The organism is Pseudomonas sp. S10E 269 (genome assembly GCF_002798465.1).
Lineage (GTDB): Bacteria > Pseudomonadota > Gammaproteobacteria > Pseudomonadales > Pseudomonadaceae > Aquipseudomonas > Aquipseudomonas pergaminensis.
In genome coordinates this window covers 6,289,429-6,345,196 of sequence record NZ_PHIJ01000001.1, presented here as the reverse complement: position 1 = coordinate 6,345,196, position 55,768 = coordinate 6,289,429, and the positions used below count along the sequence as shown (strand labels likewise).

The window sequence follows — 55,768 nt, the reverse complement described above, 5'->3', positions numbered from 1 at the left end:
GACGCAGGCGCACGGATTCTTCGATGGTGTTGCGCAGGGACCCGATCATCTCGGCTTCACTGCGCTGCTCGGTGACTTGGGCATCCGGGAAGTCCCAGTCCCAATACTGTTCGGTTTGCAGGCCGCTTTCATCGGCGATGATCCAGCAACCTGGTTTCACGCTGCGAATATTGTTGAACACAGTCCGGTCGCGCAGGATGAAACCGCGATTGGCGTAGGCTTCGTGGTCCCACTGTGCGGGCACGCCGGCGGCGAGCAAGGCTTTGATTTCGGATGCAAAGTACCAGGCGCCTTCATGCTCGGTGTAGTACAGCGGCTTGACGCCCACTCGGTCACGCACCGCAAACAGCTTTTTGCGCAGGCGATCAAAGATCAGGATGGTGAACTCGCCGCGCAGTTGCTTGAGGCCGCGGACGCCATGGCGGCGGTACAGGTGCATGGCGATTTCGCTGTCGGACGAGGTCTTGAAGCGGCAACCGTAGCCCTCCAGCTCGGCGCGAATGCGTTGATAGTCATAGAACTCGCCATTGACCATCATCACCAGGTCGCCTTCGTCGGCGACGATCGGCTGGGTGCCGTTGCCCAGGCCGACCAGGCCCAGGCGCACATAGCCAAAGGCGGCCTGGCCTTGGGGGTCGAACCATTGGCTGGAGCTGTCCGGGCCGCGATGATGGATTGCACGCAGGGCGGCATCGAACATGTTCGGGTTGAACGCACGAGGTTGTTTGGCAAAGACGCCAATGTATCCACACATGACAATTACTCTATTGAATTTGTATTGATCAGCAGCACGCTGGGTTCAAACGGTAGTGACCGGTTCGCTCATCACTGGCAGCTCAGGCAGCACCGCTTCGGGGTGTATGCCAATGGAGCTGAGGATCTCGGGCATGGCCGAGTAGTCCGCTTCGCCGGTCTCGGTGAATTGAGTCGGTAGCAGCAGCGATTGGTCGCCGAACACTTCGAGCAGTTGCGGCAGGATGATTCGCCACGCCGAAATCTCGCGCATCGGGAAGATCCGGATCGAGTTGGCGATGCCGCGGGTGAACAAGGCGGTTTGCTGCGCGGTGAAGTCACCGACCACCTGCTGCACGAACAGCGGGAAGATGTGCTTGTGCACCAGCTCGTCTTTTTTGTGCAGGGCCACCACGTGACGGAACACCGGCTGGATGTCCGGCGCGTCGCTGAGGTCGGCCAGGTAGTCGCTGATAAAGGTCTCCGAGACCAGCGAAAAGGCCAGGCGGTAGATCTTGAAGTCCGCCTCCGACAGGGTGGCCTGGGCCTGGCTCAGGTGGCGGGTCAATTCCAGCTCCGGCCATTTGATGCGCATGCCGCGCTGGGTAATTGCCAGCTCACACATGTTGATCGAAAACAGCGTGTGATAAGCCTCATCCGCCAGGGTTTCGGAAATCGTCGCGGCGCTGGCGGAGCTCAGGCGCGAGCCCAGCTGCAGCAGGTCGATGCAGGACGGGCAGATGATCTCGGTTTCGATGGCGATGGTTTTCTGGTTGTAGATGACCCAGCCGGCCGACAGGATCAGCAGCTTCAGGGCATGGGGGTAATCCTGGTAATGCGGGTCATGGGCGAAAGGTAACAGGGCCTCGAGAAAGTCCGGCGCTTGCAGGTCCAGCTGGATATCCGGGCGTTGGGAATCGAGCTTGATCTGTGCGCGTTTATGCCAGCTGCGTTCGATTTTGATCAATCGTTCATCGGTCGCGTCATTGCTGCGATAAAGATCGTCTTGAGTGCTGTGCTGAAACATGGTTTCACCGGGTTGATAGTGAGTTGTGAAGGCCATCCATGGTTTGCCGAGGTGCGCCCGGCAACGTTCACGACCGGGAGTTACACCGCTGGCGCGGTCTGGATCTTGTCCTTCTTGCGATCCAGGAAGTCCGCCAGGCGATCCTGTGTGCGGATGTCCGAAGACACCACGGCAGCAATCAAGGCTTCCGTCATCAGGCCGTCCTGCTGGCTTTGATCGACAATGCGCGGCAGCACGTGGGTTACCGCGTAGTTGGTCATGGGCAGGTTGCCGGCGATCTTGTGCGCCAACTCGGTGGCCTTGAGTACCGCCTGGCCGACTGGCACCAGGTACTGCGCCACGCCGCGTTCATAGCTTTCCTTGGCGTAGAGCGTGCGGCCGGTGAGCATCATGTCGGTCATCAGGGCAATACCGGCGATGCGCGGGAAACGCACCGAGGCGCCGACGCCGACGTACAAGCCGCGCATGGCTTCGGGCAGCGAGAAGAAGGCGCTGTCATCCACCACGCGCAGGCTGCAGGCGGTGGCGATTTCCAGCCCGCCACCGATGGCGGCACCGGTAATGGCCGCGACCACGGGCACCTTGCCGAACTGGATCAGTTCGAAGGTCTTGTGCCATTCGCGGAAGGCCTGGACGTTGTCGATGACCGATTGATCGCGGATTTCCGACAGGTCCAACCCCGTGCAGAAATGCTGGCTGGTGCTGTAGAGCACGGCGGCGCCAATACCTTCGGGTATGTTGGTGAAGGTATCGCGCAGTTCGTGCATGACTTCCAGAGACATGGCGTTTCGCTTCTGCGGGCGATTGAGTCCCACCATCAGAACGGCGCCGTCTACGCTTACGTCCAAGTAGTTTTTGACACTCATTTTCCGAATATCCCTTCGATATGAACCCAACTTGGGGAGCGACGATTCTAGGTGGCAGATTAATGGCCCGCTTGCTATGTCAGGTCATACTTTGACAAAATCGGGCCATGCCGCCGACCTTCACTTTTTCGCCCTATGAACCCGATAGCCCCGAAGCGGTGGTGACGCTGCGCGAATACCCATCTGGCACTGTGTTTCCCAGGCATACCCATCGGCGCGGGCAGTTCGCCTACGCCTCGACAGGCGCGTTGAAAATGTTCACCGACCTGGGTAATTGGGTGGTGCCGCCCCAGCGGGCGATCTGGGTGCCGAGCGGGGTGTCGCACGAAATGCACATGCGCGGCGATGTGGTGATGCTCAATACCTACCTGGATGACGACGCGGCTCGACGCGCCGGGTTGCAGGACTATTGCCAGGTGTTTGGCGTCTCGCCGCTGTTGCGCCATCTATTGGAGGCGGCGCTGGCGATTGGGCCATCGGCCTCGCCCAGCGTGCGCGATCGTTGCGTGCTGACCTTGCTGATCGACGAAATCGGCACCATGCCCGAGCTGCCGTTGAGCGCGCCGCTGCCTTCGGAATCGCGGCTGGCCCGTTCTTGTCAGCGCTTTCTTGAAGCGCCCACACAGAAAATCTCCATCGGCGAGATGGCGGACTGGTCGAGCATGAGCCGGCGCACCTTTACCCGTAACTTTCGTGAATGCACGGGCATGACCTTTGTGTCGTGGCGCCAGCAGGTGTGCCTGCTGGAGGCGACGGCGCGGCTCAGCCACGGCTCGTCCATCACCGATGTGGCGTTCGAGTTGGGTTTCAGCAGCTCCAGCGCGTTTACCTCGGTGTTTCGCCGTAACCTGGGCGATTCACCGGCGCGATACCTGGCCAAGTCCAAGGCGGCTTCCATCTTCTGAAAGGAAGAGGTGGCCAACGTGGTGCCTTTTGCCCCAGCGGTACGACGTTGAGCCGCGCCCTTTGTTACTATCGCCGTCCCTTGTCACCAGGAGTCACCGCCCCATGCAGCACCAGTGGGATGAAATGCACCGCACCCGCAAGCCCACGTTCCTACTGTGCGGCGAGCCCCAGGGCGATGTGCTTAATCTCTATGTCCACGGTTATTCGGCGTTCTTCAACCGGCAACAATTGGGCAGCTTCAAGGCGCAGTTGGCGGGCATCGAGGGCTCCACCAACCTGATGCTGTTCTGGCCGGCGGGGCATTTCCTGGAGAACCTGTTTGCACCGTTCAAGGATGTGATCGGCGCAATGCTTGGCGGCGGCAGCCTGGGCGCGGCGACTGTCGGGGTGGGCAAGGCAATCGCGTATTTCCTCGATCACTACAAAAGTGTCGAGGCACGGGTGGACGAGGTCGCCAGGAGCTTGCTGCCCGAATTGGCCAATTACCTGCACGGCGAATCCCTGGCAGTCCGGCGTATCAACCTGATTGGCCATTCCCTTGGCGCACGCATTCTGGTCAAGAGCCTGCTCGCCAATCCCGAGACCGCCCGTGAACTGCCATTGGACAATCTGCTGTTGATGGGTGGGGCGATCTGCACGTCGAGCCCTTGGGATGATGTATCGGCGCCGCTCAACGGGCGCGTGATCAATTGCCACTCCAGCAAAGACTGGGCGCTGGCCCTGAAACCGGATACCGAGCGTTGCATCGGCCGCTATGCGATCCCGGTGACGCCGGCGCTCAAGGCCAAGGTCACCAACGTGCATTTGGCGACCTTCGATCATGCCGCCTACTGGCCGCAGTTGCAGACGGTGGTGCAGTACACCGACCTGTTGCACGAGCGGCGCGGCATGATCCGCTCCGACCAGCGCAGCCCGCAGGTGCGTTTTGCCGAAGAGGACACGGAGCTGTTTCCGGCGCTGGTGCAGGCGCGGCCCGAGGAGTTGAAGTTTCTCGCTGAACTCATGGCGCAAAAGCGCAGTGCGACTATCGACGCCACAGTGCGCGAGCCGCTCAAGCTGGCCATCGAGTTGCAGCGCATGGGCGGCGATACCTTTATGAATCTGGCCCGTGGCCACGGCGTGAGTTACCGCCAGATCGCCGAAGATGTGGTGCAGCGGCTGGGGATCAAGTTCGATGAGCCGCTCAATACTGTCGAATTGGCCGACCTTGAAGCCCAGGTCGCCGAAAAGCTCATCGAGCAGTACAAGGACAAACTCAGCAATGCTGACCGCCAGGTGTTCGACGCCGAACTCAAGGCCGCCGCGCAAAAGGAGCAGGGCTTGTTCAACCGTTTCGATGTCGGCCGATCGGCGACCACCGCGTTGAGCGGCACGGCGCTCGCCGGGTTGACCGGGTTTATCCTGCGTCGTGGCGCGGCCACGGCCATCCCGGTGGTGGGCCAGGCACTGGCCGCAGCGATGCTGCTGGTGAGCGGGGTACGCGCGTTTTCCGGCCCGGCGTATTCAATTACCACTCTGGCGGTGCTGGTGATAGGTGTGATTCGCCAGCGCATGGAGCGTGAAGCGCTGAACCAGGAGATGGACCTGGTGGTGCAAGTGGTCGAAGCGTTCGACTTGCCGCGGGAGACGGTGATGCGCACGGTCGCATCCGACTGATAAGCTGCGTCTCTATCAAGTGTGTTTGCCTGGGATACCGCGTGAAATTCAGCCTGCCAAAAATCGCTACCGCCCCCTTTTGCCCGCCGGAAGTCGCCGGTTCCGTCGCCGTTGACCCCAAGGCTTCGTTCTTCAAGCGCGCGCTGATGTTCGCCGGCCCAGGCTTGCTGATCTCCATTGGCTACATGGACCCAGGTAACTGGGCAACGGCCATCGAGGCGGGCTCACGCTACGGTTACAACCTGCTGTTCGTGGTGTTGCTGGCCAGCCTGGCGGGGATGGCGGTGCAGTGCCTGTGCTCGCGGTTGGGCATTGCCACCGGAAAAGACCTGGCGCAACTGTGCCGCGAGCGCTACAGCAAGCGATCCGCACGCACCCAGTGGGTGCTTGCGGAAATCTCCATCATTGCCACCGACCTCGCCGAAGTACTCGGCTGTGCCCTGGCCTTTCACCTGCTGCTGGGGGTGTCACTGACCACCGGCATTGTCATCACTGCCTTCGATACCTTGTTGATCCTGGCCCTGCAGAACCGCGGTTTCCGCCGCCTTGAAGCGATCATGCTGGCGCTGGTGGCGACCATCGGCGTGTGTTTCTTCATCGAACTGGTCCTGATCAAACCTTACTGGCCCGATGTGTTCAGTGGTTTCACCCCATCGCTGTCGGCCATCAGCGATGCTGCGCCGCTGTACCTGGCCATCGGTATTCTCGGGGCCACGGTAATGCCCCATAACCTCTACCTGCACAGCTCCATCGTGCAAACCCGCCTGATCGGCAAGGACCTCGCCAGCAAACAGGACGCGGTCAAGCTGGCGCGTATCGACACCATCGGCTCACTGGCCCTGGCTTTGCTGGTCAATGCGGCGATCCTGGTACTCGCCGCCGCCGCTTTCCACAAGACGGGCCACACTGACGTGGTGGAAATCCAGGACGCCTACCACCTGCTCGATCCTCTGGTGGGCGGCGCGTTCGCCAGCATCCTGTTCGGCATCGCTTTGCTGGCCTCCGGGCAAAGCTCCACCTTTACCGGCACCATCGCCGGGCAAGTGATCATGGAGGGCTACCTCAACCTGCGCATTCCCTGCTGGCAACGGCGCCTGATCACGCGCGGGCTGGCGCTGATCCCGGCGTTCCTGGGCGTATGGCTGATGGGCGACGATGCCATTGGCAAGCTGCTGATCCTCAGCCAGGTGGTACTCAGCCTGCAGTTGCCGTTTGCGCTGTATCCATTGATCCGCATGACCGGCGACAAACAGCTGATGGGGCCGTTCGTGAATCGCCTGCCCACCCGGTTGCTGGCGTGGTTCCTGTTTGCAGTGATCAGCGGGGCAAATGCCTGGTTGATTGGGCAGTGGGTGTTGGGTTGATAGTTCAGGTAGAACAAGAGGACCTGAGTTCGAATGTGTCCAGCGTGTGCTTGATCTAACGTCACCGTAGTTCCTGAGCATGTCGTATTCATGAACGTTGTCCCATCGCGGAAGTTGCCCAAGTCTGCCGCACTACGCTTTGGCCAAAAATACTGGCCGGCAAAATCAGATCCTACCTACTTTTTGAGGTAGGAAATGCCCTCAGTGGTGCGCCTCTACAGGTCACCGATCCCAATACGGCACCCCCCCAAAACACTCCACGAAGTAATCAATCACCGTCCGCACTTTCAGCGACAAACGCCGGCTTCCAGGCCACAACGCCGCAATCTGCTGCGGCTCCAGGGTCGTCGCCACTTCATACTCCGTCAGCACCGCGTGCAAAGTGCCTGCACGCAGGCCTTCGCCGATCAACCAGGAAGGAAACACCACCAGCCCCAGCCCCTGCTCGGCTGCGTGGGTCAGGGTGTCGGCGTGGTTGCCGGTGATCGGGCCCTTGACGCTATAGGGTGTCCAGTCGCCCTGGCCCTTGCGGAAGAACCAGCGTTGCTGGCCGGTGATGCCTTTGTAGGCCAGGCACTGGTGGTTGCTCAGCTCGTCGGGGTGTTGGGGCGTGCCGTGCCGGGCCAGGTAGGCAGGGCTGGCGGCAATCCGAAAGCGCTGGGGCGCGAAGATGCGTGCCTGCATGCTGGAGTCGTTGAGCACGCCGATGCGGAACAGCAGGTCGGTGCCATCTTGTAGTGGGTCGACGTAGGTGTCGGTCTGCTGGATATCCAGTTGCAGCTTCGGGTAGCGCCGGCACAACTCGCCCAACCATGGGGAAATGTGGCGCTGGCCGAAGACCATCGGCGCATTGATGCGCACCAGGCCGCTGGGTTCGCTTTCCTGTTCCTGCAGGGCTTGGCCGGCGGCTTCGAGTTGTTCGAGCATCAACCGCGCGTGCCGCCCGAGCAGGCGTCCGGCCTCGGTAGGGCTGACCGCGCGGGTGTGGCGGTACAGCAACTGTTGGCCGAGGGCCTGTTCCATCAACTGTATCTGGCGGGAGATGGAGGAGGGCGCGAGGCCCTCACGGCGGGCCACTTCGGAAAAGCTGCCGAAATCCAGCACGGCGACAAACAGGCGCAGCGCTTTGAAGCTCAGTTCATTCAAGCCTTGCATCATGCCTCCAGGTTGTGCGTTTTGCGCAAAGGTGTTGTCGGCATGCTCCCATTTATCGCACAGGACGGCCACCGGATAATGCGCGTCATCCAATCCTTTGTTGATGTGCAGGTGATGTATGCAAGCAAGTGCTGTTGAGGGCGTGGCGCACGCCAAGCCGAAGAAAAATGCCCTGCGGCTGCTGTTGCTGCCGCTGGTGATCCTGGCCGGCATGGGCCTGTCGGTGGAGGCGGGGTTACTCGGACCGCTGGGGGTGCAGGTCGGCCATCTGTGGGCAACCCTGAGCATTTTCGGGGTGGGCTCGGCGATCCTGTATCTGCTGCTGCTGTTCAGTGGCCCGCAAAAGGGCCCGGCACTGTCCGAGCTGCCGCGCTGGCAGTTGATCGGCGGTTTCCTGGGGCCGATCTACGTGGTGGTGCTCACGCTCGCCACGCCGCATATCGGCATTGCGATGACCATGATCGCGATTTTGTCCGGTCAGGTCGGCAAGAGTGTGTTGATCGACCATTTCGGCTGGTTCGGCACAGCGCGCAAGCGGGTCAATGGTGAACGCTGGATTGCCCTGGCGTTGATTGTGGTGGCACTTGTTCTGATTGCACGGGGTTAAGGCGATGAATCTGATTTTGTTATTGGTCGTTGTGGTTGCCGCCGGTGCGGTGTTGAGTGTGCAGGCGGCTATCAATGGTCGCCTGGGTCAGACCGTGGGTGTGTTGCGTGGCAGCCTGGTGACCTTTGTGGTGGGGGCGATTGTCACCTCGCTGCTGATCCTGTTCTTTGAGCCCGCCCAGGCAGTGAGCCTGTTGCAGGTGCCGAAATGGCAACTCACCGGCGCGTTGTTCGGCGTGGTGTACATGATGGTGATGGTCGGCGCGGTACCGGTGGTCGGCACGGCCGTCGCGACCGTCGCGGTGATCGTCGGCCAACTGGGCATGGGCATGCTGATCGACAACTTCGGCTGGCTGGGAAACCCGGCCATCGAATTGTCGGGCAGCCGGATCGTGGCGATGGCCTGCCTGGCGTTGGCGCTGGTGTTCATGTACCGCAGCAATACCCGCACCGACTGATGGTTTGAACCATCGACGGCGGGCCACAGTCACTGCTTAAGGTGCCGGCGCCCGCCGCACTGGGACGACCATGAAGAAGGAGTCTGACATGCCAGATAAAACCTGTGCCTGCCCACACTGCAAGTGCGTGCTGGGAGCCGATGCGATAATGAAGGACGGCAAGGGCTATTGCTGCCAGGGCTGTGCCGAGCACCATGCCCATGGTGAACCGTGTGCATCGGCCACCGGCTGCGAATGCGCGAAGTCAGCCAAGGGCTGAATGCGGTCAAGAATGTAGGAACTGCTTGCCTGCGATGGCGTCGCCTGGGTGTGCCTGATGTACCGAGGTGCCTGCATCGCAGGCAAGCCAGCTCCCACATTTGGATCGGGGGGTGACAGTTGGAGAGTGGTCGGCTGTCAGGACGCTTTCGCAGGCAAGCCAGCTCCCACATGTGGATCGCGGCATTACAGGTAGATAGCTGTCAGGCCGCCAGTGGCAGCAAGCTCGCAAAGGTATCCGTGTTCCGTGGGCTACTGAGTTTCCAGTTCAAGCCGCAGGCTATGGTCTGACAAACGCTGACGGTCCTTCACGATGGCGCTGGTGCGCCGCCCCTCCAGCGCAAACACCACAGTGTGTGCCGCGTGCAGGTCGTCCGGTAAAGGCTGGAACACCTTCAGCACTGTCCAGCCAGGTTGTTGCTGCAAACTCACCTGGCATTCGACATGTTTGGCCATGGGTCCGAATAGAGTGTCCTGGGTGTAGTCAATGCGCGCCTTGCCATTGACCCGTACCGGTAAATCCATGGTTCTCTCCCTGATCAAGCCTGGGCGCGCGCATCCGAGCGGCGCCACTGCACGTTGGTGATGCCGAATTTTTCCGCCTGCTGTTGGCTGGTCTTTTTCACTTGCTCGCGGGCAAAGCGGCCGATACGGCCCACGCCGGCGTCACAACTCGCCCAGTGCCAGGCTTCGGCAGCATCCAGTTTTTCCAGTCGAATGATGAACGACTTGGGTTCGCCATGCAGGGTGTAATCGATCACAAACAGCTTTGCGTTATTCATTGGTCCATTGACCCTCCCGGTATAAGCAAGTGATCACCTGCGGCTGTAAAAATTCACTCGGATTGTCGAGCGGTGGTCATTACCATGGCGGCTCACCCCTGATTGATGTGCACCCCATGGCCCAGGCTGCGCCCCCCGACCTCAGTGATCACGCCGTTCCCGTGCAGCCCCTGGCGCGCACCTACCCGCGCGGGCTGTACGTTGAACCCCACAGCCACGACTGGGGCCAGTTGCTCTACGCCATGAGCGGCGTGATGTGGGTCGAGACCCCGCGTGAAGCGCTGGTGGTGCCGCCGCAGCGCGCCGTATGGCTGCCGCCAGGTGTGGAGCATGGGATTCGTGTGGTGTCGGATCTGCAGATGCGCAATATCTACCTGCGCCCGGCGCTGGCGGCGACGCTGGACAGCCAGGTGCAGGTGATCGAAGTCGGTGGGTTGTTGCGGGAGTTGATCGTCACGCTGGTGGACGAGGGCGACAACGGTGAGGCGGATTACTACGATGCAGTGGTCAGCCTGGCCCTGCTGGAGCTGCAACGGGCGCGCCGCTCGCAAATCCGCATTGCCATGCCGGTGGAGGCAGACCGCCGCCTGATTAATGCCTGCCAGGCGGTCATGGCCGCGCCTTCCCTGGAGGTCCCGTTCGAACAGCATGCCGAAACCGCCGGTGCCAGTGTGCGCACCCTGGCGCGTCTGTTCCAGAACCACCTGGGCATGGGCTTTGCCGAGTGGCGCCGCCAGGTGCAACTGGCCACGGCGGTGGCGGAGTTGATCCAGGGCCAGTCTGTCAGCGGCATCGCCCGTTCCCTCGGCTACTCACCCAGCAGTTTCAGCGACATGTTCCGCCGCGAACTCGGCGTGGCGCCTTCGCACTACGTGGGTTGAGGGTTTGGCCGAAATCCTGAAGCACTTGGCCGATGCTTCAGGATTCGGCTCTCTACACTGAGCGCAACCACCTACACGGCGCTCACCCCATGAACTACCTGATTTCCCTCGCCATCGGCCTGTTTGTCGGCGTGATCTACGGCGCCTTGGATTTCCGCTCGCCAGCCCCCCCGGCCATCGCCTTGATCGGCCTGATGGGCATGCTGCTGGGCGAAAAGCTCTGGCCAATGGGCCGGCTGTGGGTGAGCACCTGGTTGTCTTGATCCCTTTTTACTCTTCGATGGATATTGGCCATGAAAGCACTGCAATTTACCGCCACCGGCGATCTCGCCGCCCTCAGCGTAGTCGACGTCGCCACACCGGTACCGGCCGAGGGTGAAGTGCTGGTACAGATCAAGGCCGCGGGCCTCAACCCCAGCGACGTCAAAAACGTGCTCGGCCGTTTTCCCTACACCACCTTGCCACGCATTCCCGGTCGCGACTTCGCCGGCGTCGTCGTGGAGGGGCCACAAGAATGGGTAGGCCAGGACGTCTGGGGCACAGGCCGCGACCTGGGGTTCTTTGCCGACGGTTCCCATGCCCAGTACCTCACCGTCTCGGCCAAGGGCGTGGCGCACAAACCCACCCACCTGAGTTTCGCCCAGGCCGCCAGCCTCGGCGTGCCGTACACCACCGCCTGGGACGCGCTGGAGCGCAGCGGTGTGGGCAAAGGCACCCGGTTGCTGGTGATTGGCGCCAATGGTGCCGTGGGTAGCGCGGCATTGGCTTTGGCGAAGATTCGCGGGGCCCAGGTGCTGGCTGCGGTGCGTCGACCGGAGCAGGTTGCAGCCTTGCAGGGGCAGGGCTTTGAGGCGATTGCCCTGGGCAATCCGGAAGAGCTGGGCTCGCAGGTGAATGCCGTGTTCACGGGCGGCGCCGACGTGATCTTCGACACCACCGGTTTCTGGCTGCCGGCGGCTGTGGCAGGCCTGGCGCCGTTCGGTCGCATTGCAATCATCGCGGCACCGGTGGACGGCCATGTGCAACTGCCGGCCCTGGCCTTGTACCGCAAGGGCGGCTCGGTGGTGGGGATCAATTCGTTGCTCTACAACTGCGAGCAATGCGCGGTGATGCTGGAGCAGTTCGGGCGCTTCTTTGATGAAGGCCTGCTGCCGTTGCCAACGGGCCTGCGTGAAGTCGCGTTGGCAAATGGCGTGCAGTGTTATGAAGAAGTGAACCAGGGCAGCGCCGACAAAATCATCTTCGTGCCCTGACACAACCCCTGTAGGCGGCCGGCAAGCCGGCGCCTACAGAATCATCAGGCTTCGGGAACGCCTTTTTCCCATGCGGACCAGTTCTTCAGGATCGCCTGCACCAGCGGGTTGCCAGTGCGGTACAGGTTCTCCAGCGCCGGCACAAAGCCGCCTTGATCGGCGTATTTCAGCAGGTTGTCCACTTCACTGTAGCCAGGGTACGGGCGGTCGAAGTCCGACCCTGCGCGCACCACTGCCAGGCGTTGGATATCCACCAGGCCTTCGCGGCTGGCGCGTAGCAGGGCTTCATAGGTGGAATTGTCTTCCTGCTGGGTGGTGCAGTACTCGCCTTTGTTGTCGGTCAGCAACTTGGTCCAGACTTCGGCGCGCTCGCTCAAGCGCGTGCCGGAGAACCAAGTGTTGCCCGCGAGGGTGTCACAGCGGGTGACTTGCGGCGGCTGGTTGGCTGGGGCGGCAGGGTAGTGTTTGCGCCAGGCGCTGGATTCCTTGCTTTCGGTCAGCTCGACTTTCTGCGACAAGGCGAAGGCCTTGGCCTGCAACTTGGGGTTCAGCTCAAACACTTCGGTCTTGTAGTCCAACGGAGGTTTTTCGTTGGGGCCCTTGGTGTTGATGCCGATATAGCCGGTCGGCCAATCCTTGGGGGCATCCCGTGAATCCAGCTCCCACTGAGTGCCAAACTCCACCAGGTAATGCGCCCAGGCGGCAGTGCCGATGGTGCCATGCTTGGGGCTGATGCCGGCAATCCCGGCGATCAGGAAATAGCTCTGGCGCAGGTCGAACTTGGGCGACAAGGCCAGGGCGAGGGTGGAGGCCGCGGCATTGGTCTGGCCCATGCCGGTTACCAGCAGGCACACGTCCTGGGTGTTGCAGCGGATTACCGGGTACTCGGCGGACAGTCCCGGCACGCGCACTTCCTGCTTGAGTGCCAGGCGGTCTATCCAGGTTTGTGCCTCCGGGGCGAACATGGTGATCAGCATGACCTTGGGTTTGATCGGCGCAGGCGCATCCGCCAGCACCACGTGGGGTAGCAGGGCCAGGCCGACGGCCATTGAGAGACGTTTGAACGCTTTCATCTAAAACTCCTTGATTAGAATTGATAGCCCACGCCGGCGTAGTAACCCCAGCCATCAGAACGGGCGCGGAAGTTGCCTTCGCCGAAATTCAACTCGCTGCCATCTTCCCAGTTGCCGCCGTTATGGAAGTACCGGCCGACCAGGGTGAAACGCAGGTGGGTGAATGAATACAGCAGCACGTTGGTGGCCACCAGGGAGTTGGCGGTGCGCGCTGGGTTGTCCTTGTGCAGGTCCGAACCGAAATCGTAATTGGTGAAGCCGATGTAGGTCAGTGAGGCACCGTTGTCGAACTTGCCGATGGGCACGATGTACTTCATTTGCGCACGGTAACCGTCCCAGGAGTATTCATTGCTGGCGCCATAGTTTTCCCACTGGTAACGCCCGTAGAAGTTGGCCGACAGGTTGACCCTCGAGTGGGTGTCGATGTCGGTGCCGAGGCCGCTGTACAGGGTGTTGGCGCGGTTTTCCTTGTTGCTGCCGTGGTCGTAGATCCAGTCGAACGCCACGTACCATTCCTTGAACGGTCCGAAGGCCAGGCTGCGGCCCGCCAGGTAGTCGATGGAAATGCGCGGCTCATGCTCCATGAACACCGGCGAACCATGGTCCCACACGCCTTTGTCATTACTGTTACCGATGGTGAGGATCTTCGGCACGTCGATGTAGCCGTACAACTCGAACGGCCCTTTGCGGCCGAAGTACTCGTACTCCAGGTAGACATCATCCTGCGGCTTGGGGCCGAAGCTGATGTCTTTGCTGCCGATCAATGTCAGGTCCTGGTTGAACCAGTCCGACAGGTACACGCCTTTTTTCGCCGGGCTGGCTTCAGGGCTGAGCGTTTCGCCCTGTGCTGAGTCATCGACGGGTTTTTCCTGCGCCAAAATAGACGCACTGAGTAGTCCCGTAACGGCAGCCAGTAGCAAAGAAACACCAAAGGGGGTAGGACGCCTTGAGGTGGGGTGCATTGAAAATCCCTATTCGTACGCGGTTTAGACCCGATTCTTCGGGTTGAGGTGAACTTGGTTGCCAAGTTCGTACCGCAAACGTTTGCACAGGCTGTACCAACTTTGCTCAATCGATTGATCAGCATGAAAAAAAGCGGAATTAGTCGACCTTTTGGTCAAAATTGACTGGGTGTCATTTTTTCGATGCGCTGGAACAGGTGCATGGCTGTTTCCCGCCGGTAGTCGCTCGGCGTCTGGTGCATTTCGATCCGAAAATGCCGGTTGAAATTGGACAGGTTGGCGTAGCCCACTTCAAAGCAGATGTCCGCCACTGACATATCACTTTGCAGCAACAGCCGGCAGGCGCGTTGCACACGAAACTTGCGCATCAGGTCGATGAAGCCGTGGCCGGTGTTGCGCTTGAAGAAGCGTGAGAAGCCCGGCTCGCTCATTTCCAGCTGCTGGGCAATGACCGACAGGCGCACATCGCCGGTCAGTTCTCGCATCAAATAGTCGAACGCCTTGTTGATGCGTTCGGCGCTGCGGGCGTCCAGGATCGGCGCGTAGCAGGGGCTGGCCAGGGCCTTGACCTGCGGCGGCGGGGCATTTTTCAGGCTGTCGAGCAGTTGCAGGAACAGGATCAAGCGTTGCAGGCCATGCGCGCTGCCGATGGCTTCCATCAAGTGCGCGGCCTGCAACGCGGTATCGCCGGTAAATTCCAGGCCACGCCGGGCCTGTTCGAACAATGGCTGCAGGTCGCCGAGTTCCGGCAGTGTCTTGCGCAGGGCGAGCAGGGCGGCGCCGTCGAATTGCAGCACCACGTCGCGGCCAGTCAGGTATTCGCCGGGGGCCAACTCGCCAATCCAGTCGTGGGGCAGGTCGGGGCCGATCAGCGCCACATGCCCGGCACTGAACGCACCAATATAGTCGCCGGCCACCAGCTTGCCGCTGCCTTGGCGGATCAGGTGGATTTCAAACTCAGGGTGGTGGTTCCAGCGCGCCAAATCGTAGGGGTAGTCGTGCTCGAACCAACGAAAGCAATGGTCCGGTTCGGGCAGGATCACTTCGAGTTCGGCTGGGCGGTGCTCGAACAACTGGGCGCGGCTGATGGGCATGGTGATGCCTCTTTTATTTATGGAAGGCCTCAAAATACGCGGGTTGACGACTTGGGCGCTACCCCCGGTTTCGCCCGGCACTGATACTTTTTTAACTGTCGGTTGCCGGTTAAAAAAGTACCAGTCGAGCATCCGCCTGGCGTTTGTGAGGGGCTGGCCAAGCTGCTGTAATCGGCGCTCAACAACAAAAACAACAGGTGGAAACCGCTATGTTCAAGCTCCCGCAAGCGTTGTTCCTGCTTTCCGGCCTGGCATTGGCCATGCCCAGCCATGCCGCCGACACCGTCACCATCGCCACAGTCAACAACAGCGACATGATCCGCATGCAGCGCCTGTCCAAGGTGTTCGAAGAGCAGCACCCAGACATCAAGCTCAATTGGGTGGTGCTGGAAGAAAACGTGCTGCGCCAGCGCCTCACCACCGATATTGCCACCCAGGGCGGGCAGTTCGATGTGCTGACCATCGGCACCTACGAAACCCCACTGTGGGGCGCCAAGCACTGGCTGGAGCCGTTGACCCAACTGCCAGCGGACTATGACGTCGAGGATATTTTCCCCTCGGTGCGCCAGGGCCTGTCAGTCGACAACACCCTGTACGCCCTGCCGTTCTATGGCGAGAGCACCGTCACCTACTACCGCACCGACCTGTTCAAGCAGGCGGGGCTGAGCATGCCGGCGCACCCCACCTGGACCCAGCTTGGCGAGTTCGCGTCCAAGCTCACCGCCAAAGACAAGGACCAATATGGCATGTGCCTGCGTGGCAAGGCCGGCTGGGGCGAAAACATCGCTTTGCTGAGCACCATGGCCAACGCCTTTGGTGCGCGCTGGTTCGACGAGCAGTGGAAGCCGGAGCTGACCAGCCCCGAATGGACAGCTGCCGCCAACTTCTACGTCAACACCCTCAAGCAATATGGCCCGCCGGGTGTGTCCAGCAACGGCTTCAATGAAACCCTGGCGCTGTTCAACAGCGGTAAATGCGCGATCTGGGTTGATGCCAGCGTGGCGGGCTCCTTCACCACTGATAAAAGCCAAAGCAAGGTCGCCGACAGCGTAGGCTTTGCCGCCGCCCCCACCGAAGTCACCGACAAAGGTTCCTCGTGGCTCTACGCCTGGTCCCTGGCGATCCCGGCCACCTCCCGGCACAAGGACGCCGCCAAGGCCTTTATCAGTTGGGCGACCTCCAAGGCCTATATCCAACTGGTCGCCGACAAAGAAGGCATCACCAACGTACCGCCTGGCACGCGCCAGTCCACCTATAGCGAGGCGTACCTGAAGGCCGCGCCGTTTGCCCAGGTAACCCTGGCGATGATGAAGCACGCCGACCCCGCGCACCCTTCGGCCAAGCCGGTGCCGTACGTGGGCATCCAGTACGTGACCATCCCTGAATTCCAGGCCATCGGCACCTCGGTGGGCAAGCTGTTCTCGGCCGCGCTGACCGGTGGCATGTCGGTTGACCAGGCCTTGCTGCAAGCGCAGTCCAGCACCGAGCGCGAGATGAAACGCGCCGGCTACCCGAAATAGTTTTTACAGGACACCTCAATGAAACGACTCGAAGGTAAAAGCGCGCTCATCACCGGATCGGCGCGCGGTATCGGCCGCGCCTTTGCCCAGGCCTATATTGCTGAAGGTGCGACGGTGGCCATCGCCGATATCAACCTGCAACGCGCCCAGGCGACGGCCGCCGAACTAGGCCCGCAAGCCTATGCAGTGGCAATGGATGTCACCGACCAGGCTTCCATCGACGCCGCGATCGCGGCCGTGGTGGCACAGGCCGGCAAGCTGGATATCCTCATCAACAATGCTGCGCTGTTTGACCTGGCGCCCATCGTCGATATTACCCGAGACAGTTACGAGCGGCTGTTCTCGATCAATGTCGCCGGCACGCTGTTCACCCTGCAGGCCGCCGCGCGGCAGATGATCAGCCAGGGCCATGGCGGCAAGATCATCAACATGGCCAGCCAGGCCGGACGCCGGGGCGAGCCGTTGGTGGCGATCTACTGCGCGACCAAGGCGGCGGTGATCAGCCTGACTCAATCGGCGGGGCTGAACCTGATCAAGCAAGGCATCAACGTCAACGCCATCGCACCCGGTGTGGTGGATGGCGAGCACTGGGACGGGGTGGATGCGTTGTTTGCCAGGCATGAAGGGTTGGCGCCGGGCGAGAAGAAGAAGCGGGTAGGGGAGGAAGTGCCCTTTGGGCGGATGGGCACGGCGCAGGACCTGACCGGGATGGCGATCTTCCTGGCTTCGAAGGAGGCCGACTATGTGGTGGCCCAGACCTACAACGTCGACGGCGGCAACTGGATGAACTGACCCTTGTAGGCGCCCGGCAAGCCGGGCTCCTGCAAGCGTGGGTTATTCGGCGAAGCTGCGATCGAAGAAGTAAATGTCCCCGGGTTTCAGGTTCTCCACCGTCGCCTGGGGCCTGCCGCCTTCACCTTGTTTCTTGCGCCCGGTCTCGCGCAAATACCCTGCCTCCGTGAGCTTCAACAAGCGCTGGCGGATACTGGTCTTCAGCACCGGGCGAGCCAGCACCAGGGAAAAAATCGTGGTGGCTTGCGGGGCACTGAACTCATCGCCCAGGAACATCAGCGGCAAGCTGCTGTACAGCGACTTGGAGAACAGCCGTTCCTGCACCGATGCCACGATCATGTTGTGATCGAACGGCAGCTTGATGCTGCCGTCAGCCACGGCATTCAGTGAATACCAGGCTTGATGCTCGCCGAGCGTCACCTCCTGCGCCACGATCGCCAGGTAGTACGTGGACGACGACCAGCAACGCGGGTCGCGGAACGCATCACCCACGGTGCCCACTTGCTCGCTCCAGGCCAATTCAAACCCCACCTTGTCACTCGCCCGCAAGCGTTCCACCGCATCCTGGAGGCGCAGATCTTGCACGCCGCCGTTCACCACCACACCCGGCAACGCCCAGTGCCCGGCGAATGGCTCGGCGTCGCGTTTGTTCAGCAGCAGCTTGAGTTCGCCCGTGCTGCGGCAGTAATACAGGACGCACAGGTCGACGGTGTGGAGGTAGGCGCTAAGCGGCATGTGAGGTCCTTGCGAATAACAGTAGGGCACAGTCTAACGGATCGAACAGATATGTCATGTACCGGCACTAGGATAGATAACTAAATGTTTCTTGCAATGAAAGTACATGACGTGTACTTTTGTTTCCAGGCCACAGGAGAACCATCATGACCCTTGCGAAAACTGCCATTGCCTCATTCGACGTCGACGCCCAGAAGAGCTTCACGCCACTGTGCCCCAACGAGTTGCCTGTGGCCGGCGGTGACCACATCGGTGCCGAACTCAACTACATGGCCAGCCTCGCCGGCCACCGCGTCGGCAGCAAGGACGCCCACACCCCACACGCGCCCTGGGTGGTGGCACAGCACAGCGACATGCTGCAACCCACCGGCCTGGCCCACGCCGATGTGACCTGGGTGAGCCACTGCGTCCCCGGCACCGAGGGCTTCACCCTGCTGGACGCGCTGCCCACGCCCTATGACTACGACTACTTCATCTGGAAAGGCGTCGAACCCGACCTGCACCCCTACGGTGCCTGCTACCACGACCTGCACGACAAACTGTCCACCGGCGTCATCGAATACCTCAAGGCCCAGGGCGTCAGCCGCGTGATCGTTGGCGGGCTGGCGCTGGACTACTGCGTCAAGACCACCGCCTTGCAACTGCTCAAGGCCGGCCTGGAAGTGGTCCTGCACCTGCCGGCGTGCCGAGGCATCAGCGAGGAGGGCGGTGTGCAAGCGGTCAATGAGTTGCTCAAGGCCGGTGCTGTCATCAGCAGCACCCGCGAAGAACTGGCCGCGATGGCCACGCGTTAAGGAGAAATACCATGGAAAGTGCATACGACTACGAGACCCCGGTGATCCAGGGTTTGCTCGACACCGACTACTACACCTTCACCATGATGCAGGCCGTGTTGCACCAGCACCCGAACGTCGACGTCGAGTACAACTTCATCGTCCGTTCGAAGGAAAAACTCGGCCACCTGATTCCCGAACTGCGCGCCGAGCTGGAAAAAATGGCCGGCCTGCACATGCGCGAAGGCGAACTGCGCTTTCTGTTCAACCCACGCTTTCGCGAATACCTCACCCCGGACTACGAGCGCTTCCTCGGCCTGTTCCGCTTCAACCTGCGCTATATCCATGTCAGTGAAGTCGACGGCCAACTGAACATCCGCGTAGTCGGCCCGATGCTGCACTGCATCATGTTCGAACAGCCGGTTTTGGCCCTGGTCAGCGAGCTGCGCAACCGCGACAAATACCCCGACGTCACCCTCGAAGACGTCACTCGCAAGCTCTACCAGAAATTCGACTGGCTAGAGAAAAACCTCAGCCGCGATGAGCTGGCCGACCTGCGCGTCTCCGACTTCTCCACCCGTCGGCGCTTGTCGTTCAAGGCCCAGCGCGAAGTGGTCGATATCATGCGCCGCGACTTCCCCGGCCAGTTCGTCGGCACCAGCAACGCGCACTTGGCCTACGAATTCGACCTGCCGTTGATCGGCACCATGGCCCACCAGTGGCTGATGGTGCACCAGCAACTGGGGCGGCTGCGCGAGAGTCAGAACGCCGCCCTGGAAAACTGGGTGCGCGAGTACCGCGGTCGCCTTGGCATCGCCCTGACCGACTGCATCAGCACCGATTTTTTCCTCAAGGACTTCGACCTGTACTTCGCCAAGCTGTACGACGGGTTGCGCCAGGATTCTGGTGACCCCATCGCCTGGGCCGATAAGGTACTGGCCCGCTACAAGCAGTTGGGCATCGACCCGATGACCAAGGACCTGATGTTCTCCGACGGCCTGAACTTTGAAAAATGCCTGCCGATCCTGCGCCACGTGCGCGGCAAGGCGCGGTTCGGGTTCGGCATGGGCACCAGCCTGGCCTGCGATGTGGAAGGCGTGGAACCGCTGAGCATCGTGATGAAGCTGGTGCGGGTGCACGGTGAGCCAGTGGTGAAATTCTCCGATGACCCGGTGAAAAATGTCTGCGAAGACGCTTCGTTTTTGCAGTACGCAGCACAAGTGTTCAACGTTGGCAGTGTGGAGGTGTGACATGCAAGAACGTATCGCACGGGAACTGAACATCAATCGCGCGTTGACCCAAGGCGGCGAGCCCGAGGAAATCCAACGGCGCATCGACTTCATCAAGACCACCTTGCGCCACTCGGGCTGCAAGGCCCTGGTGTTGGGCATCAGTGGCGGCGTCGACTCCCTCACCGCCGGCCGCCTGTGCCAATTGGCGGCCGAGCAACTGCGCAGCGAGGGTTACGCCGCACGCTTCATCGCCATGCGCCTGCCCTACAAGACCCAGGCTGATGAAAGCGACGCCCAGGCCTCCCTGAACTTCATCACCCCGGACCACATCGACACCCTCAACATCGCCGCCAGCGTCGACGGTCTGATGGCCAGCCTGGCCGCCGCCGAAGCCAGCGCCGAGCATGTCGATTTCATCAAGGGCAACGTCAAGGCCCGCACGCGCATGATCGCGCAATACGCCGTGGCCAACCTGCACAATGGCCTGGTGGTCGGCACCGACCACGGCGCCGAGGCGTTGATGGGGTTTTTCACCAAGTTCGGTGACGGCGCCTGCGACCTGGCCCCGCTGTCCGGCCTGACCAAAACCCAAGTACGCCTGCTCGCCACGGCCCTCGGCGCACCGGACAACCTGGTGCACAAACACCCGACGGCCGATCTGGAAGAACTGGTACCGGGCAAGTTGGACGAGCACGCCTACGGTTGCACATACGCAGAGATCGACGCCTACTTGATGGGCGAACCGGTGAGCGAGCGGGTGAGGACGATTGTCGAGGGCGCGTACAGCAAGACAGCGCACAAACGCGCGCTGCCGATTGCGCCCCTTTGATTAACGCTCGATCGATCGACTCCACCGCGCATTCCACTCCGGCCGCGCCTGGTTGACCTGGTCCCAGTCAATCGAAATTGCCGTCTGCAAGTAACCCTGCATCGCTTCCACCCGCGCACGGGTCTTGTCGGTGGTCGGCGTGGTCGGGTTAGACGGGATCTGATCGCCTTCTTCCAGCGCCGGGGCCTGGGCTTCGGCGGTCAGCAAAAACGCGGCGAGCTTCTGCGCCAGTTCCGGCTGGTCGTTGCGCGCGATCACACACTCAGCCACGTTCAGCACCACCGCACCCTCCTTGGGTTGCGCATATTCCATGGGCACGCCAAGCAGTTTCTGGGTGGCGACCTGGGTCGGGGTGAGCGGGAAAATCGCGGCTTCGTCGGTCTGCACCATTTCGGATATTTTCGCCGAGCTGGCGATGTATTCCAGCACGTTGGGGCCGACGGTTTTCGGCCAGGCCTTGAAGCCGGGCTCGACGTTGGTTTCATCGCCACCCTGGATACGGTTGAACATCAGGAAACCGTGCAGGCCGAAGGTGGACGAAGCCAGGGACTGGAACACCACTTTCTCCTTGAAGCGCGGGTCGGCCAGGTCCATCCACGAGGTGGGCGCCGCCCAGCCTTTTTCCTTGAACATCTTGGCGTTGTAGCCCAGGCCGGTGACGCCGAGGGTCACGGCCACGGCTTCGTCCTTGATTCTGGCCTTGGCCGGGATCTGCTCCAGGGTCGGGCTCGGCGCCAGCTTGTCGCACAGGCCCATGGAGATGGCGCGGAACATGATGCCGTCGTCGAGGAACATCACGTGCATCTGTGGGTTGTCTTTGTTGGCCTGTACCTTGGCAAGGATGTCCGACGACGTGCCGGGCACAATCACGACCTTGACGTTGTTGGCCTTCTCGAACGCGGGCAGCACCTTGTCGGCGTACACCCGTTCCATGGTGCCGCCGTTCATGCCCAGGTACAGCGTGGGCGCGGCATGCGCGGTGGAGGCGAGCAGGGCGAGGGACAAGCAGGACAGCGCAATACGTGGGTTCATGGATGTTTTTCCTCTCAGGCTTGGAAACGACGGATGGAAAACGCTTCGATGGGTTGGCGGCTGGTTCCGTCGCAGACGATCTCTGCCAGGGCTTCACCGACCGCGGGACCGAGCTGGAACCCGGCACCGGCAAAGCCGAAACCGTGGAGCAGGCCAGGTAGGGTGCTGCTGGGGCCGATCACCGGTTCGTGATCGGGTAGATAACCTTCGGTGCCGCTCCAGGTACGAATCGCCTGGGCACCCTTGAGGAACGGGTACAGCTCGCCGGCATTGCGCAGGATCTCCAGCACGGCGGCCTGCCCTGGTCGCGCGGTCAGCGGGCCAAGGGCAAAGCCGCGACCGCCGCCGAGGATGCAATTGCCCCGGGCGACCTGGCGTGCATAAATCCCGCCGCCTTCAACGCCGGTACTCACATTCATCACCACCGGCAGCGGCTCGGTGACCAGCATCGCCGGGTGCGCCGAGGTGATTGGCACCGCTTCGCCAAACTGCGCAGCGACAGTGCCGGCCCAGGCGCCGGCACAGTTGAGCAACCACGGCGCTTGCAGGTGCAGGCCGTTGGCGCAATGCACCTGGAACTGCTGGCCGTCATGTTCTATGCCAATCACCTCGGCTTGCTCGTACACCGATGCGCCAAGGCGTTGCGCGGCACGTGCGAAGGCGGGCGATACCAGGCGCGGGTTGGCGTGGCCGTCTTGCGGACACAACGAGGCGCCCACCGCAATGTCGCCCACCCAGGGGAAGCGTGCGCGCAGCTCGGTGTAGTCGAGCAACTGCAAGCCCAGGCCAAAGCCACGGGTCTGCTCGGCATACGCCTGCAACGCGGCGAAATCAGCATGGCTGCGCGCCAGCTTCAAATGCCCGGAGCGCACGTATTCGCCGTCGATGCCGATCAGGCCCGGCAAGTCGGCCCACAGTTGATGGGCGCGTTGCGACAGCGGCAACTGATGCAAAGGCCGGCCCTGGCGGCGCACACCGCCATAATTCACGCCACTGGAATGCGAGCCACAGAAATCCCGCTCCACCAGGGCCACGCGCTGGCTTTTCTGCGCGAGCATCAAGGCTGCCGACGCGCCGACAATCCCACCGCCCAGTACGATGACGTCGATCATGGCTGCGCCTCCACGCCAAATGGCAGTGGCTTGATCGGCGCCTGGCCACGCAAGCGGCCGACGTTTTCAATGCGCCGGCCACTGCGCTCAGCGACAATTTCCGCCGCCGCCAGCCCGCACATGCGCCCCTGGCAGCGGCCCATGCCGACGCGGCAGTGGGCCTTGACCCGATTGATCTCCCAGTGGCCTTCATCCACCACTGCGCGTATTTCGCCGGCGCTGACTTCTTCGCAGCGGCACACCATCAGCGTATCCGGTGCCTGTGCAGCCCACTGCTCAGGGAAGGGGAACGCGGTTTCCAGGCCCTGGCGAAAGCGCTGGATGCCGGCCAGTTGCTGCTCCAACGCGGCAGGGCGGCGGTGATCAATGGCAATGCCCGAGTCTTCCAAAACCGCCAGCGCGGCGCGCTCGCCGGCCATCTGCGCGGCGTCCGCGCCCATGATCCCGGCGCCGTCACCGGCCAGGTACACACCGCTGACACTGCTGCGCCCGGCGTTGTCGCGTTGCGGAAGCCAGGCGCGGTTCAATGCGTTCCAGGCGAATGCGCAACCGAGCAGATCCGCCAGTTGCGTCTCGCTGCGCAGGGCATGGGCAAAGCCCACGGCGTCGCATTCCAGGCTGTGTTCGCCCCAGCGAATACCGCTGACCCGCTGTTCGCCTTCGATCTGCGTGAGCGTGGCGCCTTGATGCACGGCAACCCCATGGGCCGTCAGCCAGGCGCGGTAATACAAGCCCTTGGCCAAGGTCGCCGGTTGCCCGAGCAGTGCCGGCAGCGCGCGACACTGCGCGCTGAACGGTGCGCTGTCGAGCACCGCGACGACCTTGGCCCCGGCTTTGGCGTACTGATAGGCGACCAGGTACAACAACGGCCCAGTGCCACAGAACGCCACGCGCTCCCCGATGGCGCAGCCCTGGTATTTCAGGGCGATCTGCGCCGCGCCGAGGCTGTAGACACCGGGCAAGGTCCAGCCCGGCACCGGCAGGATACGGTCGGTGGCACCCGTGGCAACGATGATCTGCGCGTACTCGAGGCTCTCGGCGCGCCCGTTGTTGAGCAGGTCCAGGCGGCCGTCCTCGGCATTCCACACCAGGGTTTGCGGCCGGTAGTCGATCAGCGCAGCCAGCTCATCCATCGTGCGGTGCACAGCGTCGGCCTTGCTTGCTTCAAATCCGTAGAGTTGCCTGGCCGTGCGTTGGAAACCTTGGGGTTGGCGGCGATAAATCTGCCCGCCGCCGCGCAGGCTCTCGTCCACCAGGCACGGTGTGATGCCGTGGTCGAGCAAGGTGCGCGCCGCGCTGATGCCGGCCGGGCCGGCGCCCACAATCACCACCGGCTTCATGGCTGGCGCCCCGGATCGCGGCTGATCGCCTGGCCTTCTTCCAGCAGCGTCGAGCAGGCACGCACGCGGCGTCCGTCTGCAAGGCGCACCCAGCAATCCTGGCACGCGCCCATCAGGCAGAAACCGGCGCGGCGCTCGGCGCTGAAATCACTGCCGCGCAGGTGTTCGGCGCAGGTCAGCACGGCGGTCAGCACTGTGTCACCCAGCAAGCCGCTGGCAGGCTGGCCGTCCAGGGTAAAGGCCAGGGCAGGGCGTTCGGTCTCGGCCAAGCGTTTGAACAAGGCCATCAATGTTTCCCCACCAGCACGCGGTCGAGGCCGTAGACCCGGTCGAGCAAAATCATGGTCGCCGCCGTCAGTGCAATCACCAGCGCCGACACCGCCGCCATCATCGGGTCGATGGACTCGGTGGCGTACACGTACATGCGCACCGGCAGGGTTTGCGTGGCCGGCGAACTGACAAAGATCGACAGCGTCACCTCATCGAAACTGTTGATGAAGGCCAGCAACCAACCGCCGGCGACACCGGGCAGGATCATCGGCAGGGTGATCTGGCGAAACAGCGTGAAGCGGCTCGCACCCAGCGACTCGGCGGCTTGCTCGGCGCTGCGATCAATACCGATGGCCGCCGCCAATACCAGGCGCAGCACATACGGCGTGATGATCACCACGTGGGCCAGCATTAGCCAGGTAAAGCTGCCGTTGACGCCCATCAGCGCGAACAAGCGCAGCATGGCCACGCCCAGTACCAGGTGCGGGATGATGATGGGTGACAGGAACAAGGCGCTGAAAAAATTGCGCCCCGGAAACGTGTACCGGCTGATCGCCAAGGCCGCCGGCACGGCGATCAAAGTGGCCAGGGTCGCGGCGGTGAAGGCCAGGACCAGGCTGTTATAGAACGCCTGGATAAAATCCGCACGCTCGAACACCGCGCGAAACCAGCGCAGCGAGAAGCCCGAGGTGGGCAGGCTCAAGGTATTTTCGGGCGTGAACGCCACCAGGCACACCACCACCAGCGGCGCCATCATGAACAGCACCACCAACGCGTGGAAACCGAGGGCCAAAGGACCGTTTCTGGACATGCGCTTAAACCCCCAGGGACTTTTTGTAGCGGCCTTCGACCATGCGGTTCCAGCTCAGCATGATCAGCAGATTGACCAACAGCAGCACCACCGCGATGGTCGCGCCCATGGGCCAGTTGAGTTCCGAGAGGTACTGGTCGTACACCACCGTGGCGACCATTTTCAGGCGACGCCCGCCGAGCAGGCCGGGGATCGCAAAAGAACTGGCGGCCAGGCCGAACACGATCAGGGTGCCGGACAGCACGCCGGGCATGACCTGCGGCAACACGATCTTGCGCATCACCGTGGCCTGGCTGGCGCCCAGGGACAACGCCGCCTGTTCAGCCGACGGGTCGAGCTTCTGCAGGGAGGTCCACACCGGGATGATCATGAACGGCAGCATCACGTGCACCAGGGCGATGATCACCGCGAACGGCGTGTACAGCAGCTTCACCGGGCGCCCGCCGAGGAATTGGATGACCTGGTTCACCAATCCGTCCGCGCCGAGCAACAGGCTCCAACCAAAGGCGCGCACCACCACCGAAATCAGCAGTGGCGTAAGGATCAGGATCAGGAAGATCGAACGCCACGGCGTGCCCATGCGGCTGAGAATGTAGGCCTCGGGCACGCCGATCACCACGCATAACAGCGTGACCAGCGCGCTGATCCAAAAGGTGCGCCAGAAGATTTCGTAGAAGTACGAATCACTGAACAGCGACAGGTAATGCGCGAAGGTCCACTCATCGGCCTTCACGCCCACCTGGTAGTCGAACACGTTGAACGACAGCACCAGCGTCAGGCCCAGCGGCAGGATCAGCAGCCCGGCAAACAACGCCAGCGCCGGCAGCGAGAGCAGGTAGCCGCGGCTCATGGGTGCACCTCATCCGCGGCCAACACACGCAACAGGCTGGCGTGCCAGTCCAGGCCCACCGCTGTGCCGCAACGCAGCGGCGCGTTGCCGTCGTTGCTGCGCACCACGGTGACTTCGCCGAGGGCGGTGTCGATGTGGTACAGCCACTGGCTGCCAAAGAAGTAGCGATTGATGACCTGGCCTTGCAGGCGACCTGTGCCTGCATCCACCAATTGGATCTTTTCCGGGCGCAGGCTCAGGGTCAGTTCGCCGTCGCCGCTTTCGTGGCGTACTTGCGGGCTTCCCAGCGGGTCGTAGTCGCCCGGCAGCAGGTTGGCCTTGCCGACAAAGTCCGAGATGAAGCGCGTACGCGGGTGCTCGTAGAGCTTGTAGGGCGCGTCGATCTGGGTCACGCGCCCGGCCTGCATCACCACCACGCGGTCGCTGATCGACAGCGCCTCAGCCTGGTCGTGGGTGACCATCAAGGTGGTGATTCCGACGGCGCACTGGATGCGGCGGATCTCGAACTGCATTTCTTCGCGCAGGTTGGCGTCGAGGTTGGACAGCGGTTCATCGAGCAGCAACACCGGCGGTTCGATCACCAAGGCGCGGGCCAGGGCCACGCGCTGGCGCTGACCGCCGGACAGCTCCCGTGGGTAACGGTCGGCGTGCGGTGCCAGGCGCACCAGTTCGAGCACGGTCTTGACCTTGCTGGCGATCTCGCTGGCCGGCACTTTACGCATCTTCAGGCCGAAGGCGACGTTGTCGCGCACGCTCATGTGCGGGAACAGTGCGTAGCTCTGGAACACCACGCCCAGGCCACGGCTGGCGGGTTTGGCGTGGGTGATGTCGCGGCCGTCGAGCAGGATCTGCCCGCCGCTGACATCGACGAAGCCAGCGATCATTTGCAGGGTGGTGGTCTTGCCGCAACCCGAAGGGCCGAGCAGGGAAACGAATTCGCCTTTTTCCACCGCAAGGTCGGTGGCGACCACCGCATCGACGGCGCCGTAGCGTTTGCTCAGGGCGTTGAGTTGGAGAAATGCCATGTCTGCGTTCCACCTTTTTTTGAGTCGCGTCGAAACGCGCTTTTTTGTTTTGGGCAGATGCGAAAAGGGTGTTGCGGGTGCGTTGGCGCTCGATCTCAAGTCGGCTGCCGGTTGTTGTTCATTTCGCCCCTGTGGACGCAGATTAGGACGAAGACTAGGATGGGCGGAAGATGGAATTTCACTGAACGGACTATTATTTTCAAATTTATTCACTCACCGGAATTTACAAAGGGATTGGTTGTTATGGATTCCACTGATCGAAATGAAAGCAGTAGGGAAGTCGGGGCGGGCGCTGTCTCTCGTCTGTTCGCGCTGCTGCGAACCCTGGGTGAAGTGCCGGAGGGTGGCGAACGCGTTACGCAGCTCGCGCAACAGGTGGGCCTGTCCCAACCCACCACGCACCGGCTGCTGCGCAGCCTGATTGACGAAGGCATGGTCGAGCAGGACGCACGCAGCAAGCGCTATCGCCTCAGCCTGGAGTTTTTCGCCCTGGCGGCGAATGCGGGCAAGACCGGCAACCTGCGCGACCTGGTGCGGCCGAGCATGCTGCGCCTGAGTGCTTCATTGGGGGATTCGCTGTTCCTGCTGGCGCGCAGTGGCTTCGACGCGATCTGCCTGGACCGCAGCGAAGGCCCGTACCCGATCCGCACCTTCACCGGCGATATCGGCGGGCGCGTGGCATTGGGCGTGGGGCAGGGCAGCCTGGCGATCCTGGCGTTCTTGCCAGAGGAAGAGCGTGAAACGGTGATCCGCTACAACCTGCCACGGCTCAAGGACTTCCACCTGTATGACGAAGTGCTGTTGCGCTCGGAAGTGGAGAACGTGCGCAACCTGGGGTATGCGGCCCGCAATACTGGGGTGCTGGAAGGCATGGCCGGGTTGGCGGTGCCGATCCTCAACCGCGACGGGCACGCGGTGGCGGCGTTGAGTGTGGCGACCATCAGCGACCGCCTGGGGCCGAGCCGGTTGCCCATGGTGGTGGAGTTGCTCAAGCGCGAGGCAGCGGCGATCGGGCCACGCATCAATCCGTTTGATCCGACGTTGAGGCGGCCCTCACACACCTTTGGCGGGTGACGATTTCAGCCACGATAAAGATCAAAAAAGGTGGGAGCGGGCTTGCTCGCGAATGCGGTGGGTCAGCCAAGGATATGTCAACGGATACTCCGTATTCGCGAGCAAGCCCGCTCCCACACAAGCCCCACACACATTTAGATGGCAGCTAGGGCGACAGAGGTGGCCGCTGTGCGGGTTTCCACGCCGAGCTTCACATACACATGCTCCAGGTGCTTGTTCACCGTCCTCGGACTCAACCCCAGAATATCGCCGATATCCCGATTGGTTTTCCCGCAGGCCACCCAGCGCAGCACTTCTACCTCGCGCTCGGTCAGTTGGAACCGGGCCGACAGCAGGCGTTGGGCCGGTGCATCTTCGAGCGTCAGCACACTCGGCTGCTGCGCCTCCCGCGCCGAGAGCAAAATGCGCGAGGTGCGCAAATGCGCCGCCACCCGCGCCAGTACCTCGTCAGTCTGGATCGGCTTGGTCACGTAGTCACTGCCCCCCACTTCAAAGCCCTGCACCACGTGCTTGGTGTCGGTCAGCCCGGTCATGAACACCACCGGAATATCCGCACTGGCGGGTTGCGCCTTGAGCCGACGGCAGGTTTCGAAGCCGTCCAGGCCGGGCATCATCGCGTCCAGCAGGATCAGGTCCGGGCGCCGGCGTTGCACGCGGTTCAACGCGCTGAGCCCGTCAAGGGCCACCAACACCATGTAGCCGGCGTCGTCGAGGGCATCGGAGAGCATCGCCAGGTTGTCCGGGGTGTCGTCCACGATCAGCACGACGCCGGGTTCAGTGCTGCGGGTGAGTGCATTCATCTTCGGCCTCCTTGAGGGTTCGGTTGAGTTCATCCAGGCGGAAACCCTTGAGCAAACCACGCACCTTGCTGATGAAAGGCTCGGTATCGGGGTGGTGCGCAAGGATCGTGTCGAGTTTTTCGTGCAGGCCGCGCACGTAGCCGATAGCGCTGAGTTCGGCGAGGGCCGCCAGGTCTTCCGGGCTGGGCAACACGCTGGGTGGCGGTGGCGGCACCCGGCTCTTGGTGCGCCGCAGCCAGTGCAGGTCCAGGTGCTGTTGCAAACGCCCAAGCAGTTCCGGCGTGCGCACGGGCTTGGCCAGGTAGTCGTTGCACGCGGCGGCAATGCTGCGTTCGCGGTCGTCGGTAAAGGCATTGGCCGAAATCACGATAATCGGCGCCGTGGACAGCGCATTACGCCGGATCAGGCGGCTGGTTTCGTAGCCATCCAGGGTCGGCATCGACAGGTCCATCAGGATCAGGTCCGGCGCCAGCAATGCCACCTGGCGGATCGCGTCCTGGCCATTGCTGGCCTGGATCACTTCGAACCCCAGGGGCGTGAGCATGCCGCTGAGCACCTTGCGATGGTCCACATGGTCATCCACCACCAGGATGCGTCGCCGCGCCCCCTGATAGCCGATGATGTCGTGTTCCACATGCACCACCGCCTGCGGCGCGCGCACCTGGGACAAGAACAGCCGCACCTGGAAGCAGGTGCCCTTGTCCAGCTCGCTGGTCACCCGCAGCTCGCCGCCCATCAATGAGGTGAGCATGCGCGTGATGGTCAGGCCCAGGCCCACGCCGTTGTCCTGGCGCATCAGGTCGCCACGTTCGAACGGCTGGAATATCCGCTCCAACTGCCCCGGATCAATGCCGATGCCGGTGTCGATAATCTCGAAGTTGGCGGTCTCGCGCATATAACTGACCCGCAGGCGCACCTCGCCGCTGTCGGTGAAGTTCACCGCGTTGCCCAGTAGGTTGATCAGGATCTGGCGTACGCGTTTTTCATCGCCGCGCACCACCGCCGGGATCTTGCCCACGCAATCCAGGCGAAAGCGCAGGCCCTTGTCCTGGGCTTGCGGGGTGAACATCTGTTCCAGGTCATGGAGCAGCTCGGGGAAGGGGATTTCAGTCAGTTCCAGGCGCAATTTGCCAGCTTCGATCTTGGCCACATCCAGCAAGCCATCGATCAACGAGACCAAGTGCGAGCCACTGCGCAGGATGGTCGCGAGTGCATCCTGGTGCTGCTCGGGCATGGCGCTGTCGCGCTGCAGGATCTGGGTGAAGCCTAAGATGCTGTTCAGCGGCGTGCGCAGCTCATGGGACAGCCCGGTAACGTAGCGGCTCTTGGCGGCATTCGCCGCCTCGGAAGCTTCCTTGGCTTGCTGCAGGGCCTGGTCGGTGAGGCTGTGGGCGTCGATTTCCTGCATCAGCAGCAGGGTCTGGCGGTCGGATTCCTCCTGGGCCACGCCACGGCTTTCGCGGGTCAGCACCACCCACCAGGCGAGCACGGCGGCCAGTACCGAGAGGGTCAGGAACGCCTTGAAGAATGCCTGGTACAGGGTTTCCGAATGGGGCAAACCCTGGGCCGCCTGCACATAGATCAAGGCCAATGCGCCGGCAAGCATCAACACCAGCGCCAGCAACAACCCCAGGTAATGGGCCAGGCGCGTGTGCAGGCGCGGCATCATCGTATTGGGCAGCAACCAGCGCAACACACCTTCGAACTGAGTGACCAGGCGGGCGTGGGGTTTGCACCGGTCACCGCAACGCGCATCCAGCGAACAACACAGCGAGCAGATCGGCGTGCTGTAGGCCGGGCAGAACGCCATGTCCGCGGTCTCGAACGGGTTGCTGCACAAGCCGCACACCGCGTGGGTCGCCGGCGCAATCGGGTGGATCAATTGCACGTCACTGGTGCGGGCGATGTAGTACTTACCCTGGGTCAGCCAGGCCAGCAGCGGCGCCATCACCAAGGCCGTGCCCAGGGCCACGAAGGGCGGCGCCGCCTGGGCCAGGGCGCCGAACAGGCCGAAATGGGCAAGGATCGACAGCAGCGACGCAATCAGCATCGAGCCGACGCCCACCGGGTTGATGTCGTAGAGGTGCGCGCGCTTGAACTCGATGTGCTTGGGCGACAGGCCCAACGGCTTGTTGATCACCAGGTCCGCCACCAACGTGCCGATCCAGGCAATCGCGATATTGGCGTAGAGCCCGAGCACTTGGTCGATCACGTCGAACACGCCTAACTCCATCAGCATCAACGCGATGGCCACGTTGAACACCAGCCACACCACCCGGCCGGGGTGGCTGTGAGTCACGCGGGCAAAAAAATTCGACCAGGCCAGCGAGCCGGCGTAGGCATTGGTCAGGTTGATTTTCATCTGCGAGATGATCACGAACAGCACCATGGCGCCGAGTGCCCATTCTGGCGAGCTGAACACGTAGCGGAAGGCGACCAGGTACATCTGGGTCGGCTCGGCGGCGCGTTCCATGGGGATCTCATGTTGCAGCGCGAGAAACGCCAGGAATGCGCCGGCGAACATCTTCAAGGCGCCGGGGATGATCCAGCCAGGGCCGGCGCAGAGCAGGGCGGCCCACCAGCGCTTGCGGTTGGCGACGGTTTTTTCCGGCAGGAAGCGCAAGTAGTCCACCTGTTCGCCGATCTGCGTCACCAGCGACAACGCCACGGTGCAGGCCGCACAGAACGCCAACAGGTTGAAGCCGCCGCCATCACCGCTGCGCCCGACAAAGCTGGTCCAGTCGCTGAAGGCGCCGGGGTTTTTCCACGCCACAAAGCCGTACGGCAGCACCAGCAACAGCAGCCACAGCGGTTGCGTCCACAGTTGCAGGCGGCTGATCAGGGTCACGCCGTAGGCCACCAGCGGGATCACCAACAGCGAGCAAATCACATAGGCGAAGGCCAGCGGGATATGAAAATACAGCTCCAGTGCCAGGGCCATGATCGCCGCTTCCAAGGCAAAGAACAGGAAGGTGAAGCTGGCGTAGATCAGCGAGGTGATGGTGGAGCCGATGTAGCCGAAGCCGGCGCCGCGGGTCAGCAGGTCCATGTCCACGCCGTAGCGCGCCGCGTAATAGCTGATGGGCAGGCCGGTGAAAAAGATCACCAGGCTGATGGCGAGGATCGCCCAGAAGGTGTTGGTGAACCCGTAGCTCAAGGCCAACACGCCGCCGATGGCTTCCAGCGCCAGGAACGACACTGCGCCTAGGGCGGTGTTGGCAATGCGCAGCTCCGACCACTTGCGAAAGGACTTGGGGGTGTAGCGCAGGGCGTAGTCTTCCATGGTCTCGTCGGCGACCCAGGTGTTGTAGTCGCGGCGGATCTTGACGATGCGCTGGGTGCCGGAAGGTGGGTGCACGGTGGGATGGCTCCGGGAAGTGGGCAAGGTGGATGAGCAAGTTCCGTGCCCCGACTCAAAATGTGGGAGCTGGCTTGCCTGCGATGGCGGTGGGTCAGGCATGGGGAAGTCGATTGATACACCGCCCTCGCAGGCAAGCCAGCTCCCACATTGTTCGGTGCTGTCAGGGCGGGCGGGATCCTGCGCGAAAATGGTGCGCAGCGGCATACGTCAAATGACGTACGTCGTTACGTCAGGCTGCGTATACCCGCGCTGGCCCACTGCCGCCATGCTGGACCCCTCATTGCAGAGGAGTCGCCCCATGGCACCACGATTGATCCGCTCCAAACCGCTGTTGGCCTTGTCATTGCTGGCGGCCGCACTGTTCAGCCAGGGCGTGCTGGCCGATAACGAAGGCCTGGCCGTGACCCCGACGGAGGTCACCGTCGGCCAGTTGCACTCGGCCACCGGCACCATGGCGATTTCCGAAACCGGCTCGATCCAGGCCGAACGCCTGGCCATCGAACAGATCAACGCTTCGGGCGGGATCCTGGGACGGCAGATCAAGGTGATCCAGGAAGACGGTGCGTCCGACTGGCCGACCTTCGCCGAAAAAGCCAAGAAACTGCTGGTCAACGACAAGGTTGCCGCCGTGTTCGGCTGCTGGACGTCGGCCTCGCGCAAAGCCGTGCTGCCGATCTTCGAGAAAGAAAATGGCCTGCTCTACTACCCGACCTTCTATGAAGGCCTGGAACAGTCGAAAAACGTGATCTACACCGGCCAGGAAGCCACCCAGCAGATCCTCGCCAGCCTCGACTGGATCGCCAAGACCAAGGGCGCCAAGACCTTCTACCTGGTCGGTTCCGACTACATCTGGCCGCGCACCTCAATGAAGATTGCGCGCAAGCACATCGAAAACGTCCTGCACGGCACTGTGGTCGGCGAAGACTACTACCCGTTGGGCAACACCCAGTTCGGCTCGCTGATCAACAAGGTCAAGCTGAAAAAGCCTGACGTGGTGTTCGCGGCGGTGGTGGGCGGCTCCAACGTGGCGTTCTACAAGCAACTCAACGCGGCGGGCGTGAACTCGTCCAAGCAGACCTTGTTGACCCTGTCGGTGACCGAGGACGAACTGCTCGGCATCGGCGGTGAAAACATGGCCGGTTTCTATGCCTCGATGAAGTACTTCCAGAGCCTGGACAACCCGAACAACAAAGCCTTCGTCGAGGCCTTCAAGGCCAAATATGGCAAGGACGCCGTGATCGGCGACGTGACCCAGGCGGCCTACCTCGGCCCTTGGCTATGGAAAGCAGCGGTGGAGAAAGCGGGCAGTTTCGACGTGGATAAAGTCGTGGCCGCATCGCCTGGCATCGAGCTCAAAACCGCGCCGGAAGGCTACGTGAAGATCCATGAGAACCATCACCTGTGGAGCAAGTCGCGCATTGGTGAGGTGCAGCCCAACGGCCAGTTCAAGGTGATCTACGAGTCGGATTTGATCGAGCCGAACCCGTTCCCTAAAGGCTACCAATAACCCAAGGTCTGGCATTGATCCAACGGTGGGAACTGGCTTTGTGTGGGAGCTGGCTTGCCTGCGATGCAGGCGACTCGGTTTTGCAGTTGAACCGAGGTGATGCCATCGCAGGCAAGCCAGCTCCCACTTAAAGCAGATTGCAATTCAACCTGGCTCTCAGGAGACCATCATCATGGAATGGCTATCGGAATTTGGAGCCATCGCGGCGATGCAGGGGTTCAACGGCTTGTCCGTGTTCTGCGTGCTGTTGCTGATGGCATTGGGGCTGGCGATTATCTTTGGCCAGATGGGCGTGATCAACATGGCCCATGGTGAGTTCCTGACCATCGGCGCCTACACCACCTACGTGTGTTCCAGCCTCACGGCGCACTTTGCACCGAGCTTCCAACCCTATTACTTCTTCTTCGCCATTGCCCTGTCATTCCTCGTCGCCGGCGCCATCGGCTGGCTGGTGGAATGGGCGATGATCAGCCGCTTGTACAAGCGCCCGCTGGACACCTTACTCGCCACCTGGGGCTTGTCGCTGGTGATGCAGCAGACCTTCCGTTCGGTGTTCGGCGCCCGTGAAGTCAGCGCCGAACCGCCGGCCTGGCTGATGGGATCGGTGAATTTCACCGATGCCATCGAGATCCCGCGCAACGGCCTGTTCATGATGGCCCTGACCTTGCTGCTCACTGCGGCAATCTTCCTGATGCTCTACCGCTCGCGCTGGGGCCTGCAGGTGCGCGCTACGGTGCAGAACCGCTTGATGAGCCGTGCGGTGGGCATCAATACACGCAAGGTCGACCGCATGACCTTCGCCCTCGGTTGCGGCGTCGCCGGGGTGGCCGGTGCGGCGTTCACCACCATCGGTTCCACCGGGCCGACGGCGGGTTCGCAGTACATCGTCGACACCTTCCTGGTGGTGGTGTTCGGCGGCGCGCAAAGCCTGTTCGGCACCATCGCATCGGCCTTTGTGATTGCCCAGACCCAATCGCTGTCGGAGTTTTTCCTCAGTGGCTCGATGGCCAAGGTACTCACCTTGTCCTCGGTGATTCTGATCCTGATGCTGCGCCCGCAAGGGTTGTTTTCCATCAAAGTGCGCAAGTAGAGGCGACCGGATGAAGGCTCTAGACAAGCTGCTGGGCGGCCAGCAAAACCTGATCGGCATCGTGTTGCTGGCGCTGTTGATCCTGGTGGTATTCCCCCTGACCCTGGACGCGTTCCGCCTGAACATGGTCGGCAAATACCTGACCTACGCGTTTGTCGCGGTCGGCCTGGTGTTGTGCTGGGGCTATGGCGGCATTCTCAGCCTGGGGCAGGGTGTGTTCTTCGGGGTGGGTGGCTACTGCATGGCGATGTTCCTCAAGCTTGAGGCCTCGGACCCGCAGAGCACCAAGATCCAGTCCACACCGGGCATTCCGGACTTCATGGACTGGAACCAGATCACCGAACTGCCGTGGTTGTGGCAACCGTTCCACAGCTTCAGCTTTACCCTGGTGGCGGTGATCGCGGTGCCGGTGCTGCTCGCGTTCATCATCGGCATGGCGCTGTTCAAGCGGCGCGTGGGCGATGTGTATTTCTCCATCGTCACCCAGGCGATTGCGCTGATCCTTACGGTGCTGATCGTCGGCCAGCAAGGCCTGACCGGTGGCGTCAACGGCATTACCGACCTCAAGACCCTGCTTGGCTGGGACCTGCGCACCGACAGCGCAAAGATGATCCTGTACTTCATCAACGCCGGGTTGCTGTTCGGCTGCATCTTCATTGGCCGGTTCATCCTCGCGTCCAAGCTTGGCCGGTTGTTGATGGCGATGCGCGACAAGGAAGAACGCGTGCGTTTTTCCGGGTATGACGTGGCCAGCTTCAAGATCTTCGTGTTCTGCGTGGCCGCCGCGTTCTCGGCGATTGGCGGGGCGATGTTTGCCTTGCAGGTGGGCTTTATGTCGCCGTCGTTCGTGGGCATCGTGCCGTCGATCGAGATGGTGATCTTTGCGGCGGTGGGCGGGCGCATGTCGCTGCTCGGCGCGGTGTATGGCGCGCTGCTGGTGAACTACGGCAAGACCTACTTTTCCGAGTCTTTCCCCGAGTTGTGGTTGTACCTGATGGGCGGGCTGTTCATTGCGGTGGTGATGTACTTCCCCAACGGCCTGGCTGGTTTGTGGGACAGCCATGGGCGCCAGGCGCTGGCCAAAGTGCTGCGGCGCAAACCCCTGGCGGCAGCCCCGGCGAAACCGCCGGTTAAACCCAAGGCCAACAGCAAGATCCTGGAGACCCAGCCATGACCGCCGTCGGCTTTGAAATGAAAAAACCGGTGCTGGCCATCGAAGGTCTCACCGTGTCGTTCGACGGCTTCAAGGCGGTCGATAACCTCAACCTGTATATCGACCGCAATGAAGTGCGCGTGGTGATCGGTCCCAATGGCGCCGGCAAGACCACCGTGCTTGACCTGATCTGCGGCAAGACCCGCGCCACCAGCGGCAGCATCCAGTTTGACGGCCAGGAACTGACCAAGATGCGCGAGTACAACATCGTGCGTGCCGGTGTGGGCCGCAAGTTCCAGAACCCGTCGATCTACGAAAACCTCACGGTGTTCGAGAACCTGGAGATGTCTTACCCGGCCGGGCGCAAGGTATGGGGTGCGTTGTTCTTCAAGCGCAACGCCCAGGTGATCGCACGGGTGGAGGAGGTGGCGCGGGAGATCTTCCTCGGCGACCTGCTGCAACAACAGGCCGACCTGCTGTCCCACGGGCAGAAGCAGTGGCTGGAGATTGGCATGCTGCTGATGCAGGACCCCGAGTTATTGATGTTGGATGAACCGGTGGCGGGCATGAGCGTCAACGAGCGCGCGCAAACCGCCGAGCTGCTCAACCGCATCAGCCAGGGCCGTTCGGTGCTGGTGATCGAGCACGACATGGAGTTCGTCAAAAGCATCGCCCACAAGGTCACGGTGCTGCACCAGGGCAAGGTGCTGGCCGAGGGCAGCATGGAGTCGGTGCAAAGCAACCCGAAAGTCATCGAAGTGTATTTGGGCCACTGAGGAGCTGCGCATGTTCAAGATCGACCAGTTGTCCTGCGGCTACGGGCAGAGCCAGATCCTTCACGACCTGGACCTGAACGTCGCCAAGCGCGAGATCGTCGCGGTGATGGGCCGCAATGGCATGGGCAAGACCACCTTGTTCAAGAGCCTGATGGGCATCCTCCCGCAGTGGAAAGGCCAGGTGAGTGTGGACGGGCACGATGTGTCGACGCTGGAAACCCATGAGCGGGTGGAGCGTGGTATCGCCTATGTGCCCCAGGGCCGCATGATTTTCCCGAGCATGACGGTGCTGGAAAACATCCAGACTGGCCTGCCGGCGTCGGCGCGAGGCAAGGTGCCCGAGGACCTGTACGCGCTGTTCCCGGTGCTCTACGACATGCAATCGCGCAAGGGCGGCAACCTGTCTGGCGGGCAGCAACAGCAGTTGGCGATTGCCCGGGCGTTGGCCACCAACCCCAAGGTGCTGTTGCTGGATGAACCGACCGAGGGCATCCAGCCCTCGATCATCAAGGACATCGCGCGCACGCTGAAGGAAATTCGCAACCTGCGCGACTTGACCATCGTGGTCTCCGAGCAGGTGCTGTCGTTCACCCTGGAAATTGCCGATCGTTTCCTGGTGATCGAGAAAGGGCGATTTGTGATTGAGGAAACCCGGGATCGAGTGGATGAAGCAACGATCAGTCGGTATTTATCGGTTTAATCGTGCCGGTTCTTATCGGCTGAAGCGATGTACGGGTAAGTTTTCCTGCCTGTCAGAGTCGCAGTGACCTGCACGTAACGGAACCATTTCTTCGCCTATTGCCACAGATGGAGGCTGATCAAAAGCCGGTTCAGGCGTTGGTCACGTTCCATGCATTAACTATTTGAGGTGTTGCGATGATAAATACTCCGTTCGGTCAACCGACGCCGGTTCACTACCCGCAATCTCCCCTCGCGTTCGGTAGGACCGGGTTTGCTAATCAGCCCAGTATGAACCCACCCATGATGGACTATCGCGGAGCCCCCCATTCAGTGGTGGCGCGGGAATTTGCCGGTGCCTACCCTTATTTTCAGGGAGAGTCCGGATTCGTCACGCGGGACGTTCTTCAGCACGCTGCCAACCGCCCTTTGACCGGCAACCCGGTAGACGACCCGATGACCCGACTGGCCAGGGAGATACTCAGCCGGCCTGGAATGAGTAGCTTGCTCGATGGCGTCAACCATGGCGGTCATCAAGACGGGCTGATCAGCCTGGGAGATGCTCATGCAGCGGTCGACATGTACGAAGCGGACGAGTCCTCTCGCTTACAGAACGAACCGATGGCGTATAACGCTGGCGCACGGGGCGGCTATGAGCGGTATTCCGGTGGCATGCAGCGCCATCGTGTTGAAAATGGATATGGTGAGAGCGGGGCCTACACTCGTCACCCGGTATTCGACAACCGTGCGATCGGTCAGCCGTTCTCCAGGGGGGCGTATGAGCCGTCGTATGACGGTCGCATGAGTCCACAGAATAACGCGCTCGCTAATGACTTCAAGTGCGCCAAATACTCGGATCTGGCGACGGAGCTGGGCAATAATTTTGATTACTTCAAACCCAACGAGCACAGCAAGATAACTCAGAACTCGCTTCGTGAAGTCGCAGGTCGGCCTTTGACTGGCAATCCGGTTGATGACCGGATGACCCTCCTGGGTAGGGAAATCCTCAGTCGACCGGAATTGAATAGAAAACTGGATTCCGACCACGATTTTGACAAATCTGACGGCCTTATTGGGCGCGACACCATTGAAAGGCTGTCCAGTCGGAAGGCTGAGCCAAACTATGAACAAATGAATGATGTGGAATTGCTTGAAGCGGTGAAAGGAAAGTTCAAACAGTACTGGGGTAGAGACGACTACATCAGCTTCGACAGTCTGGAAAAAGCGGCTGCAGAGTCCCCGCCCACGGATCGAACTCGACTCGCGGCTGCATTGCTCCATCGTCCGGGCCTGATGAAAGAACTGGATATTGGCACTAAGGGCAATGGCCGCAGGGGCGACGAAGATCAAAGGTTTGATAGGGTCAATGTCGACTACGTGATTGCAGAAAAAAAAGCGCACTCGTCGAGGGGGTGAGTGTGCTCCGGTGCAGCCCAGGCCATGGTCTGCACCGTTAATTTGAGACCACCGGCTCACCGGTCGTGCTCACGCCTCAACAGCGCAGCGTGCATTGATCAGCCAGGGTTGATCATCCTTTCCGGCCGCACCCGTTGCTCGTAGTCTTCGGCGGTGATCAGCCCCAACTGCACCGCCGCCTCCTTCGGCGACAAGCCTTCATCCGCCGCCTTGCGGGTGATCTGCGCCACGCGGTCATAACCCAGCACCGGGTTCAGCACCGTCGCCATCAATAATGAATGTTCAACGTTGCGCGCCAGTTGCGGGCGGTTCACCTCCAGGCCGTCCAGCAGCTTGTGGGTGAACAGACTGACGCAGTCGCTGAGCACATCGATCGAGTGCAGTAGGTTGTGGATCAGCACTGGTTTGGCCACGTTCAATTCGAAGGTGCTGGACGCCCCCGCCAGGGTAATGGTGGTGTGGTTGCCCATCACCTGCATCGCCGCCTGCACCAGCACCTCGGCGATGGTCGGGTTGCGTTTGCCGGGCATGATCGAGGAGGTCAGGCCATCGTCGGGCACGATCAATTCGCCCAGGCCGCAGCGCGGGCCCGAGCCGAGCAGGCGGATGTCATTGGCGATCTTGGTCAGTGACACCGCCAGCACATTCAGCGCACCGGAGGCCTCTACCAGTGCGTCGTGGGTGCCCATGCCTTCGAACTTGCAAGGGTTGGTTTCGAACGTAATGCCTGTGAGGTGGCTGATTTCCTCGCAGAACGCCAGGTCGAAACCTGTCGGTGTATTCAGCCCTGTGCCCACCGCCGTGCCGCCCTGGGGCAGCAGAAGCAGGCGCGGCATACAGGCTTCGATGCGTGCGATGCCGTGCTGGATCTGGTGGGCAAATGCGCCGAAGGCCTGGCCTTGGCTCATGGGCACCGCATCCATCAAGTGGGTACGACCGATTTTCAGCACCTCCTGCCAGGCATCGGCCTTGGCGGTCAGTGCGTCGGCCAGTTGGCTGAGGGCAGGCAGCAGGCGGCCACGCAGTTCCAGCACGGTGGTCAGGTGCATCACCGTGGGGAAGCTGTCGTTGGACGACTGCGAGCGGTTCACATGGTCGTTGGGGTGCACCGGCGACTTGCTGCCCAGTCCGCCGCCAAGCGCGAGGTTAGCGCGGTTGGCGATTACCTCGTTGGCGTTCATGTTGGTCTGGGTGCCGGAGCCGGTTTGCCAGATCGACAGCGGGAAGTGGTGGTCAAGGTCGCCCCTGGCCAACTCTTCGGCGGCCTGGTCGATCGCATGCGCCAGGGCCGGCGCCAGGGTGCCAAGGCGTGCATTGGCGCGGGCACACGCACGTTTTTGCTGGCCAAAGGCGCGGATCAGGCTGGCAGGGAACGGCTGTTTGCCGCCGAACACCTCCAATGCCCGCTGGGTTTGCGCGCCCCAGTAACGGTCGACCGGTATGGACACCGGGCCGAACGCGTCGTGTTCGATTCGCAGAGTGGTCATCAAGGAGCCCCTTAAAGCGCAGCGCCGGCGGCACGCCCGAGTACGCGTTGGTATTCATCCTGGGCGGTCTGCTGGGAGAACTCGCCGGACCATTTCGACACCACCACCGTCGCCACGCTGTTGCCGATGGTGTTGCAGGTGGCGATGGCCATCGACATGAAGCGGTACACGCCAAACAGCAGCGCCAGGCCTTCTGCCGGCAGCACGCCGATAGCGGTAACCGTCGCGGCGAACACCACGAAGCTGCCACCCGACACCGCCGCCGCGCCCTTGGACGTCACCAGCATGATCGCGATGATGCCCAATTGTTGTTCCCAGCTCAGCGGCACCCCGTAGGCATTGGCGATAAACAACACGCACAGCGACATGTAGATCGAGGTGCCGTCGAGGTTGAACGCATAGCCGGTGGGCAGTACCAGGCCGACGCTTTGCTTGGAACAGCCGAATTTTTCGAGTTTTTGCAGCAGGCGCGGCAGGGCGCTTTCCGACGAAGCGGTGCCGAGCACGATGAAGATTTCATCCTTGATGTAAGTGAGGAAGCGCCACAGGCTGAAGCCGCTCAACCGGCACACGGCGCCCAGCACCACAAAGATGAAGAACGCGATGCCGACGTAGAACATTAACACCAGGTTGGCCAGGGACATCAGCACCGCCGTGCCGTTGCTGCCCACGGCGTAAGCCACCGAACCGAAGGCACCCAGGGGCGCGAACTTCATGATCAGGTTGATGAACTCGAAGAAGCACTCGGAGATGCGGTTCAGGCCGTCTTCGATCACTTCGCGGCGCTCGGGCTTCAACGCCAGCAGAGCGAAGCCGAACAGCACCGAGATCACCAGCACTTGCAGCAACTGGCCGCCGGCGAAGGCACCGACGAAATTGTCCGGGAAGATGCCGTAGATAAAGTCCATGGTCGACGCGGGCGCATGCCCCTTGGCCACGGCGGCACTCGCGGCGGCCGCGGTGGCGCTGCTCGGGTGGGCGTCGTGCATGCCGGAGCCGATCTGCAGCAGGTTGCCCCACAACAGGCCGATGGCCAGGGCGATGGTGGAGACCACTTCGAAATAGATCAAGGCGCGCAGGCCGACTTTGCCGACGCGTTTGATATCACCGGCTGAAGCGATGCCGTGGACCACGGTGAAAAACACCAGCGGCGCGACAGCGGTCTTGATCAGCTTGAGGAAAATGTCGCCGAGGATCTTGAAACTGGCAGCCAGCTCCGGGGCGAGAAAGCCGAAGGCAATGCCGAGGAACATGGCGGCGACGACCTGAAAGGTCAGGTCCTTGTAGAGCGGTTTTTTTCCGGGGGTGGATGACATGTCTGTGATCTCATTGTTGTTATGGTTCGGTGTGACGCTGGAGATCCCAGTGTGGGAGCGGGCTTGCTCGCGAATGCGGTGCATCAGTCAACCCATTCATCAACCGACAGATCGCTTTCGCGAGCAAGCCCGCTCCCACAGTTAGATCTCCATTGGATTTGGGATCAGCGTTTGACTGGGCCGGGGCGTGCCAGCGCGATATCCACCATCTGCGGCGCCAGCCCCAGGTAGTTGGCCGGGTCGGTCAGGCGCTGCAGGTCGGCCAGGTCCAGTTGCGCAGTGGCTTCACCCTGGGCGAGCAGGGCGTCGAGCAGGCTGGTGCCCTGGTCATTGGCCATGCGGCAGGCGGCATACACCACGTCATGGGCCACTTGGCGGCCGAGGGCCGGGGCGAGTCCCATCATTACGGCTTCGGCGACGATCAAGCCCTGGGTCATGTCGAGATTTTTGCGCATGCGTTCGGGGCGCACTTCCAGGCCGGCGAGCATGAAGGTTGCCTGGCCCAGGGACGCGGCGCTGAGGGCGAAGGCTTCGGGGATGGCGATCCACTCCGCCTGCCACGGGCCGGTGGAGCGTTCGAAATCCTGGATCATCGCGTCGAGCATTAGCCCGGCGTGTTGGCGCACGCCCTTGGCGGCGGCATACATCAGCTCGCAGGAAATCGGGTTGCGCTTCTGCGGCATGGTGCTGCTGGCGCCACGGCCCTTGACGAAGGGTTCATACACTTCGCCCAGCTCGCTGGTCATCATCATCATGATGTCGAGGGCGATCTTGCCCAGGGAACCGGTGACCAGGCCGAGAAAGTTCAGGGTCTCGGCCAGCCCATCGCGGGCCACATGCCAGGTGGCTTGCGGTACGCCCAGGCCGAGTTCGGCCATCAACGCTTCCTGCACCTCCAGGCCCTTGTCGCCCAGGGAAGCAAGGGTGCCGGCGGCCCCGGCGAACTGGCCGATCTCAACGCGTGGCCGCAGTTGCACCAGGCGCTCGGCGTGGCGGTCGAACATGCTCAGCCACACCGCGCACTTGTAGCCGAAGGTGATCGGCAGCGCGTGCTGCAAGTGCGTGCGACCGGCCATGGGCGTGTCGCGATAGCGCTCGGCCAGGCCGGCGAGCAGGCCGCGCACGGTCTGGATGTCCCGCTCGACGATAGCCAGCGCGGCGCGTACTTGCAGGACCACGGCGGTGTCCATGATGTCCTGGGTGGTCGCGCCCCAATGCACATAGCGGCCAGCTTCGCCGCAGATGTTCGACAGTTGCTCCACCAGCGGCAGGATCGGGTAGCCGACGATCTCGGTCTCGTGTTGCATCAGCGCCAGGTCCAGCGCCTCGTACTGCGACAGCGCGGCGATCTGCTCGGCGGCGTCCGCCGGGATCACGCCGCAACGCGCTTCAGCGCGGGCCAGGGCCACTTCCACTTCGATGTAGCGTTCGATCAGGGCTTTATCGGAGAACACGCCGCGCATTTCGGCGGTGCCGAACATGTCGCGGAACAGGGCGGAATCAAAAACGGTACTCGACATGGGAAAATCCTAATTGTTATTTTTAAACCATACATATTTAATATGTCCGTACATTATGATTACGCCTGTGCTGATACACTGTCAACTCGACAACGAGGGTAAAAATGGAAAGCGTGAGCCAGAGGCGTTATGCGGCGGTGGCCAAGGACTTGATCGACCAGATAGGCAGCGGCCATTACCCGGTAGGGTCGTTGTTGCCGACGGAATTCGAACTCTGCTCGCTGTACGCGGTGAGCCGGCACACTGTGCGCGCGGCCATCGACCAGTTGCAGGGCCAGGGCATGGTCTCGCGGCGCAAGCGCGTGGGCACGCGGGTCGAAGCCGCTTCACCCCAGGGCGGGTATTCCCAGGCGATGGCATCGGTGGCCGACCTGGTGCAAGTGGCCGAAACCCATATCCGTGATATCCAGGCGGTGCGCGAGTTCGTCGCCGATATCGCCCTGGCCCGGCGCCTGGGGCTGGAGCCGGGCGGGCATTACTTCTGCGTGTCGAGCATCAAGGTTGATGCCAGCGCCGGCAACGCGCCGTTGTGCTGGACCGACGTGTACGCCGAGCAGGCCTTTGCCGAAGTGATTCCCGCAGCACGCAAGCACCCGGACGAACTGATCGCCGCGCTGATCGGCAAGGCGTTCTCGCGGCATATCGATGTGGTGGACCAGCAGGTGCGCCCGGTGCAACTGTCGGCCGAATTGGCTGCCAGCCTCAAGGCGCAGGGCGGCGCGCTGGGGCTCAACATCATCCGCCAGTACCGTGACGAGGCCGGTGGGGTGATTGCGGTGTCGGAAACGGTCTACCCGGCAGACCGTTTCACCCTGACCATGCAGATGAAGCGCGACAAACTCTAGGCCACGTTGAAAAACGCCACCTGGGTGCTCAGGCGATCCGCCAGCTCCGCCAGTTCGTGATTGGCGTTTTCCACCTGCTCGGAGCCGGCGGCCGATTGCACGGTGGAGCCGTGGATACGCGTGACGTTCTGCGCCACCTCTTCGGCGGCCGCGCTTTGCTGCACCGAAGCACTGGCGATCTGCGCGTTCATGGCATTGATCGCGCCGACTTCCTGGCTGATCTTGCCCAGCGCCAACTGGGAGTCGCGGGTCTGCGTCACGGTGACCTGGGCCAGGCTGCGGCTGCGTTGCATGATGTCGGCGGCGTGCTGGGTGCCGCTCTGCAACTTGCCGATCATGTCGCGGATTTCCTGGGTGGACTCCTGGGTGCGCGTCGCCAGGGAGCGGACTTCATCGGCTACCACCGCAAATCCGCGACCATGTTCACCGGCACGCGCGGCCTCAATCGCGGCGTTCAGCGCCAGCAGGTTGGTCTGGGCGGCGATGGCGTTGATCACTTCGATCACGGTTTCGATGTTTTCACTGTCGCTGGACACCTGGTTGACCCGGCTGGTGGCCTGGTCGAGGATCGTCGCCAGTTCCTCGATGGCCACGGTCACTTCGCCCACCAGGCGGTGGCCACTGTCCACTTCGGCGTCGGCCAGGATAGTCGCCTTGGATGCGGCGGAGGCATAGCCCGAAACCTCGCTGACCGAGGCGGCCATTTGCGTAATCGCGGCTGCCACATGTTGGGCTTCGCTGGTCTGCAAGTTGATCTGCTGGCGGTTATCGCTGGCCACCGACAACAGGGTGACCGAAGAATGGCGTAAGGCCTGGGCTGCCGAGCGCACTTCACTGATGGTGTCGCTCAGGCGCGCCAGGGCGTTTTTCAGGATGCCCATTACGCTGTCAGGGTAGCGGGTTTCGATGCGCTGGTTCAGTTCGCCATTGGCCAGGCGGCGGATCGCCTCGGCGACGTCCTCCGGTTCTGCGCCCAGGGTGGACTTGACCTTGCGGATAATCAGCAATGACACCAGCACGCTCAAGAGAATCGCGACGGCGCTGGCCAGCACCATCAGCACCGCAAAGTTGCTGGCAGCCGATTGGACGGTGTCCAGGCGTTGCTTGATTTGCGCTTCTTCGAAGTCGATCAGTGCATTCACGCGTTTGAGCCACTCGGTGTAGTGGGCCGAGGCCTGGGCCAGCAGCAGGTCCTGGGCCCCGGCGATGTCATTGCTGCGACGCAGGTTGATCACCCGCTCGGTGGAGGCCAGGGCCTGGGTCTCGATGGCCTTGATATCACCCAGCAGGCGGGTTTCCTCGGCGCTGGCGGCGGTGTTGGCGAACAGGCGATCCATCATCGCGGCGGAGTCCTGGTAATCGCGCTTGAGCTGGTCGATCTCGGCCAGGTGGCGGTTGAGCGCCGGTTCATCCTTGACCAATACCGCGTCGCGAATGGCGATGGCGCGGTTGTGCACGCTGCCTCGGAAGTTGATCGCGTAGCGCTGGACCACGGCGGCTTTTTCACCGACATCCTTGAGCGTGCTGTCGATAAAACCCACACGTTGAATACCGACGGCAGTGATCAGCACCAGCAACGACAGGGTGGACGCGAAGCCCAATCCGATACGCATCGCCAACGACACAGGTTTTTTCATGGAAAGCTCGATATTCAAGGGGTTAGGAGTGATGGCTAAAAGCTATCTTCGCCGTGGAATCTAACCACCCGCCTGCCAGGCGTCCAATCAGTAAATACTGAAACTGTCATCGAGCGAATTGATGGAATAAAACCGCGACACCGTCGTTCATACGTCATCCAACGTATTTCCCGTTTTCCCTGGCCGCCCGAGACTGGACCGCACGCACCCCGTCATCCGTCCAGGAGCCAGTCCATGACTGAAACGCTGATCAAAGTCGACCTCAACCAGCCTGTCACCGAGAACGAGCAGATCCATAACCGCTGGCACCCGGATATCCCGATGGCCTGTTGGGTCAAGCCGGGCGATGACTTCATCCTCGAGACCTACGACTGGACCGCCGGCGCGATCAAGAACAACGACGACGCCAGCGATGTACGCGATGTGGACCTGTCGACCGTGCATTACCTGTCGGGCCCGGTGGGGGTACACGGCGCCGAACCGGGGGACCTGCTGGTGGTGGACTTGCTGGACATCGGCGCCAAGGCCGACTCCCAGTGGGGCTTCAACGGGTTCTTTTCGCGGCAGAACGGCGGTGGCTTTCTCACCGATCACTTCCCCAGCGCACAAAAAGCCATCTGGGATTTCAAAGGCATGTTCACAAGTTCGCGGCACATTCCCGGGGTGAACTTTGCCGGGCTGATCCATCCCGGCCTGATTGGCTGCCTGCCCGACCCGGTGATGCTCGCCGACTGGAACCGTCGCGAACAGGAACTGATCGACACCAACCCCACCCGCGTTCCGCCCCTGGCCAACGCACCGCTGGCCGCCACCGCCCACATGGGCAAGCTCACCGGCCAGGCGCGTGACGATGCCGCGGCGACCGGCGCACGCACAGTGCCGCCGCGCGAGCATGGCGGTAACTGCGATATCAAGGACCTGTCCCGTGGGTCGAAGATCTTCTTCCCGGTCTACGTCAAGGGTGCCGGGCTGTCGGTAGGGGACCTGCACTTCAGCCAGGGTGACGGCGAAATCACCTTCTGCGGCGCCATCGAGATGGCCGGCTGGGTGCACATGAAGGTCGAGCTGATCAAGGGTGGCATGGCCAAGTACGGGATCAAGAACCCGGTATTCAAGCCGAGCCCGATCACGCCGAATTACAAAAACTACCTGATCTTCGAAGGCATCTCCGTGGACGAACAGGGCCAGCAGCACTATCTGGACGTCAACGTCGCCTACCGCCAGGCATGCCTGAATGCGATCAACTACCTGACCAAGTTCGGCTACTCGCCGGCCCAGGGCTATGCGCTGCTCGGCTCGGCACCAGTGCAAGGGCATATCAGCGGCGTGGTGGACATCCCGAATGCCTGCGCGACCTTGTGGCTGCCGACGGAAATCTTCGAGTTTGATATCAACCCCAACGCAAATGGCCCGACCCAGTTCCTCGATGGCAGCATCGACCTGCCCATCGCCCCGGACCTGTAGCCATGCCGACCTACGAATACGCCTGCGACACCTGCGGCACCTTCACGATGTTGCGCCCGATTGCCCAGCGCAACGAACCCAGCCAGTGCCCTTATTGCGAAGGGCCGGGTGGGCAGTTGCGGGTGTCGGCCCCGGCGCTGCAAACCTTGTCGGCCCACCAGCGCAAGGCCATCGCCGGTAACGAGCGCAGCGCCCATGCGCCGCAGACCGTTGGCGAATACCAGGACAGCCGCAAACACCCGGCCGGTTGCAGTTGCTGCGGTACGCGCAAGCAGGTCGAGCCCAGCAAGGCCAACCCCTTGGGGCTCAAGACCCGCACCGGCCCACGGCCGTGGATGATCAGTCACTAGAACAGGAGCGTTGCAATGCGCCATGGCGACATTTCCAGCAGCCCGGACACCGTCGGTGTAGCGGTGGTGAACTACAAGATGCCGCGCCTGCACAGCAAGGCCGAGGTCATCGACAACGCGAAGAAGATCGCCGAGATCATTGTCGGCATGAAACAAGGCCTGCCCGGCATGGACCTGGTGGTGTTCCCGGAATACAGCACCATGGGCATCCTGTATGACCACGACGAAATGATGGCGACCGCCGCAAGCATTCCCGGCGAAGAAACCGCGATTTTCTCGGCGGCCTGCCGCCAGGCGGATACCTGGGGTGTGTTCTCCCTGACCGGCGAGCGCCACGAAGAACATCCGCACAAGGCGCCCTATAACACGCTGGTGCTGATCAATAATCTTGGCGAGATCGTGCAGCGCTATCGCAAGTGCATTCCCTGGTGCCCCATCGAGGGTTGGTATCCGGGGGACCGCACCTACGTGTGCGACGGGCCCAAGGGCATGAAAATCAGCCTGATCATCTGCGACGACGGCAACTACCCGGAGATCTGGCGCGACTGCGCGATGAAGGGCGCTGAGTTGATCGTGCGTTGCCAGGGCTACATGTACCCAGCCAAGGAGCAGCAGGTGCAGATGTCCAAGAGCATGGCCTGGGCCAATAACTGCTATGTGGCGGTGGCCAATGCGGCCGGGTTCGACGGCGTGTATTCGTACTTCGGCCACTCGGCGATCATCGGCTTTGACGGGCGCACCCTGGGTGAGTGTGGCGAGGAGGAGATGGGCATCCAGTACGCGCAGTTGTCGGTGTCGCAGATCCGCGATGCGCGGGCCAATGACCAGTCGCAGAACCATCTGTTCAAGCTGCTGCACCGGGGCTACACCGGCATGCACGCCTCGGGGGATGGCGACAAGGGCGTGGCGGATTGTCCGTTCGAGTTCTACCGCACCTGGGTCCTGGATGCACAGAAAGCCCAGGAAAACGTCGAGAAGATCACCCGCAGCACGGTCGGCGTCGCGGAGTGCCCGGTGGGGCAATTGCCCCATGGTGGTCAAGCAAAGACGGCGGGGTAGGGCATGCGCTTTACCTTTGATCCCGCCCAGGTCATGGCCTTGTTGCGCAGCCGGATCGTCGGCCAGGACGCGGCGTTGGCCCAGGTGGAAGGCCTGCTCAAGGTGGTCAAGGCCGATATCGGCGAACGTGACCGCCCGCTGAGCGTCAACCTCTTCATGGGCCCGACCGGGGTCGGCAAGACCGAAATCGTGCGCCTGCTGGCCCAGGCGCTGCACGGTCGCGCCGATGGTTTCTGCCGCATCGACATGCACACCCTGGCCCAGGAGCATTACGCCGCCGCGCTGACCGGTGCGCCGCCCGGGTATGTGGGCAGCAAGGAGGGCATCAGCCTGTTTAACAGCGAGTTGATCCAGGGCACCTATAGCCGGCCGGGGATCGTGCTGTTCGATGAATTGGAAAAAGCCAGCCAGGAAGTGGTGCGCAGCCTCTTGGGCATTCTGGAAAACGGTCAACTGACCTTGGCCGGTGGCACGCGTACGCTGGACTTTCGCAACAGCCTGATCTTCATGACCAGCAATGTCGGCGCGCAACAGGCGCGCCGGCATCGCCTGCGGTTTGCCCAGGGCTGGCGGCGGCTGCTGCGCGTGTTTGTGCGGGGCGAGGCGCAGGTGCTGGAGGAGGCGCTGCATGGGCACTTCGAACCGGAGTTTCTCAACCGCATCGATCGCATCCTGATGTTCGAGCCTATCGACGCGCGGTGGCTGGAAGCACTGCTGGAGGTGGAACTTGCCAAGCTCAACCAGCGCCTGGCGGCGCATCAACGTTCATTGGTGCTGGATGAGCAGGCGCGCGCCTGGCTGTGTCGTCAACACGACGCGCGATTCGGCGCGAGGGCTCTGACCAGACGCTTGCGCGTCGAACTGGAACCGGCGATTGCCGAATGCCTGTTGCAAGGTCATGCCCGGCACCTGAGTGCGACGGTGCGCGACGCTTGTCTGGTGGTTGAACCCGAAAGCACAGGAAGATGGGATCCACTTCCGGTATAACCCTCGGACGCTTTAGTTTTCCGAGGCCCCGTTTTTCATGCAAAGCCCCTTGCAACGACCGCTGTGGCAGATCTACCTGATCTTTCTCGCACCCATGGTGCTGTCCAACTTCCTGCAAAGTTTTTCCGGCACGCTCAACGGCATCTATGTCGGGCAGATGCTCGGCACCCAGGCGCTGGCGGCGGTGTCGGGCATGTTTCCCATCGTGTTTTTCTTCATTGCCCTGGTGATCGGCCTGGGGGCGGGCGCCTCGGTGCTGATCGGCCAGGCCTGGGGCGCGCAGGAAACGGGGATGGTCAAGGTGATTACCGGTGCGACCCTGACCCTCGGCGCACTGGTCGGCCTGATTGCCGCAGTGTTGGGCAGCCTGTTTGCGCGTCCGGCGTTGCAGGCGTTGGGCACGCCGGTGGACGTACTCGATGATGCGGTCGGCTATGCCCAGAAGATGATGCTGATCATGCCGTTGCTGCTGGTGTTCATCCTCTACACCCAGTTGCTGCGCGGCGTCAGCGATACGATCTCACCGTTGCTGGCATTGATGGTCTCGACCCTGGTCGGCCTGCTGCTGACCCCGGCGCTGATTCGCGGCTGGGTCGGCTTGCCTCCCATGGGTATCCAGAGTGCGGTGTATGCAGGGTTGGTGGGCAACGCGTCGGCCATGCTGTTTTTGATCTTGCGCCTTCGGCATAAAAACCATGTGATGGCGCCGGACCGTGAACTGCTCGCGGCCTTGCGCCTGGACCCCGTGATTCTCGGCAAAGTCCTGCGCATCGGCTTGCCTACCGGCTTGCAGATGGTGGTGCTGTCGCTGTCGGAATTGGTCATCCTCGCCCTGGTCAACGGCCATGGCTCCCAGGCCACGGCGGCCTATGGCGCAGTGACGCAGATCGTCAACTACGTGCAGTTCCCGGCGCTGTCGATTGCCATCACCGCCTCGATCCTCGGCGCCCAGGCGATTGGCGCCGGGCGTCTGGAGCGCATCGGCCCGATCCTGCGCACCGGCCTGCTGATCAATACCTGCCTGACCGGTGGCCTGATTGTGCTGGGTTATGTCCTGTCCCACTGGCTGCTCGGCCTGTTCATCACCGATGACGCGGCACGGGTCAATGCCGAACACCTGTTGCACATCATGTTGTGGAGCATTTTGGTCTTCGGCTTCCAGGCCGTGATCGGCGGGATCATGCGCGCCAGCGGCGTGGTGCTGATGCCGGTGATCATCTCGATCTTCTGCGTGCTGTGCGTCGAGCTGCCGATGGCGTACCTGCTCAACGCCCACTTCGGCCTGGAAGGGGTGTGGATGGCCTTTCCGGTGACCTACCTGGCCATGCTGCTATTGCAGACGGCGTATTACCGTTTGGTGTGGCGTCACAAGCAGATCAAGCGGTTGGTGTAAGGCTCAGGCCACGCAACAACAGCTCCAGGCCTTGCAAGCCTTGCTCCAACCGCTCGTCCGGGTGCTCTTCCCGGGCGATCCACAGGGCGGTATTGACCAGGCTGCCGTTGATCAATTGCGCCAGGGCGGCGCTCGGGGCGGGGTGAATGACACCGGCCTGCATCAGGGCTTCCAACCGATGCTGCATCGACTCGACACAATGGTGCTGGGAGCCGGTATCGCCCAATACGGCCGGCGCATCCTGCAGCACAATGCGCTGGATTTCCCCGTCCTGGGCCATGCGCAAATAAGCGCGGCAACGTTCGCAAAAGCCGCTCCAAGGGTCTGCCGCTTCATCTGAAATGCGCTGCAAACGGCTGTCCATCTCACTGTCGAGCTGGGCAACCACGGCGGCTAACAGCCCTTTCTTGTCACCAAAGTGGTGATACAACGCTCCGCGCGTCAGGCCGGCGCGGGCGGTAAAATCGTCCATCGATGTGTTCGCATAACCTTGGGTGGCGAAGGCCTGGCGAGCGCTGGCGATCAGCCGGGCGCGGGTGTCTTCGATCATTTCGGCACGGGCTCGGCTCATGGTAAAGCTCACAATGGGCAAGTGTAAGATTGACATACGTCGCGTATGTTAAGCATGATTTGTCACATACGCACCGTATGTATTTTGCCTTGATGCTTGCAGATAGCAAGCTCCCGGGCGTTCTGGAAGAGGTCAAGCAGGATGGCAAACCCCTACGCCGAGTTGTTCCAGGCCCCCGGTGCCCGGGCCTTTGTACTGGCGGGCATGCTGGCGCGCATGCCCGTGTCGATGACCGGGATTGGCCTGATCACCATGCTGGCGCAGGTGCACGGCGGCTACGGCCTGGCGGGCTCGGTAGCGGCGGTGTTTGCCCTGGCCACGGCGATTTGCGCGCCGCAGGTTTCACGCCTGGTGGACCGCTACAGCCAGGGCCGGGTACTGCCGATTGCCGCGCTGATCGGCGGCGGGGCGTTGTTGATGTTGCTGCTGTGTACCCGCTTGCAGGCGCCGAATTGGACGCTGTTTCTGTTCGCGGCCCTGGCCGGTTGCATGCCCAACATGTCGGCCATGGTGCGGGCGCGCTGGACCGAGGTCTACCGAGGCCAGCCCAAGCTGCAGACCGCCTTTGCGCTGGAATCGGTGCTGGACGAGGTGTGCTTTATCATCGGCCCGCCGATCTCGGTGGGGCTGAGCGTGGTGCTGTTCCCGGAAGCGGGGCCCTTGGTGGCGGCGCTGTTGCTGGCGGTGGGCGTCACCACCTTTGTACTGCAGCGCGCGACCGAGCCTCCTGTCCATGCACATCTGGACCATCACGGCCGCTGGCTGATCGCTTCACCCCCGGTGCTGATCCTGATGATCCTGCTGCTGGCCATGGGCGTGATCGTCGGAGTGGTGGACGTGGTCAGCGTCGCCTTTGCCCAGCACCAGGGCCAGCCGGCGGCGGCGAGCATCGTGCTGTCGGTGTATGCCATCGGCTCGTGCCTGGCGGGGCTGGCGTTCGGCACGCTCAAGCTCAAGGCGCCGCTGCCCCGGCAGTTCCTGTACTGCGGCGTGGCTACGGCGCTGACTACCTTGCCGCTGCTGCTGGTGAGCAATATTCCCGGGCTGGCGGTGGCGATCTTTATCTCCGGGCTGTTCTTCGCCCCCACGCTGATCGTGTCCATGGCCCTGGTGGAGCAGATCGTGCCCGCCAGTCGCCTGACCGAAGGCATGACCTGGCTGATCACCGGCCTCAGCATCGGCGTGGCGATCGGCGCCGCGAGTTCCGGTTGGATGATCGACCACTTCGGCGCCACCAGCGGGTTCTACGTGGCGTTGGCGGCGGGGGCGGTGGTGCTGGGGGCGGCAGTGTTGGGTTATCGGCGGTTGGGGTGATCAGCTAACCGCAGGGCACGGGTCGTTGCCATGATGTTGTAAAAACTCATTCAAGGCCTGGCGTGTCAGGTCATTGAGGGTCACTTTTTTGCGGGTCGCCGCCAGGGCTGCCGCCAAGTGCAAGTCATGGCCGACGCGTACGTTGAATGAACCCTTGCAGGGTTTTTCCGGTGTTTGCCCCAGGGCCTGGCAGGTGGCGAGGTAGTCGTCCACCGCCTCCCGGAACGCGCCGTCCAGCTCGGCGACGGTTTTTCCTTCGTAGCTCACCAGCGCCTTGATGAACAGAATCTTGCCGAACAGGCAGTTGTCTTCGAGGCTGGCTTCGATAGAGCCGATGTAGCCTTTGTGTTGCAGTTGATTGTTCACTGAATCAGTTCTCCTGATTTCAATTGCTCGATGATCTGGCGCCGAATGTAGTGTTTCAGTTCGTTGCCCGGGTGAGGCTTGTGCAAGGTAATCATTGCACTGGGGTCACCGATGTCGAATTTGACGCGGCTTCCAGCCCCTTCAATCTGTGTGTAGCCCAGCCGGCGCAGCAGTGTCACGAGTTCGGGCCAGGTAAATACCGTGTGCTCGTTGAGCAGTTTGGCGAGCAGCTTTTCATTTTTGGACACGGCGTTCCCTGCGTGTAACTAAATGTAGTTGCAAAAAGTGGTGTTCGTCAATGCTAGCTCGTCTTTCGCTGGGCTTGCTGAGATTGATGTAACCCTTGATGACACCTCGCGCCGTACCTCCCATGCCCTCGCTAATTTTTCCCTCTGCGGTTCGTTTTATAGGGACGACGTGCCTTTGTGCTTCCCGCCTATTGCTCCGGACTCCAAGAAATGAATGCTGAAGACTCCTTGAAACTTGCTCGCCGGTTTATCGGGTTGCCCCTGGAAAAACGCCAATTGTTCCTGCAGGCCTTGCAGAAAGAAGGGGTGGATTTTTCCCGGTTTCCGATTCCGGCAGGGGTGGAAGCGGAGGATCGCCAGGCGCTGTCCTATGCACAGCAGCGCATGTGGTTTCTATGGCAGTTGGACCCGGCCAGTGGGGCCTATAACTTGCCCGGCGCCGTACGGCTCAAGGGCGAGCTGAACCTTGGTGCGCTGGAGCAGGCGTTTGCCAGCCTGGTTGCACGCCACGAAACCCTGCGCACGGTGTTCCAGCGCCAGGCGGATGAGCGCCTGTTGCAGGTGGCCGCAGACACGTCGTTGACTATCGAGCAACTCGACCTGAGCCATCTGGCCCCCGCCGAGCGTGAACAGGCCGTCAACCAAGCCGCGACTCGTCAATCGCTGCTGCCGTTCGACCTGGAAAATGGCCCATTGCTGCGCGTGCAACTGCTCAAGCTCGACGCCCGGGAGCACGTGCTGCTACTGACCCTGCACCATATCGTCTCCGACGGCTGGTCGATGAATGTGCTGATCGACGAATTCATCCGTTGCTACGACGCCCATGAGCGCAACCAGGCCCCGCAATTGCCGGCACTGCCGATCCAGTACAGCGACTACGCGCTGTGGCAGCGTCGCTGGCTGGAAGCCGGGGAGCAGGCACGTCAGCTGGAATACTGGCAGGCGCGCCTGGGTGATGAGCACCCGGTGCTGGAGCTGCCCACCGACCGCCCGCGCCCGGCCATGCCGAGCTACCAAGGCACGCGACACACCTTCGCGATCGATCCGCAGTTGGCCGCGCAACTGCGTACCTGCGCGCAAAAGCACAACGTTACCTTGTTCATGCTGTTGCTCGGCGCCTTCAATGTGCTGCTGCATCGCTACACCGGGCAGGGCGATATCCGCGTCGGCGTGCCGATCGCCAACCGCAACCGCACCGAAGTTGAAGGGCTGATCGGTTTTTTCGTCAACACCCAGGTGCTGCGCACCGAGCTGACCGGGCAAACCCGTATCACTGAGCTGCTGCAAGGCATCAAGGAGCACGCGCTGGGTGCCCAGGCTCATCAGGAATTGCCCTTCGAACGCCTGGTGGAAGCCCTCAAGATCGAGCGCAGCCTCAGCCATACACCGCTGTTCCAAGTCATGTACAACCACCAGCCGGTGGTGGCCGACATTGCCAGCGTCAGCACTGACTCCGGCCTGGAGCTGGCGCTGGTGGAATGGCAAGGCCGCACGACTCAGTTCGACCTGACCCTCGACACCTATGAAAAATCCGGCACCCTGCACGCTGCGCTGACCTACGCCAATGACCTGTTCGACGCGCCGACCATCGCGCGCATGGCCCTGCACTGGATACGCCTGTTGCAGGCCATGGTCGGCGAAGGCGAGCAGCGCATTGGCGAGTTACCGATGCTGGCTGCGGATGAGCAGCACGTGCTGGTCCACGCCTGGAACCAGACCGCCGAGGCGTACCCGAGCGCACGCGGCATTCACCACCTGATCGAAGACCAGGTGCAGGCCACCCCGCATGCGCCGGCGCTGGTGTTCGGTGCGACCACGCTGACCTACGCCCAACTGGACGCGCGCGCCAACCAACTGGCCCATGCCTTGCGCGAACAGGGCGTTGGCCCGGATGTGTTGGTGGGGATCTGCGTCGAGCGTTCCGTCGAGATGGTGGTCGGCCTGTTGGCCATTCTCAAGGCG

55 protein-coding genes and 1 pseudogene (2 of these 56 running past the window's edge) are annotated in these 55,768 nt (G+C 62.0%); 29 read left to right on the top strand and 27 right to left on the bottom strand.

Features of this window, described 5'->3' with window-relative positions; translation table 11 throughout:
• From asnB to CWC48_RS29145, 3 genes are all read right to left on the bottom strand, one after another.
• Positions 1–754: the start of an asparagine synthase (glutamine-hydrolyzing) gene (gene asnB / locus CWC48_RS29155; RefSeq protein ID WP_100491028.1), read on the bottom strand. 1,151 nt of this gene lie to the left of the window's left edge; 754 of the gene's 1,905 nt are visible here — the first part of the coding sequence; the start codon lies at positions 752–754; its stop codon lies off the left edge, out of view.
• 45 nt (positions 755–799) lie between these two features.
• Positions 800–1,759, bottom strand: coding sequence for a diiron oxygenase (locus CWC48_RS29150; RefSeq protein WP_100491027.1), 960 nt, complete (start codon positions 1,757–1,759; stop codon positions 800–802).
• 80 nt (positions 1,760–1,839) lie between these two features.
• Positions 1,840–2,625 (bottom strand): crotonase/enoyl-CoA hydratase family protein, encoded by a 786-nt coding sequence (locus CWC48_RS29145; protein WP_078047917.1) that lies wholly within the window; start codon positions 2,623–2,625, stop codon positions 1,840–1,842.
• 107 nt (positions 2,626–2,732) lie between these two features.
• On the opposite strand from CWC48_RS29145, the gene CWC48_RS29140 reads away from it, so the two are divergent.
• From CWC48_RS29140 to CWC48_RS29130, 3 genes are all read left to right on the top strand, one after another.
• A complete protein-coding gene (locus CWC48_RS29140; RefSeq protein WP_100491026.1) occupies positions 2,733–3,530 on the top strand; it encodes a helix-turn-helix domain-containing protein in 798 nt (265 codons plus the stop codon).
• Positions 3,531–3,633: 103 nt separating this feature from the next.
• Positions 3,634–5,187, top strand: a complete 1,554-nt coding sequence (locus CWC48_RS29135; protein WP_100491025.1) for a DUF726 domain-containing protein — start codon at positions 3,634–3,636, stop codon at positions 5,185–5,187.
• Positions 5,188–5,228: 41 nt separating this feature from the next.
• The gene (locus CWC48_RS29130) at positions 5,229–6,551 is read left to right on the top strand and encodes an Nramp family divalent metal transporter (protein WP_078047920.1); all 1,323 of its coding nucleotides are present in this window, start codon (positions 5,229–5,231) and stop codon (positions 6,549–6,551) included.
• Between the two features lie 222 nt (positions 6,552–6,773).
• On the opposite strand, the gene CWC48_RS29125 is transcribed toward CWC48_RS29130, so the two are convergent.
• The gene (locus tag CWC48_RS29125; protein WP_078047921.1) at positions 6,774–7,706 is read right to left on the bottom strand and encodes a LysR family transcriptional regulator; all 933 of its coding nucleotides are present in this window, start codon (positions 7,704–7,706) and stop codon (positions 6,774–6,776) included.
• A 118-nt stretch (positions 7,707–7,824) separates the two neighbouring features.
• On the opposite strand from CWC48_RS29125, the gene CWC48_RS29120 reads away from it, so the two are divergent.
• The 3 genes from CWC48_RS29120 (at position 7,825) to CWC48_RS29110 (ending at position 9,029) form a co-directional block, all read left to right on the top strand.
• Positions 7,825–8,313 carry a DMT family transporter gene (locus tag CWC48_RS29120; protein WP_078047922.1) on the top strand — a complete coding sequence of 163 codons (489 nt, stop codon included), beginning with the start codon at positions 7,825–7,827 and terminating at the stop codon, positions 8,311–8,313.
• A 4-nt stretch (positions 8,314–8,317) separates the two neighbouring features.
• Positions 8,318–8,770, top strand: a complete 453-nt coding sequence (locus tag CWC48_RS29115) for a DMT family transporter (RefSeq protein WP_078047923.1) — start codon at positions 8,318–8,320, stop codon at positions 8,768–8,770.
• A gap of 88 nt (positions 8,771–8,858) precedes the next feature.
• On the top strand, positions 8,859–9,029 hold the full coding sequence (locus CWC48_RS29110) for a metallothionein (protein ID WP_078047924.1): 171 nt from the start codon (positions 8,859–8,861) through the stop codon (positions 9,027–9,029).
• 251 nt (positions 9,030–9,280) lie between these two features.
• Here the strand turns inward: CWC48_RS29110 and CWC48_RS29105 are convergent, their stop codons facing one another.
• Together CWC48_RS29105 and CWC48_RS29100 are read right to left on the bottom strand one after the other, a co-directional pair.
• Positions 9,281–9,553, bottom strand: coding sequence for a hypothetical protein (locus CWC48_RS29105; protein WP_025855728.1), 273 nt, complete (start codon positions 9,551–9,553; stop codon positions 9,281–9,283).
• Between the two features lie 14 nt (positions 9,554–9,567).
• Positions 9,568–9,810 (bottom strand): DUF6555 family protein, encoded by a 243-nt coding sequence (locus CWC48_RS29100; RefSeq protein ID WP_069023127.1) that lies wholly within the window; start codon positions 9,808–9,810, stop codon positions 9,568–9,570.
• Positions 9,811–9,926: 116 nt separating this feature from the next.
• On the opposite strand from CWC48_RS29100, the gene CWC48_RS29095 reads away from it, so the two are divergent.
• The 3 genes from CWC48_RS29095 to CWC48_RS29085 all read left to right on the top strand — a co-directional run bounded on the left by CWC48_RS29095 (position 9,927) and on the right by CWC48_RS29085 (position 11,944).
• Positions 9,927–10,691, top strand: a complete 765-nt coding sequence (locus CWC48_RS29095; RefSeq protein WP_100491024.1) for a helix-turn-helix transcriptional regulator — start codon at positions 9,927–9,929, stop codon at positions 10,689–10,691.
• Positions 10,692–10,780: 89 nt separating this feature from the next.
• The gene (locus CWC48_RS29090; RefSeq protein ID WP_078047927.1) at positions 10,781–10,954 is read left to right on the top strand and encodes a DUF1427 family protein; all 174 of its coding nucleotides are present in this window, start codon (positions 10,781–10,783) and stop codon (positions 10,952–10,954) included.
• 30 nt (positions 10,955–10,984) lie between these two features.
• A complete protein-coding gene (locus CWC48_RS29085) occupies positions 10,985–11,944 on the top strand; it encodes a zinc-binding alcohol dehydrogenase family protein (RefSeq protein WP_078047928.1) in 960 nt (319 codons plus the stop codon).
• A 44-nt stretch (positions 11,945–11,988) separates the two neighbouring features.
• On the opposite strand, the gene CWC48_RS29080 is transcribed toward CWC48_RS29085, so the two are convergent.
• From CWC48_RS29080 to CWC48_RS29070, 3 genes are all read right to left on the bottom strand, one after another.
• Positions 11,989–13,017, bottom strand: coding sequence for a purine nucleoside permease (locus tag CWC48_RS29080; protein ID WP_078047929.1), 1,029 nt, complete (start codon positions 13,015–13,017; stop codon positions 11,989–11,991).
• 14 nt (positions 13,018–13,031) lie between these two features.
• Positions 13,032–13,979, bottom strand: a complete 948-nt coding sequence (locus CWC48_RS29075; protein ID WP_078047930.1) for a nucleoside-specific channel-forming protein Tsx — start codon at positions 13,977–13,979, stop codon at positions 13,032–13,034.
• 155 nt (positions 13,980–14,134) lie between these two features.
• Positions 14,135–15,073, bottom strand: a complete 939-nt coding sequence (locus CWC48_RS29070; protein WP_100491023.1) for an AraC family transcriptional regulator — start codon at positions 15,071–15,073, stop codon at positions 14,135–14,137.
• A 260-nt stretch (positions 15,074–15,333) separates the two neighbouring features.
• Here CWC48_RS29070 and CWC48_RS29065 point away from each other — a divergent pair, with 260 nt between their 5' ends.
• Entirely contained in the window at positions 15,334–16,593 is a 1,260-nt protein-coding gene (locus tag CWC48_RS29065) for a sugar ABC transporter substrate-binding protein (RefSeq protein ID WP_371857082.1), read from the top strand.
• 18 nt (positions 16,594–16,611) lie between these two features.
• Positions 16,612–17,385 carry an L-iditol 2-dehydrogenase gene (locus tag CWC48_RS29060; RefSeq protein WP_099492480.1) on the top strand — a complete coding sequence of 258 codons (774 nt, stop codon included), beginning with the start codon at positions 16,612–16,614 and terminating at the stop codon, positions 17,383–17,385.
• A gap of 42 nt (positions 17,386–17,427) precedes the next feature.
• Here CWC48_RS29060 and CWC48_RS29055 read toward each other — a convergent pair whose 3' ends face one another.
• The gene (locus tag CWC48_RS29055) at positions 17,428–18,120 is read right to left on the bottom strand and encodes an NUDIX hydrolase (RefSeq protein WP_078047934.1); all 693 of its coding nucleotides are present in this window, start codon (positions 18,118–18,120) and stop codon (positions 17,428–17,430) included.
• Between the two features lie 146 nt (positions 18,121–18,266).
• On the opposite strand from CWC48_RS29055, the gene CWC48_RS29050 reads away from it, so the two are divergent.
• Genes CWC48_RS29050 through nadE form a run of 3 tightly spaced genes read left to right on the top strand, consistent with a single transcriptional unit; the run spans position 18,267 to position 20,954 of the window.
• Complete coding sequence (locus CWC48_RS29050) at positions 18,267–18,914, top strand: nicotinamidase (RefSeq protein WP_100491022.1); 648 nt, start codon at positions 18,267–18,269, stop codon at positions 18,912–18,914.
• An 11-nt stretch (positions 18,915–18,925) separates the two neighbouring features.
• Positions 18,926–20,143 (top strand): nicotinate phosphoribosyltransferase, encoded by a 1,218-nt coding sequence (gene pncB, locus CWC48_RS29045; RefSeq protein WP_099492477.1) that lies wholly within the window; start codon positions 18,926–18,928, stop codon positions 20,141–20,143.
• A 1-nt stretch (position 20,144) separates the two neighbouring features.
• Complete coding sequence (nadE, locus tag CWC48_RS29040) at positions 20,145–20,954, top strand: ammonia-dependent NAD(+) synthetase (protein WP_100491021.1); 810 nt, start codon at positions 20,145–20,147, stop codon at positions 20,952–20,954.
• Here the strand turns inward: nadE and CWC48_RS29035 are convergent, their stop codons facing one another.
• The 7 genes from CWC48_RS29035 to CWC48_RS29005 are packed head-to-tail and all read right to left on the bottom strand — an operon-like array spanning position 20,955 to position 27,394.
• Positions 20,955–21,986, bottom strand: a complete 1,032-nt coding sequence (locus CWC48_RS29035) for an ABC transporter substrate-binding protein (protein WP_100491020.1) — start codon at positions 21,984–21,986, stop codon at positions 20,955–20,957.
• Positions 21,987–22,000: 14 nt separating this feature from the next.
• A complete protein-coding gene (locus CWC48_RS29030; protein ID WP_100491019.1) occupies positions 22,001–23,098 on the bottom strand; it encodes an FAD-binding oxidoreductase in 1,098 nt (365 codons plus the stop codon).
• Positions 23,095–24,438, bottom strand: a complete 1,344-nt coding sequence (locus CWC48_RS29025) for an NAD(P)/FAD-dependent oxidoreductase (protein WP_100491018.1) — start codon at positions 24,436–24,438, stop codon at positions 23,095–23,097. The genes CWC48_RS29030 and CWC48_RS29025 overlap by 4 nt, the downstream gene beginning before the upstream one ends.
• Entirely contained in the window at positions 24,435–24,725 is a 291-nt protein-coding gene (locus CWC48_RS29020; protein ID WP_078047941.1) for a (2Fe-2S)-binding protein, read from the bottom strand. Before CWC48_RS29020 ends, CWC48_RS29025 begins: the two co-directional genes overlap by 4 nt.
• Positions 24,725–25,519: an ABC transporter permease gene (locus tag CWC48_RS29015; protein WP_078047942.1), complete on the bottom strand. Its 795-nt coding sequence runs from the start codon at positions 25,517–25,519 to the stop codon at positions 24,725–24,727. Before CWC48_RS29015 ends, CWC48_RS29020 begins: the two co-directional genes overlap by 1 nt.
• Before the next feature lie 4 nt (positions 25,520–25,523).
• Positions 25,524–26,369: an ABC transporter permease gene (locus CWC48_RS29010; RefSeq protein WP_100491017.1), complete on the bottom strand. Its 846-nt coding sequence runs from the start codon at positions 26,367–26,369 to the stop codon at positions 25,524–25,526.
• Positions 26,366–27,394, bottom strand: coding sequence for an ABC transporter ATP-binding protein (locus CWC48_RS29005; protein WP_078047944.1), 1,029 nt, complete (start codon positions 27,392–27,394; stop codon positions 26,366–26,368). Before CWC48_RS29005 ends, CWC48_RS29010 begins: the two co-directional genes overlap by 4 nt.
• A gap of 243 nt (positions 27,395–27,637) precedes the next feature.
• On the opposite strand from CWC48_RS29005, the gene CWC48_RS29000 reads away from it, so the two are divergent.
• Complete coding sequence (locus CWC48_RS29000; RefSeq protein WP_100491016.1) at positions 27,638–28,468, top strand: IclR family transcriptional regulator; 831 nt, start codon at positions 27,638–27,640, stop codon at positions 28,466–28,468.
• A 134-nt stretch (positions 28,469–28,602) separates the two neighbouring features.
• Here the strand turns inward: CWC48_RS29000 and CWC48_RS28995 are convergent, their stop codons facing one another.
• Together CWC48_RS28995 and CWC48_RS28990 are read right to left on the bottom strand one after the other, a co-directional pair.
• On the bottom strand, positions 28,603–29,268 hold the full coding sequence (locus CWC48_RS28995) for a response regulator (protein WP_078047946.1): 666 nt from the start codon (positions 29,266–29,268) through the stop codon (positions 28,603–28,605).
• Positions 29,243–32,626, bottom strand: a complete 3,384-nt coding sequence (locus CWC48_RS28990; protein WP_100491015.1) for an ATP-binding protein — start codon at positions 32,624–32,626, stop codon at positions 29,243–29,245. The genes CWC48_RS28995 and CWC48_RS28990 overlap by 26 nt, the downstream gene beginning before the upstream one ends.
• A gap of 301 nt (positions 32,627–32,927) precedes the next feature.
• Here CWC48_RS28990 and urtA point away from each other — a divergent pair, with 301 nt between their 5' ends.
• The 6 genes from urtA to CWC48_RS28960 all read left to right on the top strand — a co-directional run bounded on the left by urtA (position 32,928) and on the right by CWC48_RS28960 (position 39,249).
• Complete coding sequence (gene urtA, locus CWC48_RS28985; protein ID WP_065906042.1) at positions 32,928–34,136, top strand: urea ABC transporter substrate-binding protein; 1,209 nt, start codon at positions 32,928–32,930, stop codon at positions 34,134–34,136.
• Between the two features lie 172 nt (positions 34,137–34,308).
• Positions 34,309–35,226 carry an urea ABC transporter permease subunit UrtB gene (gene urtB / locus CWC48_RS28980; RefSeq protein ID WP_069023195.1) on the top strand — a complete coding sequence of 306 codons (918 nt, stop codon included), beginning with the start codon at positions 34,309–34,311 and terminating at the stop codon, positions 35,224–35,226.
• A 10-nt stretch (positions 35,227–35,236) separates the two neighbouring features.
• Positions 35,237–36,400 carry an urea ABC transporter permease subunit UrtC gene (gene urtC / locus CWC48_RS28975; RefSeq protein WP_099492469.1) on the top strand — a complete coding sequence of 388 codons (1,164 nt, stop codon included), beginning with the start codon at positions 35,237–35,239 and terminating at the stop codon, positions 36,398–36,400.
• On the top strand, positions 36,397–37,155 hold the full coding sequence (urtD, locus tag CWC48_RS28970; RefSeq protein ID WP_025855702.1) for an urea ABC transporter ATP-binding protein UrtD: 759 nt from the start codon (positions 36,397–36,399) through the stop codon (positions 37,153–37,155). Before urtC ends, urtD begins: the two co-directional genes overlap by 4 nt.
• 10 nt (positions 37,156–37,165) lie before the next feature.
• Complete coding sequence (urtE, locus tag CWC48_RS28965; RefSeq protein WP_078047950.1) at positions 37,166–37,855, top strand: urea ABC transporter ATP-binding subunit UrtE; 690 nt, start codon at positions 37,166–37,168, stop codon at positions 37,853–37,855.
• A gap of 281 nt (positions 37,856–38,136) precedes the next feature.
• A complete protein-coding gene (locus CWC48_RS28960) occupies positions 38,137–39,249 on the top strand; it encodes a hypothetical protein (RefSeq protein ID WP_100491014.1) in 1,113 nt (370 codons plus the stop codon).
• A 98-nt stretch (positions 39,250–39,347) separates the two neighbouring features.
• Here CWC48_RS28960 and CWC48_RS28955 read toward each other — a convergent pair whose 3' ends face one another.
• The 3 genes from CWC48_RS28955 to CWC48_RS28945 form a co-directional block, all read right to left on the bottom strand.
• On the bottom strand, positions 39,348–40,736 hold the full coding sequence (locus CWC48_RS28955) for a lyase family protein (RefSeq protein WP_100491013.1): 1,389 nt from the start codon (positions 40,734–40,736) through the stop codon (positions 39,348–39,350).
• Positions 40,737–40,747: 11 nt separating this feature from the next.
• The gene (locus CWC48_RS28950; RefSeq protein WP_099492465.1) at positions 40,748–42,052 is read right to left on the bottom strand and encodes a cation:dicarboxylate symporter family transporter; all 1,305 of its coding nucleotides are present in this window, start codon (positions 42,050–42,052) and stop codon (positions 40,748–40,750) included.
• A 164-nt stretch (positions 42,053–42,216) separates the two neighbouring features.
• Positions 42,217–43,572 (bottom strand): adenylosuccinate lyase family protein, encoded by a 1,356-nt coding sequence (locus CWC48_RS28945; protein WP_100491012.1) that lies wholly within the window; start codon positions 43,570–43,572, stop codon positions 42,217–42,219.
• A 113-nt stretch (positions 43,573–43,685) separates the two neighbouring features.
• On the opposite strand from CWC48_RS28945, the gene CWC48_RS28940 reads away from it, so the two are divergent.
• Positions 43,686–44,417, top strand: a complete 732-nt coding sequence (locus CWC48_RS28940) for a GntR family transcriptional regulator (RefSeq protein WP_177409514.1) — start codon at positions 43,686–43,688, stop codon at positions 44,415–44,417.
• On the opposite strand, the gene CWC48_RS31005 is transcribed toward CWC48_RS28940, so the two are convergent.
• Positions 44,414–45,121 (bottom strand): methyl-accepting chemotaxis protein, encoded by a 708-nt coding sequence (locus CWC48_RS31005; RefSeq protein WP_371857081.1) that lies wholly within the window; start codon positions 45,119–45,121, stop codon positions 44,414–44,416. The genes CWC48_RS28940 and CWC48_RS31005 overlap by 4 nt on opposite strands.
• A 417-nt stretch (positions 45,122–45,538) precedes the next feature.
• Positions 45,539–46,030, bottom strand: a pseudogene (locus CWC48_RS31000) (MCP four helix bundle domain-containing protein); the annotation flags it as partial.
• Between the two features lie 258 nt (positions 46,031–46,288).
• Between CWC48_RS31000 and fmdA the strand changes: the two are divergent.
• From fmdA to CWC48_RS28910, 5 genes are read left to right on the top strand one after another with little or no spacing between them, the layout of a single operon-like run.
• Positions 46,289–47,518 (top strand): formamidase, encoded by a 1,230-nt coding sequence (fmdA, locus tag CWC48_RS28930; RefSeq protein WP_025855695.1) that lies wholly within the window; start codon positions 46,289–46,291, stop codon positions 47,516–47,518.
• Between the two features lie 2 nt (positions 47,519–47,520).
• A complete protein-coding gene (locus CWC48_RS28925; protein WP_078047957.1) occupies positions 47,521–47,868 on the top strand; it encodes an FmdB family zinc ribbon protein in 348 nt (115 codons plus the stop codon).
• A 15-nt stretch (positions 47,869–47,883) separates the two neighbouring features.
• Positions 47,884–48,927 (top strand): aliphatic amidase, encoded by a 1,044-nt coding sequence (locus CWC48_RS28920; RefSeq protein WP_099492461.1) that lies wholly within the window; start codon positions 47,884–47,886, stop codon positions 48,925–48,927.
• A gap of 3 nt (positions 48,928–48,930) precedes the next feature.
• Positions 48,931–49,914 (top strand): AAA family ATPase, encoded by a 984-nt coding sequence (locus CWC48_RS28915; RefSeq protein ID WP_100491011.1) that lies wholly within the window; start codon positions 48,931–48,933, stop codon positions 49,912–49,914.
• 37 nt (positions 49,915–49,951) lie between these two features.
• Positions 49,952–51,307, top strand: coding sequence for an MATE family efflux transporter (locus tag CWC48_RS28910; protein ID WP_099492459.1), 1,356 nt, complete (start codon positions 49,952–49,954; stop codon positions 51,305–51,307).
• Here the strand turns inward: CWC48_RS28910 and CWC48_RS28905 are convergent.
• Positions 51,291–51,878, bottom strand: coding sequence for a TetR/AcrR family transcriptional regulator (locus CWC48_RS28905; protein ID WP_100491010.1), 588 nt, complete (start codon positions 51,876–51,878; stop codon positions 51,291–51,293). The genes CWC48_RS28910 and CWC48_RS28905 overlap by 17 nt on opposite strands.
• Positions 51,879–52,019: 141 nt before the next feature.
• On the opposite strand from CWC48_RS28905, the gene CWC48_RS28900 reads away from it, so the two are divergent.
• Positions 52,020–53,192: an MFS transporter gene (locus CWC48_RS28900; RefSeq protein WP_100491009.1), complete on the top strand. Its 1,173-nt coding sequence runs from the start codon at positions 52,020–52,022 to the stop codon at positions 53,190–53,192.
• Here CWC48_RS28900 and CWC48_RS28895 read toward each other — a convergent pair whose 3' ends face one another.
• Positions 53,193–53,558 (bottom strand): type II toxin-antitoxin system HicB family antitoxin, encoded by a 366-nt coding sequence (locus CWC48_RS28895; RefSeq protein WP_078047963.1) that lies wholly within the window; start codon positions 53,556–53,558, stop codon positions 53,193–53,195.
• On the bottom strand, positions 53,555–53,806 hold the full coding sequence (locus CWC48_RS28890) for a type II toxin-antitoxin system HicA family toxin (RefSeq protein ID WP_100491008.1): 252 nt from the start codon (positions 53,804–53,806) through the stop codon (positions 53,555–53,557). Before CWC48_RS28890 ends, CWC48_RS28895 begins: the two co-directional genes overlap by 4 nt.
• A 210-nt stretch (positions 53,807–54,016) precedes the next feature.
• On the opposite strand from CWC48_RS28890, the gene CWC48_RS28885 reads away from it, so the two are divergent.
• Positions 54,017–55,768, top strand: the start of a protein-coding gene (locus CWC48_RS28885; RefSeq protein WP_100491007.1) for a non-ribosomal peptide synthetase. Its footprint extends 9,249 nt past the window's final position; only the first 1,752 of its 11,001 coding nucleotides appear in the window; the start codon lies at positions 54,017–54,019; its stop codon lies beyond the right edge, outside the window.

Bases quoted from the DNA above. Each gene is read 5' to 3' on its own strand.
- CWC48_RS29150 (WP_100491027.1), bottom strand. From the start codon at position 1,759: ATGTTTCAGCACAGCACTCAAGACGATCTTTATCGCAGCAATGACGCG.
- CWC48_RS29145 (WP_078047917.1), bottom strand. From the start codon at position 2,625: ATGAGTGTCAAAAACTACTTGGACGTAAGCGTAGACGGCGCCGTTCTG.
- CWC48_RS29140 (WP_100491026.1), top strand. From the start codon at position 2,733: ATGCCGCCGACCTTCACTTTTTCGCCCTATGAACCCGATAGCCCCGAA.
- CWC48_RS29135 (WP_100491025.1), top strand. From the start codon at position 3,634: ATGCAGCACCAGTGGGATGAAATGCACCGCACCCGCAAGCCCACGTTC.
- CWC48_RS29125 (WP_078047921.1), bottom strand. From the start codon at position 7,706: ATGCAAGGCTTGAATGAACTGAGCTTCAAAGCGCTGCGCCTGTTTGTC.
- CWC48_RS29120 (WP_078047922.1), top strand. From the start codon at position 7,825: ATGCAAGCAAGTGCTGTTGAGGGCGTGGCGCACGCCAAGCCGAAGAAA.
- CWC48_RS29115 (WP_078047923.1), top strand. From the start codon at position 8,318: ATGAATCTGATTTTGTTATTGGTCGTTGTGGTTGCCGCCGGTGCGGTG.
- CWC48_RS29110 (WP_078047924.1), top strand. From the start codon at position 8,859: ATGCCAGATAAAACCTGTGCCTGCCCACACTGCAAGTGCGTGCTGGGA.
- CWC48_RS29105 (WP_025855728.1), bottom strand. From the start codon at position 9,553: ATGGATTTACCGGTACGGGTCAATGGCAAGGCGCGCATTGACTACACC.
- CWC48_RS29100 (WP_069023127.1), bottom strand. From the start codon at position 9,810: ATGAATAACGCAAAGCTGTTTGTGATCGATTACACCCTGCATGGCGAA.
- CWC48_RS29095 (WP_100491024.1), top strand. From the start codon at position 9,927: ATGGCCCAGGCTGCGCCCCCCGACCTCAGTGATCACGCCGTTCCCGTG.
- CWC48_RS29090 (WP_078047927.1), top strand. From the start codon at position 10,781: ATGAACTACCTGATTTCCCTCGCCATCGGCCTGTTTGTCGGCGTGATC.
- CWC48_RS29085 (WP_078047928.1), top strand. From the start codon at position 10,985: ATGAAAGCACTGCAATTTACCGCCACCGGCGATCTCGCCGCCCTCAGC.
- CWC48_RS29080 (WP_078047929.1), bottom strand. From the start codon at position 13,017: ATGAAAGCGTTCAAACGTCTCTCAATGGCCGTCGGCCTGGCCCTGCTA.
- CWC48_RS29075 (WP_078047930.1), bottom strand. From the start codon at position 13,979: ATGCACCCCACCTCAAGGCGTCCTACCCCCTTTGGTGTTTCTTTGCTA.
- CWC48_RS29070 (WP_100491023.1), bottom strand. From the start codon at position 15,073: ATGCCCATCAGCCGCGCCCAGTTGTTCGAGCACCGCCCAGCCGAACTC.
- CWC48_RS29065 (WP_371857082.1), top strand. From the start codon at position 15,334: ATGCCCAGCCATGCCGCCGACACCGTCACCATCGCCACAGTCAACAAC.
- CWC48_RS29060 (WP_099492480.1), top strand. From the start codon at position 16,612: ATGAAACGACTCGAAGGTAAAAGCGCGCTCATCACCGGATCGGCGCGC.
- CWC48_RS29055 (WP_078047934.1), bottom strand. From the start codon at position 18,120: ATGCCGCTTAGCGCCTACCTCCACACCGTCGACCTGTGCGTCCTGTAT.
- CWC48_RS29050 (WP_100491022.1), top strand. From the start codon at position 18,267: ATGACCCTTGCGAAAACTGCCATTGCCTCATTCGACGTCGACGCCCAG.
- pncB (WP_099492477.1), top strand. From the start codon at position 18,926: ATGGAAAGTGCATACGACTACGAGACCCCGGTGATCCAGGGTTTGCTC.
- nadE (WP_100491021.1), top strand. From the start codon at position 20,145: ATGCAAGAACGTATCGCACGGGAACTGAACATCAATCGCGCGTTGACC.
- CWC48_RS29035 (WP_100491020.1), bottom strand. From the start codon at position 21,986: ATGAACCCACGTATTGCGCTGTCCTGCTTGTCCCTCGCCCTGCTCGCC.
- CWC48_RS29030 (WP_100491019.1), bottom strand. From the start codon at position 23,098: ATGATCGACGTCATCGTACTGGGCGGTGGGATTGTCGGCGCGTCGGCA.
- CWC48_RS29025 (WP_100491018.1), bottom strand. From the start codon at position 24,438: ATGAAGCCGGTGGTGATTGTGGGCGCCGGCCCGGCCGGCATCAGCGCG.
- CWC48_RS29020 (WP_078047941.1), bottom strand. From the start codon at position 24,725: ATGGCCTTGTTCAAACGCTTGGCCGAGACCGAACGCCCTGCCCTGGCC.
- CWC48_RS29015 (WP_078047942.1), bottom strand. From the start codon at position 25,519: ATGTCCAGAAACGGTCCTTTGGCCCTCGGTTTCCACGCGTTGGTGGTG.
- CWC48_RS29010 (WP_100491017.1), bottom strand. From the start codon at position 26,369: ATGAGCCGCGGCTACCTGCTCTCGCTGCCGGCGCTGGCGTTGTTTGCC.
- CWC48_RS29005 (WP_078047944.1), bottom strand. From the start codon at position 27,394: ATGGCATTTCTCCAACTCAACGCCCTGAGCAAACGCTACGGCGCCGTC.
- CWC48_RS29000 (WP_100491016.1), top strand. From the start codon at position 27,638: ATGGATTCCACTGATCGAAATGAAAGCAGTAGGGAAGTCGGGGCGGGC.
- CWC48_RS28995 (WP_078047946.1), bottom strand. From the start codon at position 29,268: ATGAATGCACTCACCCGCAGCACTGAACCCGGCGTCGTGCTGATCGTG.
- urtA (WP_065906042.1), top strand. From the start codon at position 32,928: ATGGCACCACGATTGATCCGCTCCAAACCGCTGTTGGCCTTGTCATTG.
- urtB (WP_069023195.1), top strand. From the start codon at position 34,309: ATGGAATGGCTATCGGAATTTGGAGCCATCGCGGCGATGCAGGGGTTC.
- urtC (WP_099492469.1), top strand. From the start codon at position 35,237: ATGAAGGCTCTAGACAAGCTGCTGGGCGGCCAGCAAAACCTGATCGGC.
- urtD (WP_025855702.1), top strand. From the start codon at position 36,397: ATGACCGCCGTCGGCTTTGAAATGAAAAAACCGGTGCTGGCCATCGAA.
- urtE (WP_078047950.1), top strand. From the start codon at position 37,166: ATGTTCAAGATCGACCAGTTGTCCTGCGGCTACGGGCAGAGCCAGATC.
- CWC48_RS28960 (WP_100491014.1), top strand. From the start codon at position 38,137: ATGATGGACTATCGCGGAGCCCCCCATTCAGTGGTGGCGCGGGAATTT.
- CWC48_RS28955 (WP_100491013.1), bottom strand. From the start codon at position 40,736: ATGACCACTCTGCGAATCGAACACGACGCGTTCGGCCCGGTGTCCATA.
- CWC48_RS28950 (WP_099492465.1), bottom strand. From the start codon at position 42,052: ATGTCATCCACCCCCGGAAAAAAACCGCTCTACAAGGACCTGACCTTT.
- CWC48_RS28945 (WP_100491012.1), bottom strand. From the start codon at position 43,572: ATGTCGAGTACCGTTTTTGATTCCGCCCTGTTCCGCGACATGTTCGGC.
- CWC48_RS31005 (WP_371857081.1), bottom strand. From the start codon at position 45,121: ATGGCCGCCTCGGTCAGCGAGGTTTCGGGCTATGCCTCCGCCGCATCC.
- fmdA (WP_025855695.1), top strand. From the start codon at position 46,289: ATGACTGAAACGCTGATCAAAGTCGACCTCAACCAGCCTGTCACCGAG.
- CWC48_RS28925 (WP_078047957.1), top strand. From the start codon at position 47,521: ATGCCGACCTACGAATACGCCTGCGACACCTGCGGCACCTTCACGATG.
- CWC48_RS28920 (WP_099492461.1), top strand. From the start codon at position 47,884: ATGCGCCATGGCGACATTTCCAGCAGCCCGGACACCGTCGGTGTAGCG.
- CWC48_RS28915 (WP_100491011.1), top strand. From the start codon at position 48,931: ATGCGCTTTACCTTTGATCCCGCCCAGGTCATGGCCTTGTTGCGCAGC.
- CWC48_RS28910 (WP_099492459.1), top strand. From the start codon at position 49,952: ATGCAAAGCCCCTTGCAACGACCGCTGTGGCAGATCTACCTGATCTTT.
- CWC48_RS28905 (WP_100491010.1), bottom strand. From the start codon at position 51,878: ATGAGCCGAGCCCGTGCCGAAATGATCGAAGACACCCGCGCCCGGCTG.
- CWC48_RS28900 (WP_100491009.1), top strand. From the start codon at position 52,020: ATGGCAAACCCCTACGCCGAGTTGTTCCAGGCCCCCGGTGCCCGGGCC.